This window comes from bacterium (assembly GCA_019695305.1).
In the GTDB taxonomy this organism is placed as follows: domain Bacteria; phylum UBA10199; class UBA10199; order UBA10199; family JAIBAG01; genus JAIBAG01.
In genome coordinates this window covers 1-57,671 of record JAIBAG010000001.1, presented here as the reverse complement: position 1 = coordinate 57,671, position 57,671 = coordinate 1, and the positions used below count along the sequence as shown (strand labels likewise).

General features: G+C 40.8%; 57 protein-coding genes (1 of these 57 running past the window's edge). 29 read left to right on the top strand and 28 right to left on the bottom strand.

The window, feature by feature from the left end:
* The 4 genes from K1X76_00285 to K1X76_00270 all read left to right on the top strand — a co-directional run.
* Positions 1 to 81, top strand: partial view of a hypothetical protein gene (locus tag K1X76_00285; protein MBX7147494.1) — the 3' end only. 168 nt of this gene lie to the left of the window's left edge; only the last 81 of its 249 coding nucleotides appear in the window; its start codon lies beyond the left edge, outside the window; it ends in the stop codon at positions 79 to 81.
* Between the two features lie 188 nt (positions 82 to 269).
* On the top strand, positions 270 to 2,759 hold the full coding sequence (locus K1X76_00280) for a hypothetical protein (GenBank protein ID MBX7147493.1): 2,490 nt from the start codon (positions 270 to 272) through the stop codon (positions 2,757 to 2,759).
* Positions 2,760 to 2,920: 161 nt separating this feature from the next.
* Complete coding sequence (locus tag K1X76_00275; protein ID MBX7147492.1) at positions 2,921 to 4,561, top strand: transglycosylase SLT domain-containing protein; 1,641 nt, start codon at positions 2,921 to 2,923, stop codon at positions 4,559 to 4,561.
* A 13-nt stretch (positions 4,562 to 4,574) separates the two neighbouring features.
* Positions 4,575 to 5,141 (top strand): CoA pyrophosphatase, encoded by a 567-nt coding sequence (locus K1X76_00270; GenBank protein ID MBX7147491.1) that lies wholly within the window; start codon positions 4,575 to 4,577, stop codon positions 5,139 to 5,141.
* Positions 5,142 to 5,145: 4 nt separating this feature from the next.
* Here K1X76_00270 and K1X76_00265 read toward each other — a convergent pair whose 3' ends face one another.
* Positions 5,146 to 5,934: a TIGR02757 family protein gene (locus K1X76_00265; GenBank protein ID MBX7147490.1), complete on the bottom strand. Its 789-nt coding sequence runs from the start codon at positions 5,932 to 5,934 to the stop codon at positions 5,146 to 5,148.
* A 31-nt stretch (positions 5,935 to 5,965) separates the two neighbouring features.
* Here K1X76_00265 and K1X76_00260 point away from each other — a divergent pair, with 31 nt between their 5' ends.
* Positions 5,966 to 6,298: a hypothetical protein gene (locus tag K1X76_00260; GenBank protein MBX7147489.1), complete on the top strand. Its 333-nt coding sequence runs from the start codon at positions 5,966 to 5,968 to the stop codon at positions 6,296 to 6,298.
* 102 nt (positions 6,299 to 6,400) lie between these two features.
* On the top strand, positions 6,401 to 7,540 hold the full coding sequence (locus tag K1X76_00255; GenBank protein MBX7147488.1) for a glycoside hydrolase family 5 protein: 1,140 nt from the start codon (positions 6,401 to 6,403) through the stop codon (positions 7,538 to 7,540).
* On the opposite strand, the gene K1X76_00250 is transcribed toward K1X76_00255, so the two are convergent.
* The 8 genes from K1X76_00250 to folD form a co-directional block, all read right to left on the bottom strand.
* Complete coding sequence (locus K1X76_00250; GenBank protein MBX7147487.1) at positions 7,537 to 8,016, bottom strand: phosphatase PAP2 family protein; 480 nt, start codon at positions 8,014 to 8,016, stop codon at positions 7,537 to 7,539. The genes K1X76_00255 and K1X76_00250 overlap by 4 nt on opposite strands.
* A 609-nt stretch (positions 8,017 to 8,625) precedes the next feature.
* Complete coding sequence (locus K1X76_00245; protein ID MBX7147486.1) at positions 8,626 to 9,435, bottom strand: hypothetical protein; 810 nt, start codon at positions 9,433 to 9,435, stop codon at positions 8,626 to 8,628.
* 125 nt (positions 9,436 to 9,560) lie between these two features.
* Positions 9,561 to 12,440 (bottom strand): aminomethyl-transferring glycine dehydrogenase, encoded by a 2,880-nt coding sequence (gene gcvP / locus K1X76_00240; protein ID MBX7147485.1) that lies wholly within the window; start codon positions 12,438 to 12,440, stop codon positions 9,561 to 9,563.
* A 1-nt stretch (position 12,441) separates the two neighbouring features.
* Positions 12,442 to 12,828, bottom strand: a complete 387-nt coding sequence (gene gcvH, locus K1X76_00235) for a glycine cleavage system protein GcvH (protein MBX7147484.1) — start codon at positions 12,826 to 12,828, stop codon at positions 12,442 to 12,444.
* A gap of 5 nt (positions 12,829 to 12,833) precedes the next feature.
* Complete coding sequence (gene gcvT, locus K1X76_00230) at positions 12,834 to 13,916, bottom strand: glycine cleavage system aminomethyltransferase GcvT (GenBank protein ID MBX7147483.1); 1,083 nt, start codon at positions 13,914 to 13,916, stop codon at positions 12,834 to 12,836.
* Positions 13,917 to 13,967: 51 nt separating this feature from the next.
* Positions 13,968 to 14,339: a transposase gene (locus K1X76_00225; GenBank protein MBX7147482.1), complete on the bottom strand. Its 372-nt coding sequence runs from the start codon at positions 14,337 to 14,339 to the stop codon at positions 13,968 to 13,970.
* Positions 14,336 to 14,590 carry a type II toxin-antitoxin system Phd/YefM family antitoxin gene (locus K1X76_00220; protein MBX7147481.1) on the bottom strand — a complete coding sequence of 85 codons (255 nt, stop codon included), beginning with the start codon at positions 14,588 to 14,590 and terminating at the stop codon, positions 14,336 to 14,338. The genes K1X76_00225 and K1X76_00220 overlap by 4 nt, the downstream gene beginning before the upstream one ends.
* A 47-nt stretch (positions 14,591 to 14,637) precedes the next feature.
* Complete coding sequence (gene folD, locus K1X76_00215) at positions 14,638 to 15,486, bottom strand: bifunctional methylenetetrahydrofolate dehydrogenase/methenyltetrahydrofolate cyclohydrolase FolD (protein MBX7147480.1); 849 nt, start codon at positions 15,484 to 15,486, stop codon at positions 14,638 to 14,640.
* Between the two features lie 225 nt (positions 15,487 to 15,711).
* Here folD and K1X76_00210 point away from each other — a divergent pair, with 225 nt between their 5' ends.
* Together K1X76_00210 and K1X76_00205 are read left to right on the top strand one after the other, a co-directional pair.
* Positions 15,712 to 15,891, top strand: coding sequence for a hypothetical protein (locus K1X76_00210; GenBank protein MBX7147479.1), 180 nt, complete (start codon positions 15,712 to 15,714; stop codon positions 15,889 to 15,891).
* 44 nt (positions 15,892 to 15,935) lie between these two features.
* Positions 15,936 to 16,706 (top strand): RNA methyltransferase, encoded by a 771-nt coding sequence (locus K1X76_00205; protein ID MBX7147478.1) that lies wholly within the window; start codon positions 15,936 to 15,938, stop codon positions 16,704 to 16,706.
* Here K1X76_00205 and bioD read toward each other — a convergent pair.
* Genes bioD through K1X76_00190 form a run of 3 tightly spaced genes read right to left on the bottom strand, consistent with a single transcriptional unit; the run spans position 16,665 to position 19,856 of the window.
* A complete protein-coding gene (bioD, locus tag K1X76_00200; GenBank protein MBX7147477.1) occupies positions 16,665 to 17,354 on the bottom strand; it encodes a dethiobiotin synthase in 690 nt (229 codons plus the stop codon). The two genes, K1X76_00205 and bioD, sit on opposite strands and share 42 nt — an antisense overlap.
* Positions 17,351 to 19,048 carry a glycosyltransferase family 39 protein gene (locus K1X76_00195; protein MBX7147476.1) on the bottom strand — a complete coding sequence of 566 codons (1,698 nt, stop codon included), beginning with the start codon at positions 19,046 to 19,048 and terminating at the stop codon, positions 17,351 to 17,353. Before K1X76_00195 ends, bioD begins: the two co-directional genes overlap by 4 nt.
* 1 nt (position 19,049) lies before the next feature.
* Positions 19,050 to 19,856: a class I SAM-dependent methyltransferase gene (locus K1X76_00190; protein ID MBX7147475.1), complete on the bottom strand. Its 807-nt coding sequence runs from the start codon at positions 19,854 to 19,856 to the stop codon at positions 19,050 to 19,052.
* Positions 19,857 to 19,984: 128 nt separating this feature from the next.
* Here K1X76_00190 and K1X76_00185 point away from each other — a divergent pair, with 128 nt between their 5' ends.
* Positions 19,985 to 21,634, top strand: coding sequence for a L,D-transpeptidase family protein (locus K1X76_00185; GenBank protein ID MBX7147474.1), 1,650 nt, complete (start codon positions 19,985 to 19,987; stop codon positions 21,632 to 21,634).
* 17 nt (positions 21,635 to 21,651) lie between these two features.
* Here K1X76_00185 and K1X76_00180 read toward each other — a convergent pair whose 3' ends face one another.
* From K1X76_00180 to K1X76_00165, 4 genes are all read right to left on the bottom strand, one after another.
* The gene (locus K1X76_00180) at positions 21,652 to 22,533 is read right to left on the bottom strand and encodes a squalene/phytoene synthase family protein (GenBank protein MBX7147473.1); all 882 of its coding nucleotides are present in this window, start codon (positions 22,531 to 22,533) and stop codon (positions 21,652 to 21,654) included.
* Between the two features lie 5 nt (positions 22,534 to 22,538).
* Positions 22,539 to 23,444, bottom strand: coding sequence for a squalene synthase HpnC (gene hpnC / locus K1X76_00175; GenBank protein ID MBX7147472.1), 906 nt, complete (start codon positions 23,442 to 23,444; stop codon positions 22,539 to 22,541).
* Between the two features lie 54 nt (positions 23,445 to 23,498).
* On the bottom strand, positions 23,499 to 23,864 hold the full coding sequence (locus tag K1X76_00170; protein MBX7147471.1) for a hypothetical protein: 366 nt from the start codon (positions 23,862 to 23,864) through the stop codon (positions 23,499 to 23,501).
* Between the two features lie 97 nt (positions 23,865 to 23,961).
* Positions 23,962 to 24,234 carry an HU family DNA-binding protein gene (locus tag K1X76_00165; GenBank protein MBX7147470.1) on the bottom strand — a complete coding sequence of 91 codons (273 nt, stop codon included), beginning with the start codon at positions 24,232 to 24,234 and terminating at the stop codon, positions 23,962 to 23,964.
* Positions 24,235 to 24,777: 543 nt separating this feature from the next.
* On the opposite strand from K1X76_00165, the gene gyrA reads away from it, so the two are divergent.
* The 3 genes from gyrA (at position 24,778) to K1X76_00150 (ending at position 29,497) form a co-directional block, all read left to right on the top strand.
* The gene (gene gyrA, locus K1X76_00160; GenBank protein MBX7147469.1) at positions 24,778 to 27,285 is read left to right on the top strand and encodes a DNA gyrase subunit A; all 2,508 of its coding nucleotides are present in this window, start codon (positions 24,778 to 24,780) and stop codon (positions 27,283 to 27,285) included.
* Positions 27,278 to 27,697 (top strand): DUF192 domain-containing protein, encoded by a 420-nt coding sequence (locus K1X76_00155; GenBank protein ID MBX7147468.1) that lies wholly within the window; start codon positions 27,278 to 27,280, stop codon positions 27,695 to 27,697. Before gyrA ends, K1X76_00155 begins: the two co-directional genes overlap by 8 nt.
* Before the next feature lie 123 nt (positions 27,698 to 27,820).
* Positions 27,821 to 29,497, top strand: coding sequence for a sigma 54-interacting transcriptional regulator (locus K1X76_00150; GenBank protein MBX7147467.1), 1,677 nt, complete (start codon positions 27,821 to 27,823; stop codon positions 29,495 to 29,497).
* Positions 29,498 to 29,566: 69 nt separating this feature from the next.
* Here K1X76_00150 and K1X76_00145 read toward each other — a convergent pair whose 3' ends face one another.
* Complete coding sequence (locus K1X76_00145) at positions 29,567 to 29,782, bottom strand: cold-shock protein (protein ID MBX7147466.1); 216 nt, start codon at positions 29,780 to 29,782, stop codon at positions 29,567 to 29,569.
* A 203-nt stretch (positions 29,783 to 29,985) separates the two neighbouring features.
* On the opposite strand from K1X76_00145, the gene K1X76_00140 reads away from it, so the two are divergent.
* The 8 genes from K1X76_00140 to K1X76_00105 all read left to right on the top strand — a co-directional run bounded on the left by K1X76_00140 (position 29,986) and on the right by K1X76_00105 (position 40,228).
* Entirely contained in the window at positions 29,986 to 30,960 is a 975-nt protein-coding gene (locus K1X76_00140) for a deoxyhypusine synthase family protein (protein MBX7147465.1), read from the top strand.
* On the top strand, positions 30,960 to 31,553 hold the full coding sequence (gene pdxH / locus K1X76_00135) for a pyridoxamine 5'-phosphate oxidase (GenBank protein ID MBX7147464.1): 594 nt from the start codon (positions 30,960 to 30,962) through the stop codon (positions 31,551 to 31,553). Before K1X76_00140 ends, pdxH begins: the two co-directional genes overlap by 1 nt.
* 178 nt (positions 31,554 to 31,731) lie before the next feature.
* Positions 31,732 to 32,646 (top strand): TIGR01777 family oxidoreductase, encoded by a 915-nt coding sequence (locus K1X76_00130; protein ID MBX7147463.1) that lies wholly within the window; start codon positions 31,732 to 31,734, stop codon positions 32,644 to 32,646.
* A 2-nt stretch (positions 32,647 to 32,648) separates the two neighbouring features.
* A complete protein-coding gene (gene hpnE / locus K1X76_00125; GenBank protein MBX7147462.1) occupies positions 32,649 to 33,965 on the top strand; it encodes a hydroxysqualene dehydroxylase HpnE in 1,317 nt (438 codons plus the stop codon).
* Between the two features lie 130 nt (positions 33,966 to 34,095).
* Positions 34,096 to 36,441 carry a CSLREA domain-containing protein gene (locus K1X76_00120; protein ID MBX7147461.1) on the top strand — a complete coding sequence of 782 codons (2,346 nt, stop codon included), beginning with the start codon at positions 34,096 to 34,098 and terminating at the stop codon, positions 36,439 to 36,441.
* Positions 36,442 to 36,444: 3 nt separating this feature from the next.
* Positions 36,445 to 37,440, top strand: a complete 996-nt coding sequence (locus tag K1X76_00115) for a hypothetical protein (GenBank protein ID MBX7147460.1) — start codon at positions 36,445 to 36,447, stop codon at positions 37,438 to 37,440.
* 5 nt (positions 37,441 to 37,445) lie between these two features.
* Positions 37,446 to 39,296 (top strand): hypothetical protein, encoded by a 1,851-nt coding sequence (locus tag K1X76_00110; protein MBX7147459.1) that lies wholly within the window; start codon positions 37,446 to 37,448, stop codon positions 39,294 to 39,296.
* Positions 39,297 to 39,376: 80 nt separating this feature from the next.
* Positions 39,377 to 40,228, top strand: coding sequence for a heme o synthase (locus K1X76_00105; protein MBX7147458.1), 852 nt, complete (start codon positions 39,377 to 39,379; stop codon positions 40,226 to 40,228).
* A gap of 85 nt (positions 40,229 to 40,313) precedes the next feature.
* On the opposite strand, the gene K1X76_00100 is transcribed toward K1X76_00105, so the two are convergent.
* The 3 genes from K1X76_00100 to K1X76_00090 all read right to left on the bottom strand — a co-directional run bounded on the left by K1X76_00100 (position 40,314) and on the right by K1X76_00090 (position 43,889).
* Complete coding sequence (locus K1X76_00100) at positions 40,314 to 41,747, bottom strand: TolC family protein (GenBank protein MBX7147457.1); 1,434 nt, start codon at positions 41,745 to 41,747, stop codon at positions 40,314 to 40,316.
* A 52-nt stretch (positions 41,748 to 41,799) separates the two neighbouring features.
* Positions 41,800 to 42,948, bottom strand: a complete 1,149-nt coding sequence (locus K1X76_00095; protein MBX7147456.1) for an AAA family ATPase — start codon at positions 42,946 to 42,948, stop codon at positions 41,800 to 41,802.
* Between the two features lie 110 nt (positions 42,949 to 43,058).
* Complete coding sequence (locus K1X76_00090) at positions 43,059 to 43,889, bottom strand: ABC transporter substrate-binding protein (GenBank protein ID MBX7147455.1); 831 nt, start codon at positions 43,887 to 43,889, stop codon at positions 43,059 to 43,061.
* An 85-nt stretch (positions 43,890 to 43,974) separates the two neighbouring features.
* Between K1X76_00090 and K1X76_00085 the strand changes: the two genes are divergently transcribed.
* From K1X76_00085 to K1X76_00075, 3 genes are read left to right on the top strand one after another with little or no spacing between them, the layout of a single operon-like run.
* Positions 43,975 to 44,484 carry a nucleoside deaminase gene (locus K1X76_00085; protein ID MBX7147454.1) on the top strand — a complete coding sequence of 170 codons (510 nt, stop codon included), beginning with the start codon at positions 43,975 to 43,977 and terminating at the stop codon, positions 44,482 to 44,484.
* Positions 44,484 to 44,648 carry a hypothetical protein gene (locus K1X76_00080; protein ID MBX7147453.1) on the top strand — a complete coding sequence of 55 codons (165 nt, stop codon included), beginning with the start codon at positions 44,484 to 44,486 and terminating at the stop codon, positions 44,646 to 44,648. The genes K1X76_00085 and K1X76_00080 overlap by 1 nt, the downstream gene beginning before the upstream one ends.
* 59 nt (positions 44,649 to 44,707) lie before the next feature.
* Entirely contained in the window at positions 44,708 to 45,184 is a 477-nt protein-coding gene (locus K1X76_00075) for a hypothetical protein (GenBank protein MBX7147452.1), read from the top strand.
* A 70-nt stretch (positions 45,185 to 45,254) separates the two neighbouring features.
* On the opposite strand, the gene K1X76_00070 is transcribed toward K1X76_00075, so the two are convergent.
* From K1X76_00070 to K1X76_00060, 3 genes are all read right to left on the bottom strand, one after another.
* The gene (locus tag K1X76_00070; protein MBX7147451.1) at positions 45,255 to 46,025 is read right to left on the bottom strand and encodes a hypothetical protein; all 771 of its coding nucleotides are present in this window, start codon (positions 46,023 to 46,025) and stop codon (positions 45,255 to 45,257) included.
* The gene (locus K1X76_00065; protein ID MBX7147450.1) at positions 46,022 to 46,555 is read right to left on the bottom strand and encodes a hypothetical protein; all 534 of its coding nucleotides are present in this window, start codon (positions 46,553 to 46,555) and stop codon (positions 46,022 to 46,024) included. Before K1X76_00065 ends, K1X76_00070 begins: the two co-directional genes overlap by 4 nt.
* Before the next feature lie 64 nt (positions 46,556 to 46,619).
* Positions 46,620 to 46,811 (bottom strand): DNA gyrase inhibitor YacG, encoded by a 192-nt coding sequence (locus K1X76_00060; protein MBX7147449.1) that lies wholly within the window; start codon positions 46,809 to 46,811, stop codon positions 46,620 to 46,622.
* 119 nt (positions 46,812 to 46,930) lie between these two features.
* On the opposite strand from K1X76_00060, the gene K1X76_00055 reads away from it, so the two are divergent.
* Genes K1X76_00055 through K1X76_00035 form a run of 5 tightly spaced genes read left to right on the top strand, consistent with a single transcriptional unit; the run spans position 46,931 to position 52,192 of the window.
* Positions 46,931 to 47,581: a deoxynucleoside kinase gene (locus K1X76_00055; protein MBX7147448.1), complete on the top strand. Its 651-nt coding sequence runs from the start codon at positions 46,931 to 46,933 to the stop codon at positions 47,579 to 47,581.
* A gap of 38 nt (positions 47,582 to 47,619) precedes the next feature.
* Positions 47,620 to 48,534: a 3-methyl-2-oxobutanoate hydroxymethyltransferase gene (gene panB / locus K1X76_00050; GenBank protein ID MBX7147447.1), complete on the top strand. Its 915-nt coding sequence runs from the start codon at positions 47,620 to 47,622 to the stop codon at positions 48,532 to 48,534.
* A 32-nt stretch (positions 48,535 to 48,566) separates the two neighbouring features.
* Positions 48,567 to 49,382: a pantoate--beta-alanine ligase gene (gene panC / locus K1X76_00045; protein MBX7147446.1), complete on the top strand. Its 816-nt coding sequence runs from the start codon at positions 48,567 to 48,569 to the stop codon at positions 49,380 to 49,382.
* A 27-nt stretch (positions 49,383 to 49,409) separates the two neighbouring features.
* Positions 49,410 to 50,693, top strand: a complete 1,284-nt coding sequence (locus tag K1X76_00040; protein ID MBX7147445.1) for an amidohydrolase family protein — start codon at positions 49,410 to 49,412, stop codon at positions 50,691 to 50,693.
* Between the two features lie 11 nt (positions 50,694 to 50,704).
* On the top strand, positions 50,705 to 52,192 hold the full coding sequence (locus K1X76_00035) for an ABC transporter substrate-binding protein (GenBank protein MBX7147444.1): 1,488 nt from the start codon (positions 50,705 to 50,707) through the stop codon (positions 52,190 to 52,192).
* Here the strand turns inward: K1X76_00035 and K1X76_00030 are convergent.
* The 3 genes from K1X76_00030 to K1X76_00020 form a co-directional block, all read right to left on the bottom strand.
* Entirely contained in the window at positions 52,189 to 52,770 is a 582-nt protein-coding gene (locus tag K1X76_00030) for a hypothetical protein (GenBank protein ID MBX7147443.1), read from the bottom strand. The two genes, K1X76_00035 and K1X76_00030, sit on opposite strands and share 4 nt — an antisense overlap.
* A gap of 3 nt (positions 52,771 to 52,773) precedes the next feature.
* Positions 52,774 to 53,526 (bottom strand): hypothetical protein, encoded by a 753-nt coding sequence (locus tag K1X76_00025; GenBank protein MBX7147442.1) that lies wholly within the window; start codon positions 53,524 to 53,526, stop codon positions 52,774 to 52,776.
* Between the two features lie 140 nt (positions 53,527 to 53,666).
* A complete protein-coding gene (locus K1X76_00020) occupies positions 53,667 to 54,398 on the bottom strand; it encodes a hypothetical protein (protein MBX7147441.1) in 732 nt (243 codons plus the stop codon).
* Positions 54,399 to 54,408: 10 nt separating this feature from the next.
* Here K1X76_00020 and K1X76_00015 point away from each other — a divergent pair, with 10 nt between their 5' ends.
* Positions 54,409 to 56,616: an MMPL family transporter gene (locus K1X76_00015; GenBank protein ID MBX7147440.1), complete on the top strand. Its 2,208-nt coding sequence runs from the start codon at positions 54,409 to 54,411 to the stop codon at positions 56,614 to 56,616.
* 5 nt (positions 56,617 to 56,621) lie between these two features.
* Here K1X76_00015 and K1X76_00010 read toward each other — a convergent pair whose 3' ends face one another.
* Both K1X76_00010 and K1X76_00005 read right to left on the bottom strand, forming a co-directional pair.
* Entirely contained in the window at positions 56,622 to 57,422 is an 801-nt protein-coding gene (locus K1X76_00010; protein MBX7147439.1) for a hypothetical protein, read from the bottom strand.
* Between the two features lie 6 nt (positions 57,423 to 57,428).
* Positions 57,429 to 57,671: MBL fold metallo-hydrolase (locus tag K1X76_00005; GenBank protein MBX7147438.1), on the bottom strand; the 243-nt coding region annotated here is incomplete at its 5' end.

Sequence of the window (57,671 nt, the reverse complement as noted above, 5' to 3'; positions counted from 1 at the left end):
TTAAGTGAAACCGAATGTGAATGTCCAGATGAGAATATTATCGATCCGGATGAAGAATGTCCGGCCGAAGAAGAGGGATAATTTTATAAATAAAGGGGGAAGGGGGCTTAATAATAACGAGAGGTCTATAGAAAGAATAAAATATGAAAAACTTAATACGAAATTTTTTAAGTGTGTCTTTGATTTTTTTTGTCATCAACTGCAATAGTAGTAGTAATAGCAGTACAGAAACTAAAGATAATAAGCTTGTAATTAAACCAAAAGGGGAAATGCCAGATAGTCTCTCTGTTTTAAACGCATCTGTAACCAGCTTATCAACCGATGAAATGCGTCAATATCTCTCGTTTGATCCGCTCGTATCGTCTCGCTGTGAGTTTCCAAATAGCGATAGCTTTAAAACTATTTCGGATGAATTAGGTGGGTTTTCTAAACCTTATCAAATACCAGTTGCTGAAGACGATACCAATCCCCGTGTGTTATCGGGATTTGAAGGCTGGGACCTAGTAGAAGATGTGGCATTAAGCCCTGCATCAGTTGAGATTCTTCGCCCCGATCTTGTAGCTCAAGAACAAAATCATGCTTTGTATTTATCCAGGCCCCTTGGTTTATTTATGGCGGATGTTAATAGCGCTAATCCTGTGGCCAGCAAAATCAGTTGTGCCGTAACTTTACCGGGATCTCCTAAAAATTTTATTTTAAAAGATAATGCCATTCTTGTTTTTACCAACAGTTTGGATGGTAAAAGTGGCGGCGTTCTTAAGTACACTATTGAAAATGGCAATTTGATTTATGACAGCGGTGTGTTTTTAGAGAACAAATTTATTGTAGATGCCCGCTTGTTTAATCATACACTGGCCGTTTATACACAAACTTTTTCGGATGAAGATCCGGAGCCTATACCATACTGGTATTATCAAGAACCTAAAAATTATTCACTCACCATTATAGCAACAAACGATAAACTTTTAGAAACATCGCATGATGATTTTCTTTATGAGGAAGAAAAAGATGATGCCGATGTGGTTTCGTCGTGGACACGCTACAATAATTTTGTAAGTGCCAGTGATCGTTATTTAGTGGTAAGCCGCTCTCATAATGAAATGGTATTAGACCATTACGAAAAGCGTACTTATCAAGAATGTACTGCTTATAGACAGGTTACAAAAGAAGTGTGTCATATCGAGTGGGAAAAAGTACCTAATCCAGATTATGTAGCGCAGGGATCTACAGTTTCGTGCCGTGGGAGTTTGTTAGAATGTCTGCAATCTAAAGGTCCTAGTTTAAGTCGTTATATCTATGTCAATAAAGGGACCGAATGTGAAGATGTTACGTATCAAGTGTGTACACAGACAATTACAAAAACAGACGACTACCCCATTTATAGGGATGATTTATCCACTCGTTTTACCATCTACCGTTTTGAAAACGATAATTTTATTCGTTTGGATGATACTCTTTCAACTGTTAGTACTAATAAAATTAACATCACACAAAACCCGGTTGAAATTAAAGGCCATGTTGATGATTTAAGCCGCCTCTATTTTAACGAGGGATTCTTTTATGCGTTATCTACCGAAAATGAATTAAACACATTTTCATTGCAGGGCAATTCTGTAATTGAAACCAATGTTTTGGAGGGTATTGGTACAGATGCTGAAAGAATTTCGGCTTCTCAGTTTTCGCCGGAAAAACTTTTTGTCAATACCACCGATAATTCTAACTATTATGATGTCATGGATTTGAGCACTCTCCATGCGGTTAATTTAACAAACCCTGCAATTCCTGTTTTGGATAGTGATATTGCATTGGCGGGAGATTTGTCTCAAATGTTTGTTTTGGATAATCAATTGCTTGCTTTTGGCACTACCTTTTATGGTGCAGCAGAAAGCCGTCAGAGCATGGGAACAGTAAATTTATTTGATTTAACGGGCGCCGAACAAGATGCCTTATTGTTAGGCACCGATTATCAAAATTATAGTTCTTTGGCCGATAATGATGACCAGGTGGTTCGGGTTGATGAATCGCTGAAGAGAATTATTCTTCCTTTTACAAGTTCGGGCTTTGTAGATGGCTTGGGATATTCTTATAAAGATCGTCTGCAAATTGCTGATGTGGATGGAAATCAAATTAATGACGTGGCTACTTTTGAGCTTAACACAAGCGCTGAACGTGCTTTAAGTTTTGACGAAAATGTGGCCATGAGTTTTTCAAACTATCTCATCAACATTTTTTACAAAACCGATACCTGGCAAAGCCATGCTCTATTAGACATTCATTTACCTAACACTGTTTATGAGGCGGTAGTGAATGAGTATTGGGTTAGAAAAACAACAGTCAACGATTCCTATAAAATGGCCATCACCACACCAGATGATGTTTTTGCCAGCACGCCGTTAGATGAAATGAGTGTACCGACGGCCACTACTCATGTTTGCTACGGAGAAGAGCTTTATTTTGCTGGAAATGGTTTTTTCTTGGTGTCGGAAGTGCCCGGCCTTTATGCCACACGGGATGATTGTGGTGAATATGCCGATATAAAACTTCAATTTAGAGGCTGGCATGTGGACAACGGCAAATGGGTAGAAACAGACCAAGCAACCATGAAGGCACAATATGATTTAATTGTGGCCGATTACCAATGCGTGGTGGATATCAATAGTTTTGAAGGTAAGGTGCTGGCTGTTGATACCATGCCCGATAACGTAACCTGTTATACGATGGAGGAATATAACGACATTAGATACCATTGGTATGATTAAAACTTTTTCTCTCGGAAACTAGACCTCTTCGGGAGGAACGAAAAGCAGGGGGCTTTGCCCCCTGCTATATTTTTTCTGTATCATGTCACGTGATAGCTCTGTATTTATTCCCCTTTATACTCATTGAAATTAAGCCAAACAAACACTAGAATAACTCCGCTATGCCTCACACGAAGTTGCAGTATCTCTATTTTAGCCTAAGCCTCATTATCAGCTTGTTTTTCTTAGGCTTTTTTGCGCCTTATCAAAAAGACCTCCACTTTCCTAAAAACCTGGCTTTAAATCAAGTCACTCCGCATACGGTGGTAGAAGAAGCAACACAAGAACCGCTCATTTTATTTCCGTTTACAACCGATGCTATTCAAATCAAAGCCAGTGGTGAAGATCCCGAAAGCCCAAGCGGTGTTGATGATTATTTGGCGGCTCGTCAGCGTTTTCTGGAACGTTTTGGTAACGATTATGACGAAGCCTGGGAAGAAGCGCCCTCGAGTATTACCGGAAACTTTCAGGTCCCTCAGGCCTTGCGTGAAATGGTGGGATTTTGGATTCAAATTTTTGGCGTGTACGGAAAAAATCAGTTTGTGTTTCACAACCGTGACGATGTGGGTATTGTATACAGCTCGCTCGATTTAAGTGATGTGTTGCCTTCCGAAGACGGTACAATGAACGCCGATTTAAAAACGCTCAAAAACCAATATCTGAACGACGAATTAAAGCGCATTCAGAAAATGCTGATTAGCCTCAAAGAAAAATTATCCAAGAAGGAAGCTCTTAACGATGAAGAAAGTCGTATTGTGTCTCTTTTTTCACGCCCAGGCGCTCCCAAATTAGATGAATCGCTGGGGATGGATTCTATTCGTATTCAAGGTGGTTTTTCGCATCGTTTTCGTCAGGCTATTACCTCATCGGGACAATACATGAAAGAAATGGAAAATATTTTTGCCATGAAAGGTATTCCGGTTGAAATTACACGGCTCCCATTTGTAGAATCGGCTTTTGATGTAGATGCTGTATCGAGCGCACAAGCAGCAGGGCTCTGGCAATTTATCCCTGAATCGGGTGAACGTTATTTAAAAATGGACGAGTATATAGACGAACGTCTCGATCCTATTTTGGCTACCTATGCGGCGGCCAGCCATTTAAAAAATGATTACGATCTTTTAGGAGCATGGCCACTTGCTATTAATGCCTACAATACAGGCCCTGGTCGCATCATGGATGCAATGAAAACGCTTAAAACAACCGATATTGGTGTGATTAATCGTTTTTATAATGGGCCAGGCTACAAATTTTATTCACGCAACTATTATCCCGAATTTTTGGCAGCCCTCCATGTGTACGAAAACCGTGATCGCTATTTTGGTAAAATACGCATTTTACCTTCCATTAAATACGATTTATTTTTAACCCAAACGCCCGTCAATTTGTATGAACTATCAAGCTCGCTTGCCGTAGATAACGAAGTGATGCAAAAATTAAATCCGGCGCTTGCACCCGAAGTGTTGGCCGGTGAAGTTAATTTGCCGGGTGGATATTTGGTAAAAGTGCCTCACGATTTGGGCAAGCTATTTGCCAGCCGTGCCGATGAAATGGACAAAACTAAAAATCAGGGGCGCTTTTATTTGGCCCAAAAAGGCGAAACACTTGAAAAAATAGCCAAAGATTTAAAAATGTCGCTAACGGTTTTGGAAAGTATGAACCCTTATTTGCCCGGTGAAAAGCTTGCTCAAGGGGCCTTGGTAGAGCTGCCGCAGGCGGCCGATATGGCACGTGAGGGGGTTGACGAAACCGTATTACAATGATTATGAGTATTTTATGAATGAACGTTTGTCACAAATTTTAAAGTCGCAAAACCGTAAGCCTCTTAATTTAAAGCTAGAAAAAACACCTGTAGAATCGGCTGTTATGGTGTTGTGTATGGCGCATCCGGTAGAACCACATATTGTGCTTACCAAACGTTCGGAAGAAGTAGAGCATCATAAGGGTCAAATTTGTTTTCCGGGTGGTGTTAAAGATGCAAGCGACAACACGTTGTGGCAAACAGCACTGCGTGAAACATACGAAGAAATTGGCCTGCCTCCTCAAAAAGTGCACTATGTGGGTGAATTAAGTCAGGTGGTAACTCCTACTAATTTTATTATTCATCCTTTTGTGGGCTGGATTGACGAAGCGTATGAGTGGAATACGAATCCTACCGAAATTGCCCAAATTTTTACTGTTCCGGTATCGCATGTATTAAACCCCCAAAATTTTGTTTTAGAAAAAAGAAATTATTTTGGCAGCGAGTACCACGATCCTGTTTTTACCTATGGAGAACATCGCATTTGGGGGGCCACCGGGCGTATTTTGGTAGATTTGTTAGAAGCCTGGAAAAGTTTGTAGTTTTTTAATTTAGCAGTTTTCTTCTAATTCCTAAACGTGAAATAGCAAAATCGTATTTAACTGGATCTGCCGGATTTATTTGTTTAAACGCTTCTGTAATATCTAAAACACTTTGCATATTGGCCTGATTTAGTTTGGTCATTTTTTTAAATCGGCAAAATCTAAAGCTGTGAGTGTCGAGAGGCATTAAAAGTAACGATGCAGGAACTTGATTCCATGGCCCTGGGTCTACAGCGTCTTTTCTTACCATCCAGCGTAAATACATCATCAGGCGCTTGCAGGCGCTTTTTAAATTGGGGAAGGGCAGTAAGTTTTTTCTAAATGCCGGTGCATTTTCTACTATTGTTTTAACAAATCCGCTTAAGGCTGGTAGTACATGTGCATGTTCATTTTTTAATTCTTTTAAAAAAATATTTTCAAGAAAACCGTATTGATGTTGGCAGTTTTTAATACCAATGATCAAACCACTTAAATCATGGCCTGTGTGCCAGCGGTGTTTAAAGTTTTTGGTTAGGGCATAAATTTCAGGCTCGGAGGCCTCTTTAATAAAATGAGCAGGGCTTTTGCCTAATGGTTTAAGCAGTTTTTGGCCGCTGGTTAAAATTTGCTTTACGTTCCCATAAGCTAAACTCGACATCAGAAGCCCCACCACCTCCTGATCTTCTTTGGCACTGTAGTCCCATACGTATTGTAAAGGATCGGGTTTAATAAGCTCAAAGCGGTTAAAGCGGGTGTATAGTTCCTCTAATTCTTCAAAAAGGTGATTTTTGGCCTCTATCTTTCTCTTTGACAAAGGCCTATTTTTGATCGTATTTGGCATGGAGATGAAACTTTTGTTTAAAACAGGCCTGGCCGCAATCCTTTTTTTAACCCTCACTGCTTGTGGGGGTCGTGTGCCATCCACCAAATCGGCTCATTCGCTTACTCAGCATCATTTTGAACGGTATGGAAAAAAGTATAAAACCTCTCTTTTTGCCAAAGATCCTATCGATAAAATTGAAATTAACGATGTACGCGAACAAAGTTTGCACGTAGCCGATATCGATGCTGTATTAACTTTCAAATCCGGCACTTTAGCCCGGGTTTTACTCACTGCCAAAACAACCCCTCCCTTGGGATGGAAAGTCACATCCTGGGAAATGCTGGGGATGCGTTAGTGCCTGCATAATAGCAGCGCTATTTTTATCATGTGTACTAAAAATATTTTAATACTGTTATGTTTTTTTCTTTTTGTGTCATGCGGAAAAAACACGTTTAATTTGCCAGAAGATACTAGTAAAGATCCGGTAGTCGACGATGATGATTCGTCAACTGGCACTCCTACCAGTCCCTCGCCTCAATTTGATGCTACTGCTGGTTACACTGTAGTTGATAACCAGGTTTTTTTAGGCACTCAAAAAATAATTTTTTACGGTATTAACTGGTTTGGGATGGAAGAACAAAGTTATGCCCCGCATGGTTTATGGCAGCGCGATTATAAAGACATGATTGCCCAGATTAAAAGCCTGGGTTTTAACTCGGTACGGTTGCCGTTTTGCCCGGGTACTTTGGATGGGCAGAGTAATCCTAATATTAATACATCGGGTATTAATACCGATCTTAAAAATTTGGATAGTTTAGAGGTAATGGATAAAATTGCGGCCGAGTTTAACCGGCAAAAAATTTATATCCTTTTTGATTTTCATAAATTTAGTTGCGGAGGTGCTATTACCGAGTTGTGGTACGATGCCACCTATTCCGAACAAGACTGGATAAACGACCTTACTTTTGTGGCCGAGCATTTTAAAAATTTGCCTTATTTTATGGGAATTGATCTTAAAAATGAACCGCATGGTGTGGCTACTATTGGAACCGGCAATAATACAGACTGGATGAAAGCGGCTTCCAAGGCCGGCACAGCTATTCTTAATACCAATCCCAATTTGCTTATTTTTATAGAAGGTATCGAAAACAATCCCGCCTGTTCCGATAATAGTGTTGGGCATTGGTGGGGTGGTAATTTGGAACCTTTTAATTGTTATACGCCCACGCTCCCGGCTTCTAAAACAGTGTACAGCCCGCATGTTTATGGGCCTGATGTTTTTTTTCAATCTTATTTTTCTGCACCTAATTTCCCTCAAAACATGCCTGCCATTTGGACCAAGCATTTTGGGCAATTGTCTCAAACAAAGCCCGTTATACCCGGTGAGTTTGGTGGCAAATATCAGGGGCTCGACCAAACCTGGCAAAAGGCACTCATTGATTATTTTATAGAAAAAGACATGTGCAGTTTTTTTTATTGGAGTTTAAATCCCAATTCGGGTGATACAGGCGGAATTTTAAAAGATGATTGGATTAGTGTAAATACCGATAAGCTAAATAACCTAAAACGCCTGATCAATCATTGCAAAGTCCTTTAAAACTGATGGATGAGTGAAATTCCAGGATGATTATTGCTTACAGGCAATATCATATTTTTTGAAAATTCTTTTTGATGAAATTGGGCTGTTCCCCAGCCCAAAAGTCCTCCCAATAAAGCTCCGGCCAGTACATCGGATGCCGCATGCCGGTTGGCATCCAGGCGCGATATTCCCACTACCGACGCCAAAGCATAGGCTGGAATGCCAGCTTTAAAACCGTAAAATTTTTGAGTGACCGAAGCCATAGCAAAAAGAGTGGAGGTATGAGCCGATGGAAATGAATCGTTTCCATTGCCGTCGGGTCGCCCACGACGAGTAGCCAGTTTTAAACCCAGTGTGGCTGCATCGGTTACAAGCATGGCTTCAAGCATGGTGCCCGTAAACTGGGCTGCTTTGGGATTTTTAATAATTTTAGAAAAACCAAATGCGCCTATAGTGGTGCCCAACATCACATAGGGGTTAAAGGCAGTACCCATCACATCATCAAATTTTTTGCCCAGTGGTTTATTTTTAAATTTGTTTTTTATTTGTGGATCTAGCTCGTGAATACCCAAAGTAATACCAATGCCTGCTGCTATAATGGCGGCGTGATAAGGGTTAATAAATGTATTTTTTAAATCACCGGCCACATGCCGGGGAAGTGTTTTAAAAAGCCAATTTTCCGATTTTTGTGAACGGTTGAGCCATTCCTGATCGGCTTTTTTTTGAAAATTTTTTTGTGTAGCCAAGGCCAATTGAAATGGTGTTAGGCAAATAAGAAGGAAAACGAGAATTTTTTTCATAGAGCCCCCAGTGTGTTGGGGTACTCATAATAAAAGCGTCAAGAAGGTGCAAGAAATTACAAGCCCCCCGGACCATCCGGGGGGCTTGCGTTAGGGTAATAAAGTGTTCCGAGGAGGAACACGGGATTAAGACTTTATAGCGACGATAAAACATCATCTGTCCCAAGGGGACCACTTCGTGGCCGCGTTGCCTTCGTCGACCACTCCCTGCGGCGTATTCACGATACGCCTCAGTCGGGTCTCCTCAGGCGCCTTGCATCTGATATTTTCTCGTCGCTATAAAGACGAGATTTTTTCATATTATCAAACCAGCTTGCTTAAGGTGCTGGCCGAACTATTGAGCGTGCTGAGTAAACTAATCACGGCTCGTTTTTGAAAATCGAGTGCCTTGGCGTCGGTAAGCGCTTTAGCGTAATCTAAATCTTCAATTTCACTTTTGGCCGAGGCAATAGATTCTTTTTTAGATTGGTTACTTTCGTACGCGGCGTCCAATCTATTGCTTTTAGAACCTAAATCACTCATTGAAGACAAAACGTTTCCAATAGCCTGATCGATAGATTCGATGGCAGACTGGGCTCCGCTGGCCGATGAAAAATCGAGATCGGTTAAATGCAGAGCCGATGTATTGGCTGCTTCTATATCAATATTAACTGTTTCGCCGGCATTAGGACCTACCTGAATATTTCTATTGTTATAGGTTCCATCTAATAAATTTTGTGAACCATTATTCACGCTACCCGCCGTGGCGTTAATTTGATTTAAAGTTTCGGCTTTATAAGTTTCAAAAGCACGTCTATCGCTGCTGCTGGCATTGTCGTCGGCTGCTTGTAGCGCAACCGTACGCAAGTTTTGTAAATTTTCAAGAACCGACGAAAGCCCACCGGAAGCAATGTTTACTGTATCTTGGGCGCTGGAAGTTTGCGCGAGGGATGTTTCTAACCCTTTATAGTCCGAAACCAGTTTGCCTATTTTGGTTAAGGCCAACGGATCATCGGCGCCTTTGGTGACGCGTTTACCGGTAGAAAGCTGGTTAAAATTATCCTGCTGTTTTTTATTGGTGCGGTGTAAGGCATTAAGTGCATAATTATTGCCGCTTTTGATCCCCGAAATCATAAAAACCCTTTCTGCGAGGGGCGGCAGCTTTTGCCGACTAAAACATCCCTCATTTACGCTGTACGGCAGAAAGTGCTTAAACTTGAGGGATTTTTTTTAAAATGTGATTTTTTTGAAAAAACAGCCTAACTCTGCGTAATTTCAGCATCTTGCACAGGGATACAGCTGCAAAACACATTGCGATCCCCATATACATTGTCCACGCGGGAGACGGGAGGCCAGTATTTATGGTCGCGTAACCAAGGCGCGGGGTAGGCGGCTTGTTCGCGGCTATAGGGTTTATCCCAAGAGGTAGCGGTTACAACTGTAGCTGTATGCGGGGCGTTTTTAAGCGGGTTATTTTGCTTATCCATTTTGCCACTAGCAATATCATCAATTTCTTTTTTAATGAGAATCATGGCCTCGCAAAAACGATCGAGTTCGGCCAAGCTTTCGCTTTCTGTTGGTTCCACCATCAAGGTTCCGGGCACAGGAAAGGAAACCGTGGGAGCATGAAAACCATAATCCATCAGTCTTTTTGCTACATCTTCCACTTCAACACCCGATGTTGTTTTTAACGGGCGTAAATCAATAATACATTCGTGCGCAACCAAACCGCTTTTGCCTTTATAAAGAACAGGATAATGAGGAGAAAGTTTTTTGGCCATGTAGTTGGCATTTAAAATAGCCACCTGAGTGGCTTGCTTAAGGCCGCTAAAGCCCATCATGCGGATATAGGTGTAGGGAATGGGTAAAATGCTGGCTGAACCCCAGGGGGCTGCCGAAACCGCGCCCACCGATTGTTTGCCGCCCATAGGTACTACCGGATTATTGGGCAAAAATTCTTTTAAGTGCTCCGCTACACAAATAGGGCCAATTCCTGGGCCACCACCCCCGTGCGGGATGCAAAAGGTTTTGTGCAAATTAAGATGGCAAACATCCGCTCCAAAATCGCCAGGACGAGTAAGTCCTACCTGAGCATTCATATTGGCGCCATCCATATATACCTGGCCACCTTGTTGATGGATAATGGCACAAATTTCTTTAATTTCTTCTTCAAACACACCGTGTGTAGACGGATAAGTAATCATGAGTGCAGCCAAGTTTTTAGAATGTTCTTTGGCTTTAGCTTGTAAATCGCTGATATCCACGTTTCCATTTTTATCGCACTTCACCACCACAACCTCCATGCCCGCCATTGCTGCTGTTGCAGGGTTAGTACCATGAGCCGATTGAGGAATAAGGCATACATTACGATGCGCTTCACCGCGTGCTTCGTGATAAGCCGCAATGACCAAAAGTCCGGCATATTCACCCTGGCTGCCGGCATTAGGTTGTAACGAAGTTGCTGCAAAACCTGTAATTTCACTCAGCCATGCTTCTAGCTGCGTGTTCATTTCGGTATAACCGGGGGCTTGTTCAACGGGTACAAAGGGATGGAGTTTGGAAAAACCATTCCAGGTAACCGGCATCATCTCGGTTGTGGCATTGAGTTTCATGGTGCACGAACCAAGAGGAATCATGGAGGTAGTGAGCGATAAATCTTTTGCTTTTAAGCGGTTCATATAACGCAGCATTTCGGTTTCGCTATGATAAGTATTAAAAGAAGGGTGCGTTAAGAAGGTACTGGTGCGAGCAAAGTTTTTAGAAAAAGAAGGTTTTAACCCTTCTGGCTTTACAGCTATTGATAATTTTTGCGGTGAGTTTTTTTCCAATACATTCTGAAAAACAGTAAGTACTTTTTCTACGTCTTTTTCACTGGTGGTTTCATCTACCGCAAGCCCAATGGCACCGTTTTCAAAATTACGGAAATTCATTTCACGGTTGCGGGCCAAATTAATAATTTTTTGGGCGGTATCACTATCTAAATTAACGGTGAGCGTGTCAAAAAAAGCATTGTCGGCTACTTTTAAACCCAAACCAAGAAGCCCTTCTTTTAACAGGCGGGCCATAAAGTTAATTTTTGTGGCAATGGCCTTTAATCCCTCTGGCCCATGATACACGGCATACATAGAAGCCATTACGGCAAGTAAAACTTGGGCAGTACAAATGTTGCTGGTGGCCTTGTCACGTCGAATGTGCTGTTCACGCGTCTGCAAGGTAAGACGAATAGCCGGATTTCCCTGGGCATCTTTAGATACACCCACCAAACGGCCAGGGAGTTTGCGTTTAAAATCATCCCGTGTAGCCATATAAGCGGCATGAGGGCCGCCGTAGCCTAAGGGCACACCAAAACGTTGCGCACATCCCACCACAATATCGGCGCCAAATTCACCCGGAGGGGTAATAAGCACTAAACTCATTAAATCGGCCGAAACAACCGAGAGGCCTCCTTGAGCTTTTACTTTGGTAATAAAATCGCCGTAACTTTCAATGCTGCCGGTAGTGTCGGGATATTGGAGTAAAACGCCAAATACTTTTTGCGAAAAATCAAATTTTTTATAATCGCCAACCACTACGTTAATTCCCAAAGGTTTAGCGCGTGTTTGTACAACGGCAATATTTTGCGGATGGCATTTATCGGATACAAAAAACAGATTGGAGTCATTTTCCTTTAAATTAAAGCACATGCTCATGGCTTCGGCGGTGGCGGTGGCTTCGTCTAAAAGTGACGCATTGGCAATATCCATTTTAGTCAAATCGCAAATGAGCGTTTGAAAGTTGAGAAGCGCTTCCAGGCGCCCCTGAGAAATTTCGGATTGATAGGGAGTGTACTGTGTGTACCAACCCGGATCTTCCATGATATTGCGTAAAATTACCGAGGGTGTCATGCAATCGGCATAACCCATGCCAATGTAATTTTTAAAAACCTTGTTTTTACGGGAAAGTTCTTTGAGTTCAATAAGTGCTTCGCGCTCCGAAACGCCGGGTCCCAAATTGAGTTCTTTTTTAAGACGAATATTGGCGGGAACTACAGCGTCTATAAAAGAGTCGATATTTTTATAGCCCAAATAGGCCAGCATAATTTGGGTTTCACGTTCGTTTAATCCCAAATGCCGGCGTGCAAAAGATTCGTGAGAGTCCATATTAGCCTTGTTCGGCCAAGTAAGCCTTGTATTGGTCCACTGTTAATAATTCGTCTACTTGCTTAGGATCCGTAATTTCCATTTTAATGATCCAACCTTCGTTATAACAATCTTCGTTAATAATGCCCGGGCTGTCGGCTAAGGGTTCGTTGGTTTCTAACACTTTGCCCGAAATGGGAGCAAACACATCGCTCACAGATTTTACCGATTCCACCACACCAAAGGTTTCGTCTTTGGTAAGGATGGCACCTTCGTTAGGAAATTCTACCATCACGACATCTCCCAATTGATCTTGGGCAAAGTCGGTGATGCCAATAGTGGCCACTTTACCTTCAATGCGGATCCATTCATGTTCTTTGGAGTATTTTAAATCACCTGGAAATTCCATAAAACCTACTTTCTTTTATAAAAAGGCAGAGATATTTTTTTAGCTTTCATTTTTTTACCGCGCACCACTACAAAAAATTCATCATGATCGGCAGCTTTTTTATCAATCAATGCCATGGCGATCGATTTTTCGAGTGTGGGAGAAAAAGTGCCACTCGTTACCACCCCTATTTTGCCACTCGCATTTTCAATTTCGTAACCTTGGCGGGGAACTGCTTTATCGATCATTTCCAAACCGATAATGGTGCGTTTTACCCCGCTTTGCTTTATTTTTTCAAGTGAGTCTTTGCCAATAAAGTCGGGTTTGTCAAGTGCTACTACCCATCCAAGCCTTGCTTCTAATGGATTAACAGTATCGGTAATTTCGTGGCCATAAAGCGAGTAAGAAGGTTCCAATCTTAAGGTGTCGCGGGCCGCCAAACCGATAGGCTTAATACCATGGGCTTCGCCCGCTTTCATCAGCATGTTCCATAAATCCACGGCTCGGTTTGATGCCCCGTAAATTTCAAATCCATCTTCGCCGGTGTAGCCCGTGCGCGAGAGGATGATGGGGATGCCTTTCATTTCGGTTTCGCAAAAAGTGTAATATTTGAGATCGCCCAGAGGAAAGCGGATTAATGGCTGGAGTGTTGCCTCTGCTTTTGGGCCCTGGAGGGCTAATTGGCAATATTGGGGGCTGACGTTGGCAATAGAAACCCCATGCATGTTGTTTTCAGTAAACCAGGCAAAATCTTTATCGGTGTTAGAGGCGTTCACCACTACCAGATATTTCTGAGGGTTGTACTGGTAGCTAATCACATCATCCACGCAGCCGCCATCTGGGTTACATACGGCGGCATATTGGCAGCCTCCGTCTTTAATTTTATCGATTTTATTGGTGGTGATGTAATTGATGAAATCTTTGGCGAGTTCGCCCTCAACAATAATCTCGCCCATGTGGCTGATATCAAATAGGCCAACGGCATTGCGAACGGCATTGTGTTCATCAATTACACCCGTGTATTGAACAGGCATTTCCCAGCCGCCAAACTCTACCATGCGGGCACCTAACGATTTATGAATTTCATTGAGCGGAGTTTTTTTAAGCACACATTGCGACTAGCAAGATTTTTTGGGCATGGCAAGAAAGAAGGATCTTATTTAAGCCAAAAGCTTGTGGTTTTTTAAAATCAGGTTATCGCAGGTTCCCAAGGGTATTTTTTTGGCCAGACTATGAGCTGTTATTAGCCTGTCAAAAGGATCTCTGGTCCATTCTAGATTAAAGGCTGCAAAGCATATGGTGGACAGATCAACCGAGTCGATATGGTAGGTTTCATCTTTTTGTAATTGCTTGATTAGAGATTCGAGCGATAAATTGAGCCTTCCGCATTCATTTAAAAATTTTAATTCCAGAAGAGAAACAGGTGAAACTGTATAATACGAAGGCTTTCTAAGCCACGAAAGGTTTTTGAGTTTGGAAGAATCGCTTAAGAGCCAAATGAGGATATGCGTATCAAGAAGGACGGTCTTCATTTTTTTCTTTTTTTGTTAATAAAATGAAGTCCACTATCAGGTTTCCATTCCCAGCCCCAGGTATCGGCATCATCAACGGAAGGAGAAGAAAGGAAGAATTTTTTATAAGAAAGTTTTTTGGTTTTTTTCTTTTTTGGCAAAAGCTCCAAAACGTGCCCTTCTCTTTCAATATAAACCTTGTTGCCTTCCAAGGCATCGTCCAGAAGGCTAAAAAAGTTTTTGCGGGCTTCGGTTGCGGAGTAATGTTTCATAACTATGTACAATGTACATGAGTGGCATGCTGAAGTAAAGGGCTGATTTATAGAGTGTTTCCAGCTGCTTCCACCGTATTATACAAGAGCATCGCAATCGTCATGGGCCCCACGCCGCCGGGGACGGGGGTGATGGCGCTGGCGTTTTGAGAGGCTGCTTCGTAATCAACATCTCCTACCAGTTTGCCGGACTCTAAACGGTTGATGCCGACATCGAGCACAACAGCGCCTTTTTTAATCCAGTCCCCTTTTACAAATTGAGCACGGCCCACAGCGGCCACCACCACATCGGCTTGTCTTACAACAGAAGCAATATCGGGCGTGCGTGAATGACAGATTGTGACCGTCGCGTTTTTTTCCAAGAGCATCAGCGCAATGGGTTTACCTACAATATTACTACGGCCAATCACCACCGCGTGTTTACCGCTTAAATCGTAGTTGATCGACTCGAGCATTTTAATCATCCCGTAGGGGGTGCAGGGTTTTAAACATTTTTTACCGACAACCAGATTACCAACATTGATTGGATGAAAACCATCTACGTCTTTTTTGGGATCGATGGCTTCCAGCACACGATCGGCATTAATCTGTTTAGGAAGAGGCAGCTGTACTAAAATGCCGTGCACGTTTTTATCGTTGTTGAGTTTATCAATCAGTTTGAGCAAATCGGCTTCGGACGTATCGGCTGGTAAATGTTCATGGAACGAGGCCATGCCGGCTTCCACACACATTTTATTTTTGCTGTTGATATAAACTTGGCTGGCGGGGTCTTCGCCTACAAGGATGGTGGCAAGCCCCGGTGTGATGTTTTTTGTATTTTTAAGTTCGCTTACTCTCGTTTTAATATCGTTTCTTACCTGCTGGGAGAGTGCTTTTCCGTCGATGATTTGAGCCATACAGGATGCATAATTTTATGCCCCCAAATCGTCAACAAAAATCATGAGTAATTCCAGTACTTACAGCTTTTTTCAAAAAATTTAAAAAACTTAGCAACTTTTTTAACGCAGTGCCGATATGTTGGGGCATCGTTCATCTGTAGGCATTTTTATAAATAAACAAAAGAAAGCCTTATTGTTCAAGATTGACGGTATACGTGTATGTTAGAACCTCTTGTTTTAAATATGATTCTCAGGGTTTATCGGCATTTGCAGGAAGTGCAGCAAATGCAGAATGCCATCTGTGACGATCTGAAAAAATTAAACGACGATTTAAGCCGCTTGGAAAATATTTTGGATGGCAAGCCAGCTGCACCAAAAGCTCCCAAAAAAGTAACGATGCCCGCCGACCGCGTGGTGCATTAATCCTTTCTTTGCATTCCTCATCAACTTGGATATACGGGCAAAACATGTCTTTACCTCATTCCATTCGTATTGTGCTGATGGGCCCCAAGCATGCGGGAAATATTGGTGCTTGTGCAAGGGCCATTAAAAATATGGGTTTTAGCGATTTGCGTTTGGTAAGCCCGGAAGCCTCCCATCTTGCAGCAGAAGCCCTCGATCGCTCTGTAAAAGCCCAGGATGTACTTAAAAAAGCAAAACTTTATGCCACATTACCGGAGGCTTTAGCCTCGTGCGATTTTGTTGTTGGTACCTCAGGCAAGTTAAAAGATATACGGATTGCTACTCAAGATCCGCGCGAATTGGCGCAAACAATTAAGGCCTTTAAAAAGCCACGGTCCATTGCTTTGGTTTTTGGGCCCGAAGATAGAGGCTTATCCAACGAAGAACTTTTATTATGTGATGCTGTTGTTGAAATCCCGTCATCCGAAGAATTTTCATCGCTTAATTTATCGCATGCGTTGGTTGTAGTTTTATATGAATTAAGAATGATGTTTTTAGGGGCCAAACCAAGTTTAAAAAAGAAATTAAGCCCCGTTGAAGAAAAAGAAGCACAAAGTGCCACTGTTAAAAGCAAAGAGGGGTTATATGCCCACCTGCAGGAAGCACTCTTGCATATCGATTTTTTACACCCTCAAAACCCCAACCATATCATGCGTGATTTGCGCAATATTTTTAACCGTGCAGGTTTGCTCAATCGCGAAGTGACGATTTTACGCGGGATTTGTAGAAGAATATTACGGCCTTCGGGGTGGAAGAAATTGAAGGGTGAAGAGTGAACCGTGAAGGGCCAGAGTTTTCTGATCAATTTTTTGCAAATAAGGAAAAATCCCCCACAGCTTAACCCCCATTTTTTTAAGAATTTCAGGATTTGTTTTTTCCGCCAGTCCTATTTTCTTTGTAGTTTGATTCAAAATGACACCCGCTACTTTAATTTTGTTTCGTTTTAAATGTTCAAGCGTTAAAAGCGTATGATTAATAGTTCCCAATCCCAATCGGCCAACGAGGATTACCGGGATATCCAAAAACTTAATTAAATCCAAATTTGTTTTATTTTTCCATACAGGCACAATCAGCCCGCCAGCTCCCTCCACTAAAACCGTTCCGTACTTTTTTTCTAATACTTTAAATTGCTTTTTAATTGCCGTGAGCGACACATTTTTCTTTTCTATCTCCGCAGCCACACCCGGCGCTAGCGGGTTTTTGAAAAAGAAAGTGTTGATCTCGCTTAATTTTTCATTCATTCCCGACATTTTTTTAAGCAAAGTACTATCAGCACGGGCACGACCCGATTCGAGCGGTTTATAAACGGCAACGGGCTGCCCCTTTTTTAAAGAGGCGGCGGCCATTGAGGCGGTGATGATGGTTTTACCTACCCCTGTGTCGGTGCCGCAGATAAACGCACTTTTAATCTTAGTTTCTTTCATAGGTTATTTTTAAGCCTATAAATGGGCATGCCGCTTACCGTAGAGTCGTACACATAATTATCGGCAATAAAACGTTTTAACAGTTCATAGTTTGAAATGGGGTAATAACCAAAGCCGCGGTAATTAAGAGGGGCTGTATCAATAAAAAGAACAGGGGGATGCTTAAAAAAATCATCAAAAACCTTTTTCCAATGATCATTATCAATACGCCCCAAAAGCTCATTTACCGTAAATAAGTCGTTATCCGATACTTTACTCAGAGAATGATGATCAATTTTTTCGGCTTCTTCTTCGGAAAAAGAAAATGGCACCATGTCTTTGGTGAGCTTTTCACTTAGGGTTAAATTATTGCCGGTAGCATGAATATACTCCATGGCAGGCGAACCGGGGGAAGAGCCTGCCAATACATCGCTCCAAAAAAAGGTAGAGGCGGGTTCTCTATTGGTATAAAAATAAAGCTGCGGAATATAGCCCCAAACAAAAATTTTATCGTCGGGTTTTGTAGTGCTTTTGATGTAGTCAATAGCCGGTGTAAAATTAAAAGGAATAACTGCTTTGGTAGAAAAATTAAAAGCGCCTTCAACCGAAAAACCAATGAGCGGAATAAGCATAAAATAAGCCAAATGCTTTTTAATAAAGCGGGATGTTTTAAACGAGAAAGTGGTATTTTTTGTAATATGATCTAACGAAGTAATGCTAAGAGCTGCCATAAGAGATAGTGGTACCAACATAAATTTAAAGTAGTAAAAGAAAATTCTTTTTCCAAGCGTCGCGTCGTACCACAAAAATAATAACCACAACGTAAGAAACCATACATGGATCCATTGAGAATTTTTATTTTTGTTTTTAAATAAAAAACGAATGGCATATACCGCCAAAAAGCTCATGCCAAAAGTTGAAGCAAAAATAAGCATGGTGCGTAATAAAAACTTTATTCCCCAATAAATAAACGAGTCTTTGTGGTACGACATGTAGGCTGTTTTAGTATCGTACAGCGTGGCAAAAACTATTTTAAAGCCTTCCACCACATCGCCATAAAAAATTGTGGGAGATAAATAGGTAAGAATAAAACCTATATTAAGAAGCAAGAATGATTTAATTCTGTTTTGATGATAAAAAATAAAAACTAAATTAAGTGCTACTAAAGTAATTCCCATGGGGGCTTTAAAAAGAGCCGCCATTCCACAAAAAATTCCTGTTATAAAAAAAAGATAAGGCTGACTTAAGCGCAGGCCCTTAAATAAAAAATAGGCGGTAAAGCTGGCAGGTAAAAGTGATAAGCTTTCGGCGCTGGGAGTATGAAAGTCTTTACTCATAAAACACCAATTATAAACGGTATAAAAAAGTGCAGCGTAAAGTCCTGTTTTTTTATCTTTCAGTTCACTCCCGGCTAAATATAAGCCTGTGATTGTTCCGCATTTCCAAAGACAATGAGCTATATGTACAGGAATAAGAGAATTGTTATCGATTAAGCGAAAAATGAGAGCGTAAAAATAATGAGTGAAAAAATAAGTGCTTCCTAAAAAGTCTTTTAAGCTTAATTCATGATTAACAATTAAACGGGCATAAATAGCGTTTGTGAGTTCGTCTACCTTGTAAAAGGGCACCCAAAAACTGGGGATAGACAAAATAATGTGAAGAATGAGAATAGAGCCTAAAGTAAGAGACAAAGATTTATATATTTTGTTTGTCATACTAACAGTGAGAACAAAGAACTGCCTCTGATGTTTTTAATGATTCTTCAGAATAACCTTGAAAAAGAGGGTTTATGTGTTTTTTTATTTTTATAAAATCATTTTCTAAACTTTGTTTGGACAGTATTTTTGTTTTAAATTCTAACTCATCAAGTATTTTAATGTGGTCATCTAGCCTATACCGATACAAATCACCCGGGTTTAAAAAAGTATTCCATATTTTTTTTGAAAAAATAAGAAAATGGTAGGGGTATTTAAAAAAATGATCGCGATAATCTACCTGGTGAATCATGATACCGTCTGGTTTAAGGCATTTTTTAATATTTTCAAACAAAAGTTTATTGTTTTCTACATGTTCTAAAACAGAACTGGAAAGAACAATATCAATTGAATTAGGTTTTATTTCTTTAAATGATGTGATGCGGGAAGTGCAGTTTTCAAATAAAAGGGTTTTATCGGGATGCTCGTTTTGTAAAAGTGTTAGGGCATGCTGATTTTGTAAAATATCCAAGCTTCTATAAGGTTCAAGCCCATAATAAAAGGCTGCGTTGCGAGCAATAATTTCGTATCCATTGGCATTAGTACTCCCTATACCTATTTCGAGAACAGATTTATTTTGGAGGGAACTGTTTACACTCTTTAAATGCCTCTCATAATCATCCACTAATTTTTTAAAATTAGATTGCCCTCTATTGACCCTGTAGTAAGGGAGCAATTTGCCAACTTTCACTAACACATTGTCGGTAAAGAAAAAGCGTCTGACTAAACGTAAGAAAATATACTCGCAGAGTGATAAAAAATAGGTCATTGAAAAAGGCCTAACACCACGTTTTTAGGGGTGCAATTGAAAAATTATGCAATCTTGACCATTGTTATAATTTAAGGATATGGTTGGTTTATTTTTTAAAAAAACCCTCATCAATAATTTATTATTATATGTATAAAAAATTCCTTTATGGTTCCAGGCAGTTTGTTTTAGGCAGTTTAAAAAAGTATATTTTTTGTTTCATAATCATTGCCGGTACTATCTCACCTGTTTTTGCACAAAATGACTCTGATGGTGCTAAAGAAATTTCTACTGTTATCAATAATTCCAAAAAATTGGATGCCTCGCTTAAAGCGTTGAGTTTAGTAAAAAGTTTTTACGAAAGCCGAGGGCATTTACCAGCCTGGTTTTTTGAAGGAAGATTAACACGTAAAGGAATAGATCTTTTACGCATTCTCAATGAATCTGCAAATGAAGGTTTGGGATTTTCTCTGTTTCATAAAAAAATTTTAGAAGATTATCTCAAATCAAGCGGTAAAAAAGTAAACCCCGAATCTATGGCCAAAGCCGATGTTCTGATGACGGATGCATTTTTTGCTCTTACTTCGGCTTATCGTTTTGGTCTTTTTCCACGAGTTGGCTCTAAAGTGGAATGGGTAAAAAATGCAAACTCATTCAACTATGTTCAATTTTTAACGGATGCCCAAAATGGGGCTGTCCGTACAGCCCTTAATGAATTGTTACCTAATAGTCGTGACTATAGAACGCTTAAAGAAGCATATTTACGGGTATTAAAAACTTATCCTAAAATGGAGTGGCCCAAAGTGGCCGGTGGTGCCAAGTTAGAACCAGGTATGCGCGATTTACGTATCCGTGAAGTCCGCAAACGTCTGCAGGCCGAAGGCTATTTAAAAGCTGATAACGCCTCCACCACCTACGATGATAATTTGGTTATAGCGGTAAAAAAGTTTCAGGAAGTACATGCCTTGCCTCCGGATGGTGTGATTGGTGGCGGAACTTTAGAAGCGCTTAATTTAACACCCGAACAAAAATTAGCACGTATCCGTATTAGTCTTGATCGTTTGCGTGGTTTTAGACCCGACACCTCACGTCCTTATGTGTTTGTAAATATCCCGGGTTTTTATCTTAAGGTAAAAGATGGCGAGAGTACCCGCTTAGGTATGAACGTGATTGCCGGCCGTCCCGACAGGAAAACGCCTCTTTTTAGCGATGAAATTGAGTTTGTAGTGTTTAACCCCACATGGACAGTTCCCAAAAGTATCGCTGTTAAAGACAAACTATCCAAAATTCAAAACAATCCCGATTTTTTAAAAAATATGGGGATGAAAGTATATACCACCGATAACGGAAATGTAACCGAGGTAGATCCTGCAACAATTGATTGGAAAAATGTAAATGAAGATAATTTTAATTATCGCATTGTGCAGCGTCCGGGTACCGATAATGCTTTAGGGACCATCAAATTTATTTTTCCCAATGGGGAAGATGTTTATTTGCACGATACCAACGACCACAATTTGTTTAAAGGTGGTGTACGAGCCTTTAGTTCGGGTTGTATTCGTATTGAAAAACCCATGGAAATGGCCGAGTGGATTTTACGTGATGTAAAAGGCTGGGATATGAAAAAAATTAAAGCCATGAGCGGCGGTGCGCTTACCACCGTGCCACTGAAACATCACGTGCCCATCCATCTTTTTTACCAAACTGCCTGGGTGGATGATGACGGTATTCTTAAATTTGGGAACGATATTTACAAATACGATACTGTTTTGGCTAAATCGTTTGGGGATTCTAAGTAAATTACAGAGCAGTTCATTTAGTGCGAAAAAAGCATTACACGGGCCAAAATAAGCATTTTTCGGGTAAAGCTAAGCTTAAGAGGTTTGGGTTCGAGCACAGGATAATCTTTTTTGCGAATTTTTTCTAAAATGGTGCGGTAAACGCTGGCCATAATACGGGCAGCCAGTAGTTTGTTGTGCTTATCGTTGTTAAATTCCGACACACCGCTTTCGTAATAACGTACAGCCCGTTCGTATTGAAAATTAAGAAGTGCACGCAATGGGGGTGTCATTGTTTTATTTTCAATATCGTTAGCCGTAATCCCAAAACGTTTTAAATCGTCATACGGCAAATAAATACGGCCTTTGGTAAAATAATCTACACCTACGTCTCTAATAATATTGGTGAGTTGTAAGGCAATTCCCAAATCGATTGCTGTTTTTTGAGATGTAGGGCTTTCAAATTCAAAAATTTTCATACACACAAGCCCCACCATGGATGCAACCCGGTAGCAGTACTCGTATAATTCCTCAAAAGTTTCATAACGAGTTTTGGTGATATCCATTTCACAGCCTTCAATGAGCTTTAAAAAATAATCTTTTGGAATATGAAATCGATCGATAGATTCCTTAAGTTCCTGAAGTAAGGGAACGATAGTAGTGCCTTTATAGGTGTTGTCTAGTTCACGTTTCCACGAATCAATTAAGGTTTTTTGGCGAAGTGGATTGGGTTCTTCATCGACTACATCGTCAATAACTCTAAAAAAAGCGTATACGCGCTTCATGGCAAGGCGTTTTTCGGCTGGCAAAAAAATAAAGGCACTTGAAAAATTAGATTTGGCTCTGGCTGTAATGGTAGCTGCGTTGGGCAGGCCACTTAAGGCTTCATCGCTAGGAAGTATTTCAACTTTAGAAGTCATGTTGTTTATATACCTTTAAAGTGGTTTCGGCTCAAGGCGTTAAACGCAAGTTTAGCCATTTCCATTTTAGTGAGCTGTGGACGATGGTTAAAAACGTCACCATCTACTTCCTTTATTTTTTTAAGAATACTCACGCCACCCAACCAGGTGAGACGTATTTCAAAACCTAAACGGCCAGGTAAGAGAGCGCATAAAGGCTTTCCTTGCTCAAAAAGTTCCATAGCGCGTTCTACTTCAAAACTCATTAACCTCTTAAATTGCACATTATAGCGTTTAGCCAAAAGATCATTTTCGGTATAGCCAAAGCGCAGCATATCTTCGTGCGGGAGATACACGCGGTTTTTATCAACGTCAATACCAACATCTTGCCAATGGTTGGCCAGTTGCAAAGCGGTACATATATAATCGGAATACTCCATAAACTTGGGAGCCGGATACCCCATAATTGTAAGAACTAAACGCCCTACGGGATTGGCCGAATAGCGGCAATAGTTTAAGAGTTGTTCAAAATTATTGTAACGGTTTACGGTTACATCCATTTTAAAAGCGGTTAGAAGATCAGACAATAACGATACGGGCACATTAAAATTTTTAACCGTGTCGTTTAAGGCAATAAAAATGGGGTTTTGGGAAGAATCCATTGTTTTTAATTCTTTTTCCCAGTCCTTTAATTTTTCCATCCGCAAACCTTCATGTTCCTTTTCATCGGCAAAATCGTCGGCCGTTCGTGAAAAGGCATAAATAGCGGCAACCGGCTTACGAATTTTTTTAGGTAAAATAAAAGAAGCTACAGGAAAATTTTCATAATGGCCCTGAGCCAATTTTAGGCAAAAGGTATAAGCCTCGGCCAGCGATACAGATGGCTTTTGGGGAGGCGTAGGGCTTGCAGAATGAAGCGTGGGAGCATTCATAGTGCGAAGCTATAGGCAATGTGGAGTTTTAAATCAATAGGGGAAAATATTGGGCTAAGGCTTTTTTGATTTTTCAGTTTTGTCGATTTTATCGTAAGAACCAGAAACGGATGTATCGTCAAACTGGCGGATACCTTTAAATTTGCCTTCTTTTTTAAGATATTTTTCGGCGTTTGTTGGTGTGAAATTACCCGATAATCCCGATTCGGTTTCTTCAAAAATAAATTCACCGTCTTTTATTTTGGGGGCTTTGTTTAGTTTTTGAGTACGAGCTTTTTTGCGGGCTTCGGGGTCGGCATAAATACCATCGGCAAGCTTGGTAAAGCCGGTTGTGCGTACGTCACCCAGGGCGTCGTAGTCGTCACCTTTAAGCTTTGCGCCTTCTTTCCAGTCAAAATCTTTTTTATCTTTAGATGTCATTTACTTTTTATGCCTTTTCCCTTGTGAGACAGGGGTCCTATAAAAAAAGGGCGTCCTTTTGAAAGGACGCCCTTATTGTAACACAATTTCAGTCTTATTAGCTAACAAGACTTTTTAAAGCCTGACCGGCCTTAAATTTAGGAACACGGGTAGCCTTAATTTTAATTTCGGCGCCGGTTTGAGGGTTACGGCCAATACGGGCCTTACGTTTAGAAACCGAGAAAGTTCCAAAACCGGTTAAGGTAATTTTACCACCCTTTTTAAGGCACTTGGCAATAGAGTCGGTAGCGGCGTTCAAGGCTTTTTCGGCTTGAGCCTTGGAACATTCAGCTTCATTTGCGATCTGATCGATCAGTTCGGCTTTAGTCATTTGTTACCTCCTTAAGGTATTGGTCTTTTTGTATAACGTATTGCCCGGTTAGGCTTAAGCGTTATGCAAGAAGCCCTGTAATCTTCGTGGGAAAAAATTTTTGCACGAAGAAAAATGTTGAAGTTTGAAAAGGATAGCGAACGGCAAACCAAAGTCAAGATTAATAATGCGGGCCATGTATTTTTTTAACGCCCGCAAATGCAGAAAACATGCGAATTTGCCAGTTTGAACACTTTTGTTCAGTTGACGCAGTGCATTGGACTGGGCTGTATTTAAAAATTTGAGAAAACGTGGAGGCTGTCTATTAGATGACGCCCTCACCATTGCTGGGAAACGAGTCTTTTGGGTGGTGGAGTGAGGGCTTATAAGGTTGGCCACACGTTTTCTCAAATTTTTAAATACAACCCAGTCCTTCTGATTTTGGGTGTTTAAGAGGAGAAAAAGAGTTGAAAATAAAGTTAAAAACCTCTCTTTCACAATTGACTTTTGGGGCATAAATTTCTATAAAAATTGATCAATTTTCACTCGTAAAAATAGACGCCCATGACCCTTACAAAAGAAACTCAAAGCATTAACATTGAAGATGAAATGAAGCACTCTTACCTCGATTACGCCATGAGCGTGATTGTAGGCCGTGCGCTACCTGATATCCGTGACGGTTTAAAACCGGTTCATCGGAGAATCCTTTATGCCATGTTTCGTGAGGGTCTCCTGTCTTCCAAGCGTTATTCAAAATGCGCCGGTGTGGTGGGGGAAGTGCTTAAAAAATATCACCCTCATGGCGATTCGGCTGTTTATGATTCTCTTGTTCGCATGGCGCAAGAATGGAACATGCGTTACCCCTTAATTGATGGGCAAGGTAACTTTGGTTCCATCGATGGTGATTCGGCTGCTGCTTACCGTTACACCGAATGTAAAATGATGAGTTTGGCTGAAGAAATGATGGCCGACATCGACAAAAATACTGTCGAATTTACCCCTAATTTTGATACGTCTACCGAAGAACCCACCGTACTTCCTACAAAAGTTCCTAATCTTTTAATTAACGGTTCCGACGGTATTGCTGTGGGGATGGCTACCAAAATTCCTCCCCATAATTTAGGTGAAGTGATTGATGCGCTGGTGGCCGTTATTAATAAGCCCGATGTGACTATTGAAGAATTAATTAAAATTGTGCCAGGCCCCGATTTCCCTACCGGCGCTCAAATACATGGTTTGGGTGGTATTCATCAGGCTTACCGCACCGGTCGTGGTATTTTGCAGATGCGCGCCAAAGCCACCATTGAACCCATGAATAAGGCCGAGCGCGAAATGATTGTGATTACCGAACTTCCGTTTCAGGTTAATAAAGCGCGCCTTATTGAGTCGATTGCAAACCTAGTGCACGAAGATAAAATTGAAGGAATTAGCGAAATTCGCGACGAATCCGACCGCGAAGGCTTGCGCGTGGTGATTGAGCTTAAAAAAGCGGCCGCAAGTTCAGTTGTGCTTAATCAACTGTACAAACATACCGCCATGCAAAGTTCGTTTGGCGTGATTATGTTGGCTATTGTAGACGGTCAGCCTAAAATTTTAAATTTAAAAGACATGCTACTTCTTTTTGTGTCGCACCGCAAAGAAGTTGTTTTGCGTCGCACACATTTTGAACTGGAAGAAGCGCTTCGTCGGGCTCATATTTTAGAAGGTCTTAAAATTGCTGTTGAAAATATCGACGAAGTGATTGCGCTTATTAAAAAAGCACCCAATCCTCTTGAAGCCAAAAGCGGCTTGTGTGCCCGCTTTGGATTAACCGAAATTCAGGCTCAGGCCATTTTGGAAATGCGCCTGCAACGCTTAACGGGGCTTGAACGGGATAAAATTATTAATGAGTATAAAGAAGTATTAACCTTAATTGGCAAACTGCGTGAAATTTTGGCGTCCGAAAAACTGGTATTTGAAATTATCACCAATGAATTAAAAGAAATTAAAGCCAAATATGCCGATCCCCGCCGTACCGAATTGTTGGCTGGTTCCTTAGATGATATTTCTGTTGAAGATCTTATCCAAGAAGAAGAAATGGTGGTTACTGTTAGTCATCAAGGTTTTATTAAGCGTAACCCCAGTGCCATTTACCGTGCACAAAACCGTGGTGGTAAAGGTAAAATGGGTATGGCTACGCGCGAAGAAGATTTTGTAGAACAGCTTTTTATTGCCAGCACACATAGCTATATGCTGGTGTTTACATCGCTGGGTCGCTTGCATTGGGTGCGTGTACATGAAATTCCCCAGGCCGGCCGCGCCGCCAAGGGTAAATCAATTGCCAATCTTATTACGCTTCAGCCTAACGAAAAAGTGGCGGCGATTATGCCCATTAAAAATTTTGAGGCGGCCGAAAGCATTGTGTTTGTGACTAAAAACGGGACGGTTAAAAAAACCGAGCTATTGGCTTATTCCAACCCGCGTGCCGGTGGTATTATTGCCATTTCTATTGACGATGGCGATGAATTAGTCATGGTGCGTGTAACACATAATAAAAACGATGTGATGATTTCTACCCTACAAGGCCAAACCATTCGTTTTAAAGAAGAAGACGTGCGTAACATGGGGCGTGTAGCTACCGGCGTGCGTGGTATTTCTCTTGGCAATGGCGACCGTGTTGTAAGCATGGATGTTGTTTCTACAGGTGCCAGCATGCTTACTGTATCGGAATTGGGTTATGGTAAAAGAACCTCCACCGACGAGTATCGTTGTCAGGGTCGTGGTGGAAGTGGCATTATTACCATGAAAACCACCGATAAAACCGGCAATGTGGTGGGTGTTTTGGAAGTGATTGAAACTGACGACATTATGCTGATTACTACCTTGGGCCGTATTATCCGCATGCATGTGAAGCAAATTTCCGACATGGGACGTAATACCCAGGGTGTACGGTTAGTACGTTTAGAAACCGGCGAAAAAGTTGTATCGGTTGCTAAAGTTGCCGAAAGTGACGATGAAGTGGCTGTAGCCGCTCCCATTGAAACTGCAGCTGATTTACCACCCGAAGCTATTTCTGAGGAAGGTAGTGAGTAAATCGGTAAAAATATTATTTTGTATTCTTCTCTTTTCTACGGCCTGTTTTGGAAATGCTCAAGTTAAGGTTATTGTAGGGGATAAAGTTGTTAGCGCAGAAATAGCCGATACCCCTGAAGCGCGCGAAAAGGGACTGATGTTTCGCGAATCTTTGGGTAAATTTAGCGGCATGCTTTTTGTGTGGCAGGAAGATGTGCACAATTCATTTTGGATGAAAAATACCCCGCTTACTCTCGATATAATTTTTATTAATTCCGCTAAACAAATTGTACACATAGCCCCTTACGCCAAACCCTTATCGCTCGATTATATTAGCTCACCAAAATCTTACCGTTATGTGCTGGAAGTCAACGGAGGAAGCAGTCATGTGTGGGGACTTAAAGAGGGCGATTTAGTTAGCTTTGAAAAATAAGAAATTCCCTGTTAAGAAGGGATAAAAGTTTATCCACGGTGCGTCATTTTTGTTATCACTTTTCCATCCAATTGCGTAAAACTATCTTGCTAAATCAAAACCTCGCAGCTAGACACAAGGCTTATGCCAGGCTTATCCGTTAAAAAAGAGGCTAAATCCCTTTTTAAAATTAATTTGCCTCCCGGTATTTTTAAAGTGGGTAGTGCACCCGATTGTGATTTGTCGCTGCACGACCAAGAGCTATCTAAAAATCATTTCACCCTTTTTTTATCGGCCGATAGTGCGCGTGTTAAAGATAAAAGCGGCGGAAAAATTTTTATTAATCAAAAATCTATTGGCGATGAAGCCATGCTTCATCATGGCGATAGTATTAAAGCAGGTGCCTGGGAATTTGTTTTTGAAGCACGCACGCAAGATGACGAAGATTTACGCATGGAGGTGTCAACCCGTCTATCTACCCAGTTAACACCACATACGGCCGAAGCCCCCACCAAAATTATTAAGCTTGCCGATTTGGGGAATCAATTACTGGTAGAAAAACCTCTATTAGTATTGGACGAGGCCGGGAGTGTTCGCGAGGTAAAAATTTTAAAAAATAAAATTACCATTGGCTCACGTGAGGGTGTGGATGTTTTGTTAAAAGACGATTACGTATCGGGCAAACATTGCGAACTTAAATTTACAAGTTCTGGAATTTTTTTAACCGATCTTAAATCAACCAATGGTACTTATGTAAATGATACGCGCGTGGGTGATATTGGTTTAAAACCGGACGATATTATCCGTATTGGTGAAACCAAGCTTACAATACGCTGGAAAGAACAAACCGAAGCCATTTTGCCTGTTACCGACGATTTTTTTATGGGTATGGTGGGTACTACTTCTGTTATGAAGGTGCTTTTTGGAAAAATTCAAAAAGTGGCCCCAACCGATTTAAGCGTTTTAATTCAGGGCGAATCGGGTACCGGTAAGGAATTAATTGCACAATCTCTTTATCGTCTTTCTACACGCAGTGAAAAACCGTATGTTATCCTTAATTGCGGTGCTATTTCGGCAAATTTGATTGAAAGCGAGTTATTTGGTCATGAAAAGGGAGCCTTTACGGGGGCTATTAGTCGTCATACGGGAGCCTTTGAACAAGCAAACGGCGGCACCCTGTTTTTGGATGAAATTGGCGAATTGCCGTTAGAATTGCAGCCCAAGCTTTTGCGCGTTTTGGAAAATGGCACAATCCGCCGAGTAGGGGGTGCCGAAGAAATAAAAGTAGATGTGCGTATTGTGGCGGCTACACACCGCAATTTAACTGAAAAAGTAAAAGAAGGAAAATTTAGAGAAGATCTCTTTTATCGCCTGCATGTTATTCCACTCTTTGTGCCGCCACTGCGTGAGCGAGTAGGAGATGTGCTGCTTTTAGCCGAGCATTTTTTATCAAAACAATCCGGATCTTATCGCAAAACCCTATCGTTTGAAGCGCGCGACAAGCTTATTAGCTATCCATGGCCTGGCAACGTGCGCGAGTTGCGCAATGTTATTTGCCGCAGTATGGTATATGCCACACAGGCGCAAATTATGCCGCAGGATATTGAGCTATTAAGCGTAGCGTCCCCCGAGCCTGCATCTTCCAGTTTTACTCCTCCCCCTGATCATGTAGCCTTGGTGGAAAAGCAGAAGATTTTGGAAGTGCTGCGCGAAGTGCAGGGTAACCGCACGCGTGCCGCCGAAGCCTTAGGGATGGCCCGTTCCACGCTATTTAGACGGCTAAGGGATTATGGCCTTATTGCCCCCGATGAGACAGAATAAGGCCGCAAAAAACCATGCCGCTTATAGAGCGGGAATTTTAAACTCAATTTTTAAGAAACGTTTAAAAGATTAAGCGTTAGCTTCAACTTTGGTTACGTTTTGAGCCATAGGGCCCTTAGCACCAGTTTGAAGTTCAAACTCAACTTCCTGACCTTCTTGGAGGGATTTATAACCGTCACCACCAATGGCTGAATAATGAACAAATACATCCTGGCCATTGTCCTGCTCGATAAAACCAAAACCTTTAGAATCGTTAAACCATTTTACGCGACCGCGTGTTTTCATAGATACTCCATTAAATAATACGGGCAATATGCCCAATCCATCTTCCAAACCATCGGAGGAGAGATTATATCCAATATAGGATACAGAACAGGGTGGATATTAAGATTTGGGGTTTACGTCAAATAAAAAATGGATAGTTTTAAAAAAAAGTGGACCATTTTGGGGTTTTTTCCTACATACGGCATACACAGGAGATCTAATATATGACAAAAGGACCCATTACCCAGTTTATCCAAAAAAATTACAAACACTTTAATGCCGCTGTGGTGCGTGATGCGGCCGATGGCTGGATTGCCCATTTAGACCAAGGTGGCAAAATGCTGGTAAGTCTGGCCGGTGCCATGAGTACGGCCGAATTGGGTATTTCGTTTGCCGAAATGATACGCCAGGATAAAGTGAAAATCATCTCATGTACGGGTGCTAACCTGGAAGAAGATATCATGAACCTGGTAGCCCACTCACACTACAAGCGAGTGCCGGGCTATCGAGAGCTTTCCAAACAACAAGAATGGGATCTTTTAGAAAATCACTATAACCGCGTGACCGACACCTGTATTCCCGAAGAAGAAGCATTCCGTCGTTTGCAAAAGCATATCCATAAAGTGTGGAAAGATGCCGAAACAAAGAACGAACGTTATTTTCCGCACGAGTACATGTACAAAATTTTGCTCTCGGGCGAATTAAAACAATATTACGAAATCGATCCTAAAAATTCTTGGATGCTGGCTGCGGCCGAAAAAAATATCCCCATCATTGTGCCAGGCTGGGAAGATTCTACCATGGGCAATATTTTTGCCTCGTACGTCATTAAAAAAGAACTCAAAGCGTCTACCATGAAGAGCGGTATCGAATACATGGTGTGGCTAGCCGATTGGTATAAACAAAACTCTTCCGGAAAAGGCGTTGGCTTTTTCCAGATTGGTGGTGGTATTGCCGGCGATTTCCCCATCTGCGTGGTGCCCATGATGTACCAGGATTTGGAATGGCACGATGTACCTTACTGGAGTTATTTTTGCCAAATTTCCGATTCTACGACATCATACGGGTCTTATTCCGGTGCGGTACCGAACGAAAAAATTACTTGGGGTAAACTCAATATCGACACACCCAGTTTTATTATTGAATCGGACGCATCCATTGTAGCGCCGCTCGTTTTTAACTATGTGTTGGGAAATTAATGAGTGCACTCAACCCAAATCCTATTGTGCAATTTGGCCAATGGTTTGAAGAAGCCAAAAAAAATGCAGGGCTTTCCATGCCCGAGGCTATGATGCTGGCTACTCTTGATGATAACGGGTATCCAGACATCCGCACTGTTTTACTAAAAGGCTTTGACGAAAATGGTTTTGTATTTTTTACCAATTTTAATTCGTCGAAAGGACGCGCTTTAAAAAAGAATCCTGTTGCAGCACTTAATTTTTATTGGGAAAAATTAAAAAAACAGGTGCGTATTAAAGGTAAGGTTAGTGTTGTTAGTGATGCTGAAGCCGATGAGTATTTTCGTTCCCGTCCTTTAGATAGCCAAATTGGCGCCTGGGCTTCCCTTCAGAGTGAAGTGTTAGATAGCCGTGATACTTTAGAGAAACGTTTTAAGGAATTTTCTGAAAAGTTTAAGGGTAAGGAAATTCCGCGTCCGCCCCATTGGAGTGGTTTTAGAGTAAATCCTTCTAAAATTGAATTTTGGATAGAGCAGCCGTATCGCCTGCACGATCGCTTTGTCTATCGTAAAAATGAAAAAGGGGAGTGGGTGGTGGGGCGTTTGTATCCGTAATCTTTGAATACTTTTTTATTTTTTTGTAAATCTGAAGTCTGTCTATTAGATGACGCCCTCACAAGTTCTGTGAAGATGGGCTTTTGGATGGCAGGGTGAGGGCTTGTTGGTGAGACGCATATTTACAAAAAAATAAAAAAGTATTCAAAGATTACTACTTTTGTGTGTTTATGTGAGTATGGGGAGACGAATTCTCATTTCAGGTGCTTCGGGATTAATTGGTCAGGCTATTAGCCAGTCATTTCCTGACGATCAAATTTATAAATTAGTTCGTCATCAGCCGAAAAATAAAAACGAAATTTTTTGGGATATTGAAAAACAAGTTTTAGATCCAAAAAGTCTTGAGAATTTCGATGTTGTTATTCATCTCTCCGGTGAAAATATTGCCGCGGGTCGCTGGACCGATAAACAAAAAAAGAAAATTATTGATAGCCGCATTTTATCTACCCGTCTTTTGTGCGGTGCTCTTAATAAAGTTAAAAATAAACCGGCACATTATCTTCAAGCTTCGGCCATTGGTTATTATGGGTTGCGTGGTGATGAAAAGCTGGATGAAAAATCAGAACCTGGCACAGGTTTTTTGCCAGAAGTGTGCGTAGCCTGGGAAAATGAAACTAAGCATTTAAAAAATGTTCCTATCACTTATTTACGCACGGGTATTGTGTTGAGTCTTAAAGGTGGTGCGTTATCTAAAATGTACTTGCCGTTTAAAATGGGGGCAGGTGGTGTTGTGGGGAGCGGCCAGCAATATATGAGCTGGATTGATTTGGACGATTGGATAAATTCGTTTCAATTTATTGTGCAAAAAGAAATAACAGGTCCGGTAAATTTGGTTTCTCCACAGCCTGTGACTAATAAAGAATTTACCGCAACGCTCGGTAAGGTTTTAAAGCGACCAACAGTTTTACCTGTACCAGGCTTTGCTTTAAAACTAGCGTTGGGCGAGATGGCTCAAAATTTATTATTGGGTAGCACGCGTGTATATCCGCACGTGTTAACAAAAGTCGGGTTTCAGTTTCAATATCCAAATTTAGAAAATTGTTTGCAACATTGTCTTGTAGGGGCACACGGCCGTGTGCCCTTACGAACATAATCATGAGTAAAAATACGGCCATCATCATCGGCGGAGGTTTTGCGGGTATTGCCGCCGCTATCCATTTGGATGCGTTGGGCTATGCTGTCACCTTAATCGAACGGAAACCTCTCTTGGGCGGGCGCGCCTATGCCTTTCAGGATAAAAAAACGGGAAGCTGGGTGGATAACGGACAGCATCTCATGATGGGAGCGTATCACGAAACGCTTAAATTATTTGATTATCTGGGTGTAAAACGCCATCTTAATATTTTAAATCCCACCGTAGTTCCTCTTGTTTTAGAAAACGGCGAAAAAACTATTTTTAAGCTTACAGATTTAAAACCACCGCTTAATTTATTACGCGCCTTTCTTAACTTTAAAGCGCTTACATTCAAAGACAAGCTGGGGCTTGTGGCACTTCAAAAATCGCTCCAAAAAAATGATATGGAAGGGCTAACCGTTACCCCCTGGCTTAAAAAATTAAATCAAAGCGAGTTTTCTCAGAAAAATTTTTGGGATATCTTAACGCTGGCTACTCTCAATGATGATCCTAAACGCGCCTCCGCTTCAATGCTCGCTGTAGTATTGGCCAAAGGAATTTTAGGCAGTGTTTTTGACTCACGTTTGATTATTGCTAAAACGCATCTCTCCGATATTTTGGCTAACCCGGCCGAGCAGTATCTTACACTAAGAGGGCACAAGGTAATAAAAGGATGTGGTGTAAAAAAAATTCATGTGCTCGATAACAAAGTTCAGATGGTAGAAACGGATAAAGAACATTTTAAAGCGGATCTCGTAGTGAGTAGCCTCCCGCCTAACTCTTTGTTGCCTCTTATTCCCGAAGGTTTTGTAGAAAAACTTCCTTATTTTTCGAATCTTAAAAAAATAGAAACAGCGCCAATTGTTTCCATCAACTTATGGTTCGATCGCCCGATAATGGACGATATGTTTGTGGGGGCGGCCGATAAAAAGGTGCATTGGTGGTTTGATAAAAATAGAATATCCGATATCACGCATCCACCGTATCATTATATGGGGGTTATTAGCGGGGCTTATGATCTCTTGAATAGTGGGAAAGAAGAGATCATGGCTTTTGCTTTGAGTGAATTTAAATCTCTTTTTCCCAAAGCAAACGAAGCCTCACTCATCCATAGCTTGGTGAATAAGGAAGTAAATGCCACCATGTCGATTACGCCTCAAAGTGACAAATTACGCCCCCCTCAAAAATCCCCCTTCGATAATTTCTATGTAATCGGTGACTGGACCCAAACCGGCTACCCGGCCACCATTGAATCGGCTGTATTATCAGCCAAAATGATGGCCACGGAGCTAAGCTAATTATATAACTTATTGATTTAATTTAGTTATTATAGGAATTTATTTTTTTTAAAAAAAATAAGCCAACCAGGCAACTTATTTAGATGTTAAACCGATAATAGTGTACGAACATTTTTTGAGGATATCGAATATGAAACATACAATTAAACTTTTAGCACTTTTAACGCTCACTTTTTTTTCACTTGCAGCCCAGGCCGAAACCATCATGGTTACTAAAACAGCCGATACAAATGACGGTGCCTGCGATACCGATTGCTCTCTCCGCGAAGCTATACTTAAGGCCAATCTAACAGCTGATCTTGATACTATCGAACTTAATCAGGAAGGTCCGTATTCAATCGATTTAGGACGCATGAGTATTCGTGCCGAACTCACCATAAAAGGAACTTCTACAAACCCAGCGGTGATAGATGGAACCAATAACGCAAACCGCCGCTTTTCCAATATCTTAACCAGCAATTTTTCAACGACAAGCGCTAAAAAAGTTAATTTTGAAAATTTGACCTTTCAAAATTTTACCGATACCTCAGCCGGTGTTCTTGGCATAACAGGCGATTTTTCCATCACACTTAATCACACCTCATTTTTAAATAACGCGTCTACAACATCGTTTTCTGGTGGAGGCGCCATCGTTTTAAATGCCACAACTTTTGGCAAGGGCTCAATTAATCTCTTAAATGGTTGCGTGTTTGAAAACAATACAACTGCAGGAACCGGCGGTGCCATTAAGTCATCTAAAGGTCTTTTAATTTCCAATATTAGTGACGCTATACCAACAGCCTATAACATTTTTAAAAACAACAAAGCTGCACTTGGCGGCGGCGCTATTTATGCAGACACTGGCTATACTTTCCTTGCTAAAATGATATTTGATGGAAATGAATCCGCTACCGACGGTGGCGCCATCAATCTCGAAAACTCATCTCTACTAGGCGGACAAATCCAGTTTAACAATAACAAGGCTTTGCATGGTGGTGCTTTTGCATTTACTCAATCTACAGCTTGCCTCGATGTAAACACCTGTCTCATACCTTTAAATATAGATGCCAATCAAATAAACTTTGCCAATAATCAGGCCAGCCAAGGCGGAGCGCTATATATTGTCGATCGTCAACCAAGCGACTACATTTCAATCGCCCAAGTTAGTTTAAATCAAATTAGTATTATCGATAACAAAGCCATATCTATGCTTAATGATGGCAACCCTCAAGGCGGTGGTATTTATAGTAATACCCCATTAGCCATTTCGTATTCCACTATTGTAAACAATACTGTTGAAACCACGAGCACCGATCCTCAAGGTGGCGGAATATATTTTACCGACATCACCGAAACTGCCGCTATTTTTAAGCACAACATTTTTAATCAAAACAATCACAACAACAGCGCTACTAACGAAATTTATATGGATAACTACGCCAGTTCTTATCCCGATACTATTATTCATATTGTAGGCTTAAGTGTTGTGGGTAGCGATGTGGTGTACTCAACCGAAACAGATGTAACTACTTTTGTAAGCGATGACGCTCAAGTATCTGTAGATCCAATTATACTGAATGGTTATAAAGCGGGCTATCTTCCTACCATAGCCGGTTTAGCCTTGGATGCAGCTGAAAATACACAATGCACCAATATTGATGGCTTACCTTTATCTTACGATCAAGCTGGAACTGCAATACCCGCTAACAATACCAAATGTGACATAGGAGCATTCGAATTAAATTGTGCTGCTACACAATATTATGTGGATAGCGATAGCGACGGTTATGGAGCTGGTGAATCATTTTACACCTGCAAAACATCACCCAATTTTGTCACTAATAATCAGGACTGCGATGACAATAACATTAACGTACTCACACCCGATTCTCCCGAAACCTGTGACGGAGAAGACAACAATTGCAACGGTGAATATGACGAAGGTTTGGATACAGGTGATACCGACGGCGATGGCGTTATGAACTGTGCCGAAGAAGAAACGTGCGACGGACTTGATAATGATGGCAATGGCACTATTGACGAAGGATTTTCAGATAACGATACCGATGGTGTTGCCGATTGCGTAGACACCGAAGAATGTGACGGTTTAGACAACGACGGCGACGGCGCTATTGATGAAAGCTTTAGCGATGTTGATAGCGATGGTTTGGCCGATTGTGTGGATACGGTTAATAACGAAGAAGTAGATAGTGGTGATACTTCAGGTGAATCGGACGAATCGGACATCTCCGAAGAATCCGACCCGTCTGACGAGCCGGAAGTATCAGACGACTCTGAAACTACCTCCGATCCCGAAACCAGCCCAACTGGTACCGATACAGGCAATAGCCAAAACCCTGGCGATAGCAACAAAGCTGGTGGCAGCAGCGGTGGTGGTTGTAGTTTAGCACCTGCTAACAGCAGTTTTAATTTGGCATTTGTTATGTTGTGGATGCCGCTTATGGGGATTTATTTCTTAAAACGAAAATTAGGATAATTTATGGGAACTGATGCAATAAACGGTTTACAAACACCTTGGTATTTTTACGAAAACGAATCGGTACTTCCGGAAAAAAGTGATCCGGCACCGTTGCCTTTATTTGCCCCCCCGTTTTTACCACAAGCCACTGAAGGTTTGGCCGTAAATGCCGCACGCTTTGCAAGGTTACCCAAAATACCTGGACCGTGGGGCCTTGCTTTGGCTGCAGGCAGCCTTGGTACCGTGTGGTATTTGAGTGGCAGCGAGGAGGATATTAATCCAACCCTTGAAGAACCTGGTTTTACTCCTTACGAAGATCCAGAAGTTGATTTAGAAAACCCCGAAACAAAAATTAAATTTTCTCCTTTGTCCGATCCCGCTACCACAATTGGCCAACCGCCTTCGGCCCCAGTGGTTATAATTCCACGCAATCCCGAAGAGCCCAAAGAATCTGCAAGCGAAGAAATTATGATGAGCGCAGATAATCCAGAATCAAACGAACAACACATAAGTGAGAAGGTATCCGATTTAACAGAGCTAAATTGGAAAAATAACACATCGCGTGCTAAAACAACTTTTCCCAAACGCGTTACAATTATGTTGGACAATGGAAATAAATTAACAATTCAATATTATGGCGCTGATACTACGAAAAGTTTTTCTGGAGCATACAAATATCATTTGGTGCGTCAAACTAATGGAACAGATGGGAAAGATCATTACTATCTCTACCTCATCAGGCCAACAGATGCGCATATGGCAGGGGCTTATGCTGCTAAAATGGCGGATCGTATTGCCCCAAGGGGTATTGCAGCGGGGTGGATAAGAATTGATGAGAGTGGAGACATGCTTGTGGATGGTCAAAGCGGAAATTTCCCTACTCAAAATGATCAATATTTTGGTGAAGCAACCATGTTTTCACATGATGATGTATCTGGTTTAGATCCTGCCGTGCAGTACTTATCTCAATTTTTTTCAATTGAAAAAGGCAGTGCAAAACCTCCCGGGATCGATTAATTTTTATGAGCCCTGTCGATTTAACGACTCTGTATCTCGATCAAACATCGTGGTTTGAAGAAGCAAGGTCAGAACCTTTACCAGCTTTTGTAATGCCACCACCTCAAATTGTTATTCCCGCTGCCAGTGCGGCAAAAGAAGTGGCTAAAAAGGCAGTGCGTACCCCTATTGCTGCGCCCGCAACAAGCGCCTTAGCCTTAGGTGCCTTTTTAACTCCTGGAGTATATTGTGAATTAGCAAATCCCTACGCTTGCCATGCTCCAGTAATTGATAAGGGCATGGTTTTTACTTTTAGAGGTCCTGTATTAGGCAAAAATTCTGTTCATTATGAAACACCTCAAAATTTGGAAATTGATTTAGGTGTTTGTGAATTGGAAAGTCACAATACAGAAACTAGTGAACTGGGTTTTTCACCGTACCAAGAACAAGAGATTGATTTGGAAAATACCCCCACTGTTGTTGTAGACCCGGAAGAGCAACATAAAAAACCAGGGGAGCCTGTATTGCCCCTTGTTATCCCCCCAAAGCCCCATGCAGAGCCAGAAGAACCGGAGATTGAGGGCCTGCGTATGAGCGCCGGTGATGATGAAAATATATCAGAAACCGCTGAAGCCATTTTAGAAGAAGCCGGTTTTACAGAAGATGAACCCGATTATCCCGAAATTAAAAAAATTCTTATCCTGTGCATGCAAGCAGGTGAAAAGCCAAATGTGGCGTTAGAGATGTGCCTTTATTATGATTTAGGTGAAATAGAAATAACGAATGATGTTGTTCAGTACATCGGTCACAACGCAGAAAAACGGCGTGAATTTATTAATGCATTAGAAAAATGCGGTTTTATTGACGCGAGTTCAATAATAGGCACTGGGCAAGACTATACAAGACCTGATTTATTAACCTGGCAAGAGGCACGATATTTAGCAGAATATCTTTATCCACTGTTACCTGCAGAAAAAAAGAGAGTAGCAAATCTTGATCTTACATGGCGTAAACTAGAAAAAATGTACCGTGATATTGTAACGGGCCATGCACGCATTATTCCGGACGATTTGGCGCATAGGGCTTTAGCAAGAATTCTTAATGAAGAAACACTTGAAGCAGAAACCGGCCATGCATTACGCCACGATATCCCGGGGGGGTTAAAAGATAATGCCAACTGGGTAGCGCGTTTACTGGATGAGGCTTTTCATGATGAGCGAATAGCGCCTATTATTAATACAACATGGCCCCGTTTAAATGCTGAAGCAAAAGACAGATTAGTGGATGAATATGCATTACTTGTATCAACTATACAAAATGTAACCGGGCATATAAACGAAAATATTCTAGGAATTATCTTTCGCCTTGAGCTCATTAAAAATTATTTTAAAGGGGATGATATTTTTGGCCAAGATCAGAATTTTAAAAGCGTGAAGGATGTAGTGGATGAAACGTTAAGAGCTTTTTATGAAGGCAATGACGAAGCTTTAGAAGTAAGACCATCAAAATTAGCCAAAAAGCCATCATTTCCTGGCATGGCTGCACTAAATGAACGTTCTCGTGCGCCAGAGCTAAATAATATACACAATCAAAGATTAAGTGATAAAAAAATCTATTCAACTACAGAAATTGAAAGAATGTCGGGTGAGGCTTTGGATGATTATTATCGTTGGTTATTACTGGCGTTAAAACTTACAATAATGGACATGTCAGAAAGTACATCCACCGATCGGCATGATGCGCTATATTTGATATTGCAAATAGAAAGGCTTCCAAAAAATAGCGATAACCAAAGACATTTAGCTTTGCGCAATACAATTTTGGCGTACGGCTTAATTTTGCACATTCTTTTATTTATCCCTGAATCTAAAAATTAGAGAAAATGGGATGGCTACATACGATGGAAATAGCCTATTGCCTTTAGCAAAAAACCCCACTATACACAGCCACCTTGTGTATGGATTATTTAACCCTTACAAAACCACGCATTAGCCTTTTATTTGCCATTACCGGTTTGGCGGCTTTTATTATGGAAGGTTCCATGATGAAAACTCCGGGCAAGATGTGGCTGCTTGTTTTGGCTATTTACATGACGGGTGGAGCTGCCAATGCGCTCAATCAGTATTTTGAGCGTGATGTAGATGCCCAAATGGCCCGTACGGCGAAAAAGAGACCGCTACCTCAGGGTAAAATTTCACCCATGAGCGCGCTTATTTTTAGTGTGGTGTTAGGTGCAGCGGGAACTTTTGTTTTGTGGTTTTTTGGGGGTTGGCTTTCTGCTTTGTTAGGGATTGGCACCATTATCTTTTACAGTTTCTATTACACGCTCTATTTAAAACCGCGCACTCCTTATAATATCGTCATCGGTGGTGTGGCTGGAGCCACGGGCCCGCTTATTGGTTGGGCTGCGGCTACGGGGCAAATTGGTTTAGCTCCGTTTATCATGTTTCTTTTAATCTTTCTTTGGACGCCTCCACACTTTTGGGCGTTGGCCTTGGGGTGTAAAGAAGATTACAAAAAAGTGTCGTACCCCATGTTGCCTTTGGTAGTGGGCGACGAAGCCACACGTAAACAAATTCTACTTTATTCATTTACTCTTATTCCAACCACCTTGGCTCTGTATTTTATCGGGGCGAGTGGAATGATTTATCTTATTAGCACTACGGTAATGGGTATTTTATTTGTGATAGCTGCCATTCATCTCTACCGCAAAAAAACCACCAAATCCTCCTGGGGGCTTTTTGCTTATTCCATTGTGTATCTGCTTCTTGTGTTTGTGGCGATTATGGTGGATTCGCTAGTTTACTGACAGAACGGTGATTTAGTCTACAAATAACGTATGGGGCTGTCAGTACAACAAGGGCAATGAAAGTAGCCTAAACTAAGGGGACTTGTTAGTAATTGGTCAATTTCCCTTGAACAAATAAGAGTTCGGTTTGCGAGAGCATCAAATCCATTTTGGCGTTTAATTCCTGCTTTTTGTAATTGGTTAAATCATTTTGCGTGCGGATTAAAGTATCGGAACTTGAGCGGCCTTGTTCAAATTTTTCTTTTTCTCCCGTAAAAGTAGCGCTGTAATTTTGTGTGGCGGCCTTGGCGGCTTTTAAGCGGGCCATTCTGTTTTTGTAACGGGTTAAGCTTTCCGTCACATTTTTATAAATTTCCTGTTCCTTGTTTTTAACTTCAAAAACTTTTTTGGTTTTGTCCATTTTAGCCATACTCGCTTCGGCCCGGCTAAAGCGGTTTTGGAGAGGTATTTTAAAATTAGTTCCAACACCCCAGGCCTCATTCACATTATCAATTTTATTATTGGCGTTAGAATAAGAGCTGTCCACGCCGTTTAAGGCTAAGCTTGCATTGACATCCAACTGAGGCCAAAGAGCATTTCTTTTAATTGAAAGAATAATTTTGTGCGCTTCCAATTCTTTTTTAAGAGCCAGATAATCGGATCGATGAGTCATGGCTTGAGTTAAGGCTTCGTTCTGAGAAGGAAGAGCAAAAATATTTTTTTCATCGGCTAACTTTAAAGTGTCATTCGGGCTAAGCGATAAATCATAGCGTAGTGTTTCTAATGCGGCCGTATAAATATTTTTAGCTTCTAAATAAGCGGCCTCTCGCGCGTTGGCATTGGCGTTAAAGCCGGAGAGATCACTATTTTCGATAATCCCTAATTCTTTTTTATTGATGTTGGCTTTGTACAGGCTCTTGGCCAAATCAAGAGCTTCTTTTTCGTACGCTAAATTTTTATAGGCCCAGTATAAATTATAATAGTGGGCCAAAACTTCAAATAAAAGTGCATCTATTTTAGCCTGTGTGGCTAAATCGAACGATTCTACCTGTTTTTTAACAGCGGTGATGTTTTTGCGCGTTTGATAACCGAATGAATTTTTAAGGAGTGATTGGCTGGCGGTGGCGCTTACGGTGGAATTATACAAAGGATTGAGTGTGACAAAGGGCGAATTGCTGGATTCCTTAATATTTTTATAGCTAGCTGTAAGCCCCATGCCCCAAGGAGTTTGCTGTAAAATATCAGCTCCAAAATCGGTGGTGCGGGTTTGTGTGCCAAAAACGCTGATAGTGCGATCGGAATTATCTCTATAATACTGATAATGAGCTTGTAAGGTAGTGTCGTAAATAGATTTGGCGCGCTCAAGTTCAAAAGTGTTTTTCTTTTGGTCTAAAATAGCCTGCTGGATATTGAGATTTTGAACGAGAGCGATTTCTTTTACTTTTTGGGAATTAAGGGTGATGATTTCTGCCCGCAAGGAAAACGGAAATGCAAAGAGACAGGTGAGCAAAAAAGTGATTTTTGTGTTGTGAAAGGACACTTTTATTCATTAATGGATGGAGCCTTAAAATGCAAGCTTGGGGATGGGAGCCCTAAACAAGATTAATTTCTCCATTCATAAACTTTTGGCATTTATCCAAATCCCACACTTCACATCTGGCTTTTTTGTATTTTTTTGCAAAAGCTTCCAAACCGTGAGTGGCCGCTTTTTTAAGCCCCGATTTTATCTCAAAGGCCCACAAATTTTGCGGCGTTTTTAGTACAAAATCAACTTCGGTTTGTCCCTCGCGCCAATAATACAAACGGCTGTTGGGAATGAGGGATAGATGTGCCCCCACAGCACATTCCAAAATTCTTCCGTACCACGAAGGATCTGCATCAAGCTTTGCCCACGATTGGTAGGCATGAATGAGCGCCGAATTCATCACAATAATTTTGGGTGAAGAGATTTTTCCCGCAAGGGCTGCTCCCGTATATTTTTGAAGGGGGGTAATGAGAAAACATTGTTCAAATAAATTGAGATAATCACGTATGGTGGTGGCATTGCCTTTATCTTGCAGTTGCCCCAATAATTTGTTGTAGCTTATTTCCTGTGCCGGATATTGCATGCATAATTCAAAACACTGGCGCAGCAGAGCTGGTTTATCGATACGCCTTTGGCTTAAAATATCCTGCCCCAATACGGGTTCGATGATGCTACCCAGCGTGTAACTCCGCCAGCGTTCTTCGTCGTTTACAAACGGGGCTACTCCGGGATATCCGCCATATTTTAAATAACGGGTTAAATCCCATCCAAACATCTGGCGGCACTCGGCAAAAGTCCAGTGTGAAGCGTGAGTGAGTTCAAAGCGGCCGGCCAGGCTTTCTACAAGTCCTTTTTGTAAGTTAAGGCTGGAAGATCCCAAAAGCAAAACGCGCAAATGTTGTTCATGGCGTGTTTGATCAAAAAGAATTTTTACCTGCTCGCTCCATCCCTGTATTTTTTGAACTTCATCAATAATGAGCAGGGCATCGGGTGAAAGATTTTGAGCTTGTTGCCAATAAAAACGAATCCACTCGGGAGTGGGAGGTGTGGGAGAATCGGCACTCACCATTATTTTTGGCCCTGTCCAGGCCTCAAAGATATGCCGGGCGGCGGTAGTTTTACCTACTTGTCGGGGGCCGAGCAAAATTTGTAAGAGTGGTTTGTCTTCTAAAAGACGGGCTTGTAATTTTTTTTCAAAAGGACGCTGGTAGCTCATACCAGCATTGTAATGAAAGCCTTTTAAATTTACTAGATGTATCTAACAAATTTGTTAGGTATATCTAGTAAAAATAAAAAAATTAATGATTACAATATATTAGAATGTGTTTAGCCAATAAATTCCACGGCTACTTTGTGGGGAATAAGCTTTTTGTCGTAAGCCATATCCAAAAAAAGCTGCACGGCTTTTTTGCCATCGGCGCCGTAATCCAGCGTGCGCTGGTTTACGTACATGCCTACAAAGGTATCGGCATCTTTTTCGCTTAAATCTCTAGCGTATTTCATGGCATGGGCTAAGGCTTCTTTGCGGTGGTTTAAACCATGAGCAATGGAGTTGCGTTGGATGCGGGCTAATTTATGCATCATTTCGGGCCCCAAATTACGGCGCACGGCATTGCCACCTAAGGGAAGGGGAAGTCCACCGGTTAATTCATCCCACCATTTGCCTAAATCTAAAATGAGATGAAGACCCATGGCCTGATACTGAAGCTGGCCTTCGTGAATAATAAGGCCACAGTCTACTTTACCTTCTTGAACGGCTTCGATGATTTGATCAAACGGGATAACCACTTGTTCAAAATTAGGTTCCACCATTTTAAGAGCCAGGTAAGCCGATGTCATGGTGCCGGGAACCGCTACTTTTTTATTTTTTAAATCGGAAACAGGGAAAGGTGTTTTAGAAATAACCATCGGTCCATATTTTTCACCCATGCTGGCGCCGCTATCGAGCAGCGCATATTTATCGGCCAGGTAAGCATAAGCGTGGATGGAAACGGCCGAGATTTCGTACTTTCCGTTCATCGCATCGCGGTTTAAGGTTTCGATATCTTTTAAAACGTGTTCAAACTCCAAGCCTTCGGCATCAATTTTGTGCTCGGCTAAAGCGTAGAACATAAAAGCGTCGTCCGAATCGGGACTGTGGGCGATGTGTATTGTCATGGACTTTTTCCTAACAAGGATGCCTGTTTAGGGCAATAAAAAAAGGTGGATACTTAGGAGGAGTTAAGGAATAGTAAGATGTTTTATGAATGATAATGATTACATGCAATTAGCCTTAAACGAAGCCCAAGAGGCTTTTGATGCTGGCGAAATTCCCATAGGGGCTGTTTTAGTTCAAGACGATCAAGTGATTGCCGTGGCCCACAATACCCGCGAGCAAAGTTTAAACCCCCTGCATCATGCCGAGATGATTGTGCTGGAAGAAGGGGCCAAAAAGCTCAAAAACTGGCGGCTGAATGATTGTACGTTGTATGTCACTTTGGAACCTTGTCCGATGTGTCTTGGTGCCTCACTTCAGGCACGGATAGGTAGGCTCGTATATGGAGCTAAGGATGATAAACGTCGCAATATTAACGAACGCACGAATGGACAAACGCACGAAGATACGAGCTACCAATTTCCTTCTCTTGATAACTTACAAGAAATTGAAGGCAATAATCATACTATTAAAATTAATTCTGGAGTTATGCGTTTAGAATGTGTCACAATTCTGCAAAGTTTTTTTAAAGATAAACGTATTAAAGGAAATATATAATGAAACTTTTTGGCGCTTTATCAGCATTATCATTTTTGGCGGCTTTAATTATGTACCAGGTAGGTTCTACCAATGGTCATTTAACAGAACTTAAGGATTTCTTTTGGGTTCCCATACCCTTAGGTATTCTTTCGGCTGTTTTGGCTTTTAAAAAGAAAAATTAAACCATTTTTTGAGTTGTAACGATCAGAAGGTATGGTTTTTAAAGCCGGAGGCTCTATTTATGATTAAAAAAATTATTCTTTTGTTTGTTTTTGTAAATATACTTTTTGTTGTGCCTTCACAGGCGTCTAGTCTTAAGGCACATAATTTTAAAGAACTTCATTTTGGCATAAGCTTTCCAGCCGAATGGACTATTACGCCGCGTGAAGACGGAATTTCTTTCAAATCCCATGATCAGAGCTATTACGGTAAAATCAAGCGCTGGATGACGGCCAAGGATGAAAAGGCACTTGTGGCATCTTTAAGACAAAATCTTGGTCAATCGGGCAAGATTATTAAGGAACAAGACAAACCCGCCGATAAAAACCCATATTATCTTTTTCATCAGTTTGTTTATGAGGAAGGTGAAATTAAAACAGCCGTTTATGCCATAGTGACCAAAACCAAAACTTATACCATTACTATTGGTAGTGCGGCAGAAAAATTTGACTTAGCTTTTGTGGAAGGGCTTGCAGGCACCTTTAAACCGCTTGAATGAGTGTCTTCAAATTTGGCCCGCATCCTATGTTAACCATTCATCCCCCGTACTATGTAAGGTATTTGTTATTTTATCCCTTTATATAGTTTCGTAACATGGGACTTAAAACCAAAGCCCCTTCAATGAGATAGCGTAATAGTGACTTAACCCGTTGCAACATATTTGTGGCCATCATGTCGCTTTCTATTACATCCACCCACCGTAGTGGCAAATACATCATCCCAATCAGCATTACATACCAAAATACTTCCATGGGTTTTCTGTAAAAGTAATTCCAATCAAGAAATAACCATTCATGGATTGTTAGTGCCGGGGTGGGCATCATGCTACCAAAAACAGTGCTTGCTATTACAAGCATGCAGGTGATGTACAAAAAGTGAATGATCAACGGTTTTTTTACCTCGGTAGAACAGGATGTTTCTGTCTGTGTTTCCACAAAAACAAGGTGGGATACTTTTACCAGGCAAATGAGCGCTGCAATAGCAAGTGGGGCACCATACCAGGCAGACTTTTTTGGGAAAAAATGAAGAAAAAAGGCGTTGATGGCCAAATTTAAGCTTACAAATTCAAAAAGCATGCGACAACACCATACCGGATAAAAAAATAAGATACGGGCGTTACTATCGTTAATTTTTTTTGTGTGATGGTAGCGGATTATTTTTAGTTTGTTTGCCTGCGCATACCAATCGGCGGCAAAAATAAAAAATAAAAACAAACCAAATAGAGGCATAGTGGCCTCATTTTTAAGAACTATGTAGGCCAAATTGCCCAAAGTAGGCGCTACAAAGAGCATAAACAAAAAAATGGCAACATCCGTTAAAATAATAATGCGTAATGTCATGGGGCTATAACAAATTTATCATCTTGCCAAAGCAGTTTGTAAAGAAGCTCGGGTTTTTCGGAATCGTGAACTTCAATGGTTGTGCCAGTTTCAGGAAGTTTATAATAGGGGAATATCTCTCTACCTTTTTGCTGGGCTAGTTTTTCGTGCAAGATTTGAAGATTATTAGGTAATGGTTTAGTCTCCTCCCATTTATTTGACGTATAAATTAAAAAATCTTGTTTGTTACACATGCAACCCGCCCCGCAGCTAACAGTAACAGCAATCATATTTTGTTGAGTTTTTTTCATTTTAAACAGGGCAATTTCCATGGGGAAACCCTCAGAAATAGTCTTAATATAACCATTTTTTATATTTTGGTGTTGAATGGCTGCCATCCTTTGAGAAGAAGAGGCTTCAGGTGGTAATTCGCAGGCAAAATATTTTTCGGGCAATAATAAATAATAGTCCAAAATATTTTGCGGTTCCTTTGCATGTGCCAAAAATGTAAGTGAGCTAAGAAGGATGGTAAAGTAAATTAGATTTTTCATAATATTATACGTCAAAATATAGTGTTATATAAACCATGCGGTTTATATAAAATAATTATGCGTCTTATTTCTTAATGGTGTTCAGATTTTGAATATCCTTGGTTTCTTCATCTATAATAGGATCTCCTTTTATACGAAATTTTTCACTGGCCCAGTCACCTAAGTCAATCAATTTACAGCGTTCACTACAAAAGGGACGAAAAGAATTCTCCTCATAACGGGTCATTTTTTGGCAATGAGGGCATTTTACATCCATGTCTTTTAATTACTCAATTCGTATAAATTTTAAAGAAAATTGTGTATGTAAGGGCGCACGGCCGTGCACCCCTACTTCTTCATAGACATCCCCAGTTACGGGTGTTATCAATTATAAGAATGGATCAGCAGCTTCGCTACATTGCCGTGGAAGGGCCTATTGGGGTGGGAAAATCCACCTTGGCTAAAATGTTAGCGGCCGATATGGGGGCCCGTGTTATTTTAGAAGAAGCCAAAGAAAATCCCTTTTTGGCTCATTTTTATCAAGATCCAGAACAATACGCTTTTCAAACTCAGCTCTTTTTTTTGCTCTCACGCTATCGCCAACAAATCGAGCTCAAACAACAAGATCTCTTTAGCCAGGCTACTGTTTGCGATTATGTTTTTGCCAAAGATCAAATTTTTGCTCACATGAACCTTTCACCCGAAGAAATGGATCTTTATAAAACAATTTATTCACTACTTGACGCGCGCCTGCCCAAACCCGATCTTGTCGTCTTTCTTCAGGCCGATCCCGATGTTTTGTTATCGCGTATTCGCAAGCGCAAGGCCGCTTTTGAAAAGGGAATTGCTGGTGATTACATCGAACAGCTGGCCCAAGCTTATAGTGAGTTCTTTTTTCAGTACAATGACACACCGCTTCTAGTGGTGAACACCTCCGGGCTCGACTTTGTAAAAAACAAAAATGACTATGACATGCTTAAAAAAGAGTTGTATCATGCTTATAAGAGCGGTAAGCAGAAGCATTATGTCACGATTGACAATCGTTAACATAATAAGTACCTAATATTACTAGGGAAAAGGAAAAAATGTCACAGCACACCAAACACAACACCGACAAGATTACTCTCCCCAAAATCCAAAAAATGGCCAAAATGGGCGAAAAAATAAGCATGGTAACCGCTTACGATTATACCATGGCCCGTATGGTAGATGCTGCTGGCGCCGACATGATTTTAGTAGGGGATTCTTTAGGCATGGTTATTCAGGGCCATGATAGCACCCTGCCGGTTTCTATTGGCGAAATGATCTATCATACCAAGTGCGTGGCTCGTGGCGTTACGCGTGCCATGATTATGGCCGATATGCCTTTTATGTCGTATCAGGCAAGTCACGAAGAAGCCGTGCGCAATGCCGGTGAGTTACTCAAAGTAGGGGCCCAAGGGATTAAAATTGAAGGTGGCGAGGAATTGGGCGATCTTATTTGGTATCTTAACAAAGTGGGCATTCCGGTGATGGCCCATGTAGGTTTAAAACCGCAATCCATTCACACCATGGGTGGTTATAAAACTCAGGGTAAAAACAAATTGGATGCCGAAAGTATTATTGAAGACGCAAAAATTTTGGAAGAAGCCGGTGCTTTTTGTATTTTAATGGAAGGTATCCCTACCGAAGTTGCCCAAAAAATTACCGAAAGCGTAGAAGTGCCTACCATTGGTATTGGTTGTGGGCCGCACTGCCATGGACAGGTACTAGTATGTAATGATATTTTGGGATACTCGCCCGATTTTAAACCCAAGTTTGTAAAAACCTATGCCCATTTGTATGATGAATCGGTAAAAGCGTTATCGACTTATGTAAACGAAGTTAAAAAAGGTGTGTTTCCGGCTGAAGAACATGCTACCCATCAAAACTTAACTATTGTGGATGGTGGCGACGATAATGTAACGCCAAAAAAATCGAAAAATTTCCTGAAAAAGAAAACTGATTTTACACAAAAGTGAAAAAGCCTGTTGTCATTTTAAATCCAAAAAAAATGCAAAAAATAGCCCTAAGCTTGCGGGCTAAAAAAAAGACGATTGGTGTTGTTCCCACTATGGGTTATTTACATTCGGGACACGAATCGCTCATTAAAGCCTCCGTTAAAAAATGTGATATCACGATACTCACTATCTTTGTGAATCCCTCACAATTTGGCCCCAATGAAGATCTCTCGCGCTATCCGCGTGATGAAAAAGGCGATATCGCCATGGCCAAGCGAAACGGCGTCGATTACGTTTTCTTGCCTACTCCGCAAACCATGTACCCTGATGGTTACGAGACTTATGTCGAAGTGGGAAGTACGGCTCAATATTTATGTGGTGAATCGCGTCCCGGGCATTTTAGAGGTGTGGATACAGTCGTTTTAAAACTATTTAACATTACGCAACCACACTATGCGTTTTTTGGTCAAAAAGATTTTCAGCAATTGGCTGTCATCCGCCGCATGGCACTTGATTTTAATTTGCCTATTAACATTGTAGGCCTTCCTACCATACGCGAAAAAGATGGCTTGGCCAAAAGCTCGCGCAATGTCTATCTCTCTCCTATAGAACGGGCCAAAGCGCTCTGTTTATCGGCTGGTCTTAAAAAAATTGCCGATGCTGTAAAAGGTGGCTTTACCAATGTGGATCTTTTGGGCGATATTTTAAAAACAGAAATTTCCCAACACCCCGATATCCGTATCGATTACATCGCGTGCATGGATGCCGATACCATCAAACCCTTATCTATTTATAAAAAAGGAAAAACTCTTTTTGCTTTAGCTTGTTTTGTAGGAAAAACCCGCCTGATTGATAACGTAGTTGTTTGAAGACCAAAACTGGAGTATAAGAAAAAAATGGACATTATTTCTGCTAAATATCTCATTACCATGGATGCCCCGCCACTTATGGCCGGAGCCATTGCCGTTGAAAATGGCGAAATTATAGATGTAGGAAGCGAAAAAGATCTTTTGGCCCGTTACGAAAATGCGCTTTTGGAAGAACATCCTCATCATGTTCTCATGCCTGGCTTAGTCAATGCGCACACACATTTAGAAATGACCTTGCATAAAAATTATCCCTACGATCCTGTGCGCCAAATGGCTGTGGATGTTAGTTTTGTAGATTGGCTGATCTCGTGTATCGATTACAAAAAGCAAAGCGGCCCCGAACGTTTGCGTCAGGCCGTTCAGGAAGGATTGGATGCCGTTATTGAAAGCGGAACAACCTGTGTGGGAGATATGGGTTCCTTTGAAGGTTTGCCTGTTTGTTTGGATGAAGTGGGTATACGTGCTGTTATTTTTCCCGAAGTGCTCAGTTACGATAGTTCGGTAGCGCAAGATTTGTATGAAACGGCCATGGCCATGATTGAAAAATACATGGATTTTGATTCCGATTTAATTGGTGTGGGTGCCGGGCCTTACTCACCGTATACGCTGTCACGCAACATTTTAAAAATTATGGCGCAGTATTGTCGTTCCAGTAATTTGCCATTGATGATGCATACGGCCGAAAGTTTTAGCGAAGTAGAATTTTTTTACAATTCCACCGGTGATATTGCTACACGTCTTTTTCCCAACATTGGTTGGGGCGATACTTTGCCACCGGCTTTTCATAAAACCCCGGTGCATTATTTGGAAGACATCGATTTTTTAAGAGCATCGCCCATTTTGGTGGGATGTTCGCAAATTACACCGGCTGATGTTGATCGTATTGCTGCATCTGGTTCTAAAATAGCCTGGTGTCCTCGTTCGGCACGTTACTTGAAAGAAGGTGTGCCTCCTATTGCCCAGTTACTGGCAAAAAATGTTGTTTTAGGATTGGGAACGGATGGAATTTCATCGGTCAATACGCTTTCGATGTGGGATGAAATGCGTATGGCATTAGAAATTTTAAAAAATGCTCAAGGTGGCGAAGCGGAAACCGTTTTAAAAATGGCTACTGTAGGAGGCGCCAAAGTATTAGGACTTTCCGATCAAATAGGCACTCTTACGCCAGGTAAAAGGGCCGACTATATTCTTGTTGATACAGCCCATCATGACGATACCAGTAATTTGTATGCGGCTCTTATTCATCATACCAAAGGGTTTCATGTACAAAAAGTGGTGGTGGATGGAAAAACAATTAAAAATATGAATTAACCCTTTCTTGCATGAAATTTTCTTCTCTCATTTTTTTACTATTATTATCTTCCTGCCATGTTGCTCCTGTTTCAAAAGATGAAATTGTTGTTGGTATTGAAACCTATCCTCAAGAATTAGACCCACGTAAAACGGTTGAAGCTTTGCCCGCAAAAGTTTTTAAACTTTTATACGCGGGGCTTTTTACCTTTGACGAAAAGCTTAATTTGGTACCTGAGCTAGCACAATCGTATGCATTTAAAGAAAATCGCTTGGAAATTACTCTTAAAAGCGATGTTTTGTTTCATGATGGTACTATTTTAACCTCGGCCGATGTGAAGGCTACTTACGAATCGCTTCCTGCAGTTAACTCTCCTTATGCTGCCTTGTGGAATGATTTGGATAAAATAGAAGCTCCCGATAATCATCATGTGGTTTTTTTTCTTAAAAATAAAACCCCCATATTTTTAACGCAGTTAACTTTTCCCATCCTTAAATTAACGGGTAATACTTTTAACCCTGTTGGTACAGGGCCTTATCGCTTGGAGTCTACCGTTTTAAATGAAAAAGTGGTGTTAACGCGTTTTGATGAATATTTTGGAGAAAAAGCTAAAAATAAAAAAATTATTTTAAGAACTATTTTAGATGATACCCTGCGTTCGTTAGAACTTATGAAAGGTCGTTTAGATATTGTACAAAATGCAGTGCCGCCAGTTTTGGTTTCGGCTTTAGAAAAAGAAAAAAATATTTCACTTCAATCGGCAGATGGAATTAATTTTTCATACATTGGTTTTAATTTAAAAAATACGTATCTCAATAATCCAAAAGTACGTCGGGCTATTGCTCTGGCTATACCACGTACTGAGCTTATTACTTATAAATTAAACGGGCTTGCCACTCTGGCCACTTCAATTTTGTATCCCGAGCATTGGGCCTTTAATAATACTCTTAGCCAAATTGCATTTAATGAAGACGAGGCTAAAAAAATGCTGGATGAGGCTGGATTAACCGATCCCGACGGAGATGGCCCCCAAATGCGTTTTACGCTTACCTATAAAACATCCACTAAAAAAGATCGCGTGGATATGGCTCAAATTATTGCCGAGTATTTACGAAAAATTGGTATTGGTGTTACGGTAAAACCGTACGAATGGGGTACATTTTTTTATGATATCCGTACCGGAAATTTTGAAATGTACTCGCTTACCATGGTGGGAGTTACCGATCCCGATATATACTATACCAATTTTCATTCGTCCCAAATGCCACCTAACGGCCGAAACCGGGGCTATTATGTAAACCCAACCGTTGATATATTGTTAGACAAGGGGCGTTCTGAAATGGATGGTAATAAAAGAAAAGAAATTTATAACGAAGTACAAAAAATTATTTTTGATGATACAGTAGTAGTTCCTTTGTGGTACGAAAAAAATTACACACTTAGCCAAAAAAACGTAAGTGCTTATACTTTACGCCCCGATGCCGGTTTTCAGGGGTTGGCAAAAATTATAAAAAATTAAAAAATAAATTGTTGGGCTAAAAAGGTAACAATAACGGGTATTGTTAAATTATCCCAATCTCTAAAAGGCAGTGATTCTAAAAAAGCGCCAACCAAAGAAATTACAACGGCTTTGCTGGGTGGCAAAAAGTAGAGTGCAATGGGGAAGGCTGATAGAAAAAAACCTAGTGTTCCTACCAGAGTTTTGCGATTGAAAAAAAAGATTTTGGTAACGCCCCATTTTTTTCCCATCCAGGCGGCTAAAGTATCCGATAAACCCACCATATAAATACCTACCAGAGATGCTTTCCACGAAAAAAAGGTGATAGAAAACAGAACGCCTATGGCCAGTAAAAGTGGAGCTTTGGCAAAAGTATGCTTTTCGTTATCGCGATGCATGAAGCCGATAATTTTATTAATACCGCCTGTGCGTCCTTTCAGTTTAAAAAATTCACATGTGGCATAAAAAATAATAAAAAAAATTAAAGCGCACATGGTTAATTTTGGAAAATAAAGGTGGGCAAAGGGTACGCCCAGTGAGAGCATGTGCACAAATTTGCGAGAGTACTCAAACGAGGTTTTTTGCGTTATCTTGTCCATCGTTTACAGAGCCTTTAACTTGGGAGGTTCAACGTCCACAGCCTTTAAACGCTTATCGTGGGCCTTTTCGTGCGAGGCCATGAAATCTTCATCGGGTTTAAAGAGACTTTTTTTACGGTAGTTACTTTTAAGCTCGGCATATTGGCTTCCAGTAATGAGTCTAAATGGTATGCGGATTATGTAAAATACGGGAATTAAAAAAATACTGGTAGCTAAAAATTGAAAAGCTTGCGTAATACTTAAAACGGCCCATTCCGATTGTGATAAAAAAATTTCTTTTCCTAAAATGCATCCAAATCCAAGGGTTGCTAATATAGAGGCTGTTATCAAATGTGGTAATATCAAATGCCCACGCCATAATTTGCGAGAGAGTTGAAAGCCAATAATACCTGTAAGATGCATAATAAAAAGGCTTAGGGCTATATTGAGAGTTTTTTCCAACTCAAAATTAATAACCGAGTGTAAAACGGTGCTTAATGTAATGCCACCCTCCAAAAAAGGGAAAGAAGGAATAGCTGCAAAAAAAGACCAAATACAAATAACAGCACCTGCTGACATAAAAGGCATAGCCCACCATTTTTTAGATCCATAGAGATCGGTTAACATGCAAAAGATGATGTGAGCTGCTGCTGCAAACAAGATAGTGAGTGGAAGAATTCCCAATTTAAGCGGATGTGTTTCGTTATAAATGGTGAGTAATAATGGATCGCTCTCTAAAATATGAAGTGAGTATTCATTAAAAAACCAAGAGGCCATGCAGAAGAAAAGGCCCATCACAAAAAGAAACGCAAAACTATGCGGATGTTTACTGGCAGGCATGAGGAGAAGTATAAAACAGCTCTTATGTTTACGCTAGTCTCAATTATTTATTTTGTGCCAGTAACAACAAAATTATCTTACCGTGGTTGAAAGTGAGGCCAAGGTTTAAAAGGGTGGGGATCATCTTTTACTAAAATCCAAAAGGGTTCTCCGGCACGGCGCCAGGGGTCTATAATTAAACCGCTTTCAAAAGGCGCTCCTTGGGGTACTAAAACAGCTACATTGTGCTCGGTTATTTTGCCAGGATGAGCTTCGGCCCAATAGGCAGTAAAATAATCACGTTTGATAGCTGTAATGGTTTCCAGTAAATCTTGAGCCCAATGTTTGCAGGCCCCGCGTTTTTTAATTTTGGCTAAAATAAGCAGGTTTTGTAGTGACGGTGTTCCAACAATTTTGTATTCCTTTTTTAAATATTCAATTCTTTTAATAATGGCTTGAGCCAAAATATCGGCTTCATTTGTCATCGCTTCATTTTGTTTTTCATCTAAGGAAAGGTGATGATGGTTAAAGTTGCGGATAAGATCGTGCTTAAGCCTATATACCGTTTCCCAAAAGCTAAATATTTTTTTTTGTTCCAAATATTGTTTTTTAAGCTTTTTATCGGCCGATGAAAGTTTATTTAAATTTTTATAATTACTGTCATTAAATATACTAATTTTATAAGACCCTGCCTGATTAACAATAGCTTTGAGCCTATTTTGAGAAAGCTGGTACATTTCATCGGCATTTTGGGCCTGGGCTATTGCAGGAAGCAAACATAATAAAACAAAAAGCCAAAAGCGTTTGAAATACAACGAACTATATGTCATTTTGATACTCATGGCTTTTATTTTAAATGCTCTTATTCGTTTTCGTTTGGCCGTAGTTTGTCTTGTCTTGGCTCTTTTTTTCTTTTTTCTCAAACCTTTTTTAAGTTTTGTTATGCATACCAATAATGCACTGCCGGTGTGGTTTAGCGGGAGTAGCGTTTCTATGCAAGAGCTGGATCATTTTTATGACACTTTTGGCAACAACCGCTTTTTGTTACTCGCTTATGATACTGAGAATGTGTTTTCAACACAGGCTCTTGAATTTGCCAAAAGTTTTACGCAGGAGTTAGAACAAAACCCACATATTACTAGTATTGCCGGTTTTGGAAACATGCAGGATTTTTATGCGAGTGAGGATGAATTGATAGTAAAAACTCCTATCGATTCTTTGCCCCTTTTATACCAAGTTAAAGATGACTTGAGTTTATCGGACAGGATTAAAGAAACTTACAAATCTTACCCCTACTATAGCCATCGTTTTTTTTCGGAAGATACAAATACAATGGTGTTTTATGCAGGGCTAGCCGATGATGTAAGCCCAGAGAGTGTATTAAGTAGCTTAAATAACAAAGTGTATGCCTCGGGTCCGCTTGTTACCGATGAAGCCTTAAATAAGAAAATTCTTCACGATCAAATTTTATTTTTGCCCCTTGTATTTGGCGGCATCATTTTTTTACTTCTCATCATCACGCGTAGTATTTTTGAAACCATTGTGCTGGCTTTTATGGAAGCCTTTTTAGTGGTGACGGTGATTGGGTCTTATGGATTCTTGGGTTTTACTTCTAACGTGATTGTATCGGTTGTGATTCCCGTTTTGGTGACAGTGACTATTGCTAATGGCATTCATTTGGTGCTTAGGCTTCATGCAACTAAAGATCTTAGTTTTAACGAGGCTATCATCTACTGTGTGCAGCATTTAGCCAAACCTTCTTTTTTTACGGCACTTACTACCATAGCCGGTTTGTTTTCATTTTCACCCAGTACTATCCCGCCACTGCAGCACATGGGATATTTGTCGGGCTTGGGAGTATTGTGGGCGCTGTTTCTTAATTTATTTATTTTGCCGGTATTTCTCTCTTTTGGTTTTAAAAATTTTACGGCCAAACGTCACCACCACTTTTTATCTGCCGCACTTGAAAACTTAGCCCGTTTTTTAATGAAGCATGCCACTCTTGTTAAGGTTTTTGTACTGGTTCTGATTTTTATTTCTGTTTTGGGTATTTCAAAAGTTAAGGTTGAATCTAATTTTGTAAAATATTTTCCCAGTCACGATTCTATCCGTACAAACTTTGAAAAGCTCGATCAAGTTTTGGGTGGCATTGTCCCTCTTGAAATTTTAATTAAAGCACCGGATGGGAAAATTATTGCCAAAGATCCGGAGTTTCTTAAAAAATTAGACCAACAGTTTGATGATATCGCAAAAAAAACGGGTGTGCGGGTGTTTTCGGTAATTCCTGTTATTAAAAAATTAAACGGGGTTTTAGGAGATACAGAAAGCATTCCCGATACTAAAGAAAAAATAGCGGAACTTTATTTAGTGGCCGAATCTTCCGGCGAAAATTTATTATCCCGTTTTAAAAGTACGGCTGGTGATGAATTGCGTTTTGAAGTTCATTCCCAGTGGGTATCTGCCGAGGATGTGCAAAAGATTGTTGGTCAGATCAAATCTATTTTAGAAAAAGATAATCAGCTTACAGTGACGGGCTATGGGTGGTTATGGGTTTTACTCAATAATAATATCATTAAAAGTCAGCTTTTTAGTTTGGCGTTGTCGCTTGTGGTGGTGACCATCCTTATGATTGTGTTACTTAAGAGTTTTCGTTTTGGCTTGGTGAGTCTTATTCCCAATTTAGTGCCGCTTATTATTGGCGGTGGCATCATGGGTTTTTTAAATTACCCTGTAGATCTCGTGACCGTGATGATTTTTAGCCTCACCTTGGGTGTGGTGGTGGACGATACTATTCATTATGTAGAAACCTACCGGGAGTTTTTAAAAAAGGGCCATAAGCATGCTGAGGCTATTATTAAAGCGCATGGTACAATCGGCGTTTCTATAACCTATACAGCCTTTATTTTAACACTGGGGTTTGGTATTTTATGTTTTGCCGGGTTTGACCCCACTTTTCGTTTTGGCTTGCTCACAGCGCTTACTCTCTTCATCTCCGTCATCTTCGAAATTTTTATGGGGCCGGTAGTTTTTAAAAATATGGAGCGTTAAGTCGTTTATTCTTCGCCAATAGAGAGATCCTGATACCGCAGCCATTTTTTGGTGATAGATTTACCACTATATTCAGCTAAAACGTATTCGCCCGAAATATCATATAAGGTGACACTATCTCCTGCGATGACATATGAACCTGTTTTATGTTCGGGGGCAGGCTCATTGTAAAAGTAAGCTTTGGGTGATTTTATTTTAAGCTCTATAGGTTTCAGTTTTTCGGATATCTCCTCGTACGATGAAGCGACATATTGTTTGGTAACGTTTCCGCTCGTATCGTGTATAAAAATTTTTAGTAAACCACTTCCTACAACGGTGGTGGTATTGATGAACAAATATGGTTTATTGTTAAGAATACGGTATATCATGGTATCGTAGGTATTACCGCTTTTGGAACCCGACCGTATTTCTCTAAAATCTTTTCTAATTTCTGGATTAGCCATGTCGGTTATAGATGGTACAATTTTATTTTGCTCCAAAAGATAAAGATCGTAAAAAATATTTACACCCATATAGCCGGCCGATTTTGCAATGGCTAAATCGTTAACGCCATCAAAGTTAAAATCTTCCACAATCACTTGCGTGTTATTGTTAAAAGTTTCTGCTGGTACAACACTCGTAATAGCTTGAGTAGCTTGGCCTGGAAGGTTTAGATTAAATTTTCCGTTATTATAGCTAAGAGTAGCTTTAAGTGCGGGTGTTAGAGGGATTGCCTGTTCACTCGGTTTATCGGCAGCGATATTTAACGTAAGGGCTTGTGCCTGATAGGAAATTAATAAGAGAGAAATAATAAAAATTTTTTTCATAAACATTCAGTAGCGAATTTCTACTGCTCCATTTTTATCCGTTCTATATACCCGAATCCCTCTTTTTTGAAAACGTTCTAATATTTCCTTGTGTGGATGCCCAAAATGATTGCCTAGTTTAGCCCCAAGGCTTGCGACTTCTGGTTTTACTTTATCTAAAAACAAGTCTGTGGATGAAGTTTTGCTGCCATGATGTGGTACTTTTAAATAATCCGCCTTAATATCATCATTAATCAGCGCATATTCCGC

Coding starts and splice junctions, on each gene's coding strand:
- panC (MBX7147446.1), top strand. CDS start 48,567: ATGCAAAAAATAGCCCTAAGCTTGCGGGCTAAAAAAAAGACGATTGGT.
- K1X76_00140 (MBX7147465.1), top strand. CDS start 29,986: ATGACAAAAGGACCCATTACCCAGTTTATCCAAAAAAATTACAAACAC.
- folD (MBX7147480.1), bottom strand. CDS start 15,486: ATGGCTCAAATCATCGACGGAAAAGCACTCTCCCAGCAGGTAAGAAAC.
- K1X76_00150 (MBX7147467.1), top strand. CDS start 27,821: ATGCCAGGCTTATCCGTTAAAAAAGAGGCTAAATCCCTTTTTAAAATT.
- gcvP (MBX7147485.1), bottom strand. CDS start 12,440: ATGGACTCTCACGAATCTTTTGCACGCCGGCATTTGGGATTAAACGAA.
- K1X76_00015 (MBX7147440.1), top strand. CDS start 54,409: ATGGCTTTTATTTTAAATGCTCTTATTCGTTTTCGTTTGGCCGTAGTT.
- K1X76_00260 (MBX7147489.1), top strand. CDS start 5,966: ATGAAACTTTTGTTTAAAACAGGCCTGGCCGCAATCCTTTTTTTAACC.
- K1X76_00195 (MBX7147476.1), bottom strand. CDS start 19,048: ATGACAAACAAAATATATAAATCTTTGTCTCTTACTTTAGGCTCTATT.
- K1X76_00170 (MBX7147471.1), bottom strand. CDS start 23,864: ATGACATCTAAAGATAAAAAAGATTTTGACTGGAAAGAAGGCGCAAAG.
- K1X76_00090 (MBX7147455.1), bottom strand. CDS start 43,889: ATGACAATACACATCGCCCACAGTCCCGATTCGGACGACGCTTTTATG.
- K1X76_00075 (MBX7147452.1), top strand. CDS start 44,708: ATGATTAAAAAAATTATTCTTTTGTTTGTTTTTGTAAATATACTTTTT.
- pdxH (MBX7147464.1), top strand. CDS start 30,960: ATGAGTGCACTCAACCCAAATCCTATTGTGCAATTTGGCCAATGGTTT.
- K1X76_00060 (MBX7147449.1), bottom strand. CDS start 46,811: ATGGATGTAAAATGCCCTCATTGCCAAAAAATGACCCGTTATGAGGAG.
- K1X76_00280 (MBX7147493.1), top strand. CDS start 270: ATGCCAGATAGTCTCTCTGTTTTAAACGCATCTGTAACCAGCTTATCA.
- hpnE (MBX7147462.1), top strand. CDS start 32,649: ATGAGTAAAAATACGGCCATCATCATCGGCGGAGGTTTTGCGGGTATT.
- K1X76_00020 (MBX7147441.1), bottom strand. CDS start 54,398: ATGACATATAGTTCGTTGTATTTCAAACGCTTTTGGCTTTTTGTTTTA.
- K1X76_00030 (MBX7147443.1), bottom strand. CDS start 52,770: ATGGACAAGATAACGCAAAAAACCTCGTTTGAGTACTCTCGCAAATTT.
- K1X76_00185 (MBX7147474.1), top strand. CDS start 19,985: ATGTATAAAAAATTCCTTTATGGTTCCAGGCAGTTTGTTTTAGGCAGT.
- K1X76_00025 (MBX7147442.1), bottom strand. CDS start 53,526: ATGGCCTCTTGGTTTTTTAATGAATACTCACTTCATATTTTAGAGAGC.
- K1X76_00115 (MBX7147460.1), top strand. CDS start 36,445: ATGGGAACTGATGCAATAAACGGTTTACAAACACCTTGGTATTTTTAC.
- K1X76_00130 (MBX7147463.1), top strand. CDS start 31,732: ATGGGGAGACGAATTCTCATTTCAGGTGCTTCGGGATTAATTGGTCAG.
- K1X76_00010 (MBX7147439.1), bottom strand. CDS start 57,422: ATGAAAAAAATTTTTATTATTTCTCTCTTATTAATTTCCTATCAGGCA.
- K1X76_00270 (MBX7147491.1), top strand. CDS start 4,575: ATGAATGAACGTTTGTCACAAATTTTAAAGTCGCAAAACCGTAAGCCT.
- K1X76_00040 (MBX7147445.1), top strand. CDS start 49,410: ATGGACATTATTTCTGCTAAATATCTCATTACCATGGATGCCCCGCCA.
- gyrA (MBX7147469.1), top strand. CDS start 24,778: ATGACCCTTACAAAAGAAACTCAAAGCATTAACATTGAAGATGAAATG.
- K1X76_00145 (MBX7147466.1), bottom strand. CDS start 29,782: ATGAAAACACGCGGTCGCGTAAAATGGTTTAACGATTCTAAAGGTTTT.
- K1X76_00035 (MBX7147444.1), top strand. CDS start 50,705: ATGAAATTTTCTTCTCTCATTTTTTTACTATTATTATCTTCCTGCCAT.
- hpnC (MBX7147472.1), bottom strand. CDS start 23,444: ATGAATGCTCCCACGCTTCATTCTGCAAGCCCTACGCCTCCCCAAAAG.
- K1X76_00250 (MBX7147487.1), bottom strand. CDS start 8,016: ATGGGTACTGCCTTTAACCCCTATGTGATGTTGGGCACCACTATAGGC.
- K1X76_00210 (MBX7147479.1), top strand. CDS start 15,712: ATGATTCTCAGGGTTTATCGGCATTTGCAGGAAGTGCAGCAAATGCAG.
- panB (MBX7147447.1), top strand. CDS start 47,620: ATGTCACAGCACACCAAACACAACACCGACAAGATTACTCTCCCCAAA.
- K1X76_00070 (MBX7147451.1), bottom strand. CDS start 46,025: ATGACATTACGCATTATTATTTTAACGGATGTTGCCATTTTTTTGTTT.
- bioD (MBX7147477.1), bottom strand. CDS start 17,354: ATGAAAGAAACTAAGATTAAAAGTGCGTTTATCTGCGGCACCGACACA.
- K1X76_00105 (MBX7147458.1), top strand. CDS start 39,377: ATGGATTATTTAACCCTTACAAAACCACGCATTAGCCTTTTATTTGCC.
- K1X76_00080 (MBX7147453.1), top strand. CDS start 44,484: ATGAAACTTTTTGGCGCTTTATCAGCATTATCATTTTTGGCGGCTTTA.
- K1X76_00245 (MBX7147486.1), bottom strand. CDS start 9,435: ATGATTTCGGGGATCAAAAGCGGCAATAATTATGCACTTAATGCCTTA.
- K1X76_00275 (MBX7147492.1), top strand. CDS start 2,921: ATGCCTCACACGAAGTTGCAGTATCTCTATTTTAGCCTAAGCCTCATT.
- K1X76_00190 (MBX7147475.1), bottom strand. CDS start 19,856: ATGACCTATTTTTTATCACTCTGCGAGTATATTTTCTTACGTTTAGTC.
- K1X76_00110 (MBX7147459.1), top strand. CDS start 37,446: ATGAGCCCTGTCGATTTAACGACTCTGTATCTCGATCAAACATCGTGG.
- K1X76_00065 (MBX7147450.1), bottom strand. CDS start 46,555: ATGAAAAATCTAATTTACTTTACCATCCTTCTTAGCTCACTTACATTT.
- K1X76_00095 (MBX7147456.1), bottom strand. CDS start 42,948: ATGAGCTACCAGCGTCCTTTTGAAAAAAAATTACAAGCCCGTCTTTTA.
- K1X76_00165 (MBX7147470.1), bottom strand. CDS start 24,234: ATGACTAAAGCCGAACTGATCGATCAGATCGCAAATGAAGCTGAATGT.
- K1X76_00085 (MBX7147454.1), top strand. CDS start 43,975: ATGAATGATAATGATTACATGCAATTAGCCTTAAACGAAGCCCAAGAG.
- gcvH (MBX7147484.1), bottom strand. CDS start 12,828: ATGGAATTTCCAGGTGATTTAAAATACTCCAAAGAACATGAATGGATC.
- K1X76_00205 (MBX7147478.1), top strand. CDS start 15,936: ATGTCTTTACCTCATTCCATTCGTATTGTGCTGATGGGCCCCAAGCAT.
- K1X76_00120 (MBX7147461.1), top strand. CDS start 34,096: ATGAAACATACAATTAAACTTTTAGCACTTTTAACGCTCACTTTTTTT.
- K1X76_00220 (MBX7147481.1), bottom strand. CDS start 14,590: ATGAAACATTACTCCGCAACCGAAGCCCGCAAAAACTTTTTTAGCCTT.
- K1X76_00180 (MBX7147473.1), bottom strand. CDS start 22,533: ATGACTTCTAAAGTTGAAATACTTCCTAGCGATGAAGCCTTAAGTGGC.
- K1X76_00225 (MBX7147482.1), bottom strand. CDS start 14,339: ATGAAGACCGTCCTTCTTGATACGCATATCCTCATTTGGCTCTTAAGC.
- K1X76_00055 (MBX7147448.1), top strand. CDS start 46,931: ATGGATCAGCAGCTTCGCTACATTGCCGTGGAAGGGCCTATTGGGGTG.